We start from the raw sequence: 48,057 nt of genomic DNA on the forward strand, positions 1-48,057 counted from the left end.
GATCGGGAAGCTTTGCGTTGGAGGGGGGAGTGCGTGGGGCCCGGTCCGGTGGACCGGGCCCCTAGAGCTTTCCGGGCACCCCTCGAAGCCCTGCGCGGCCGGGAGTTGTCCACAGGGCGGGCCGGGTGTCGTACCCGGGCGGTAGCGTCGGATCATGTCCAATCTGGCCGTGCTCGAAGGCGTTCTTGAGCGGATCACGTACAGCAACGAGGAGAACGGCTACACGGTCGCCCGCGTCGACACCGGCCGGGGCGCCGATCTGCTCACCGTGGTCGGCTCGCTCCTCGGCGCGCAGCCGGGGGAGTCCCTGCGCATGGAGGGCCGTTGGGCCTCGCACCCCCAGTACGGCAAGCAGTTCACGGTGGAGAACTACACGACGGTCCTGCCCGCGACGATCCAGGGCATCCGCCGCTATCTCGGCTCCGGTCTCATCAAGGGCATCGGTCCGCGTATCGCCGAGCGGATCGTCGAGCATTTCGGCGTCGACACCCTGGAGATCATCGAGAAGGAGCCCAAGCGGCTCGTCGAGGTGCCCGGCCTCGGCCCCAAGCGGACGAAACTGATCGGCGCCGCCTGGGAGGAGCAGAAGGCCATCAAGGAAGTCATGATCTTCCTTCAGGGCGTCGGCGTCTCCACCTCGATCGCCGTCCGCATCTACAAGAAGTACGGCGACGCCTCGATCTCCGTCGTGAAGAACGAGCCCTACCGGCTGGCCGCCGACGTGTGGGGCATCGGCTTCCTCACCGCCGACCGCATCGCCCAGGCCGTCGGCATCCCGCATGACAGTCCGGACCGCGCGAAGGCGGGGATTCAGTACGCGCTCTCCCAGTCCACCGACCAGGGGCACTGCTTCCTGCCCGAGGAGCAGCTCATCTCCGACGCGGTGAAGCTTCTCCAGGTCGACACCGGACTGGTCATCGACTGCCTGGCCGAACTGGCCGCCGATGACGAGGGGGTGGTCCGGGAGAAGGTGCCGGGCCCCGACGGGGGCGAGCCCGTCACCGCCGTCTATCTGGTGCCCTTCCACCGTGCGGAGCTGTCCCTCTCCGCCCAGCTGCTGCGGCTGCTGCGGGCCGGGGAGGACCGGATGCCCGCCTTCCAGGACGTCGTCTGGGAGAAGGCCCTGCCCTGGCTCGCGGGCCGCACAGGAGCCGAGCTGGCCCCCGAGCAGGAGGCCGCGGTGCGGCTCGCCCTCACCCGTAAGGTCGCCGTCCTGACCGGCGGGCCGGGCTGTGGAAAGTCCTTCACGGTCCGCTCGATCGTGGAGCTCGCGAAGGCCAAGAAGGCGAAGGTGGTGCTCGCCGCGCCCACCGGGCGCGCCGCCAAACGCCTCGCCGAGCTGACCGGAGCCGAGGCGTCCACCGTCCACCGGCTGCTGGAACTGAAGCCGGGCGGCGACGCCGCGTACGACAGGGACCGGCCCCTCGACGCCGATCTGGTCGTCGTCGACGAGGCGTCCATGCTGGATCTGCTGCTCGCCAACAAGCTCGTGAAGGCGGTGGCACCCGGTGCACACCTGCTGCTCGTCGGTGACGTCGACCAGCTGCCGTCGGTGGGTGCGGGCGAGGTGCTGCGGGACCTGCTGGCCGACGCCGGACCCGTGCCGCAGGTGCGGCTGACCCGGATCTTCCGGCAGGCCCAGCAGTCGGGCGTGGTGACCAACGCCCACCGCATCAACTCCGGGGTCCAGCCCATCACCCAGGGCCTGAGCGACTTCTTCCTTTTCGTGGAGGACGAGACGGAGGAGGCAGGAAAGCTGACGGTGGACGTCGCGGCCCGCCGTATCCCCGCCACCTTCGGCCTCGACCCGCGGCGCGACATCCAGGTGCTGGCCCCGATGCACCGCGGCCCGGCCGGCGCGGGCACCCTCAACGGGCTGCTCCAGCAGGCCATCACCCCCGCCCGGCCCGAGCTGCCGGAGAAGCGGCTCGGCGGCCGTGTCTTCCGCGTCGGCGACAAGGTCACCCAGATCCGCAACAACTACGACAAGGGGCGGAACGGGGTCTTCAACGGCACGGTCGGGGTTGTGACCTCGCTGAATACGGACGACCAGTGCCTGACGGTGCGCACCGACGAGGACGAGGACGTGCCGTACGACTTCGACGAGCTGGACGAGCTGGCGCACGCCTACGCGGTGACGATCCACCGCTCGCAGGGCAGCGAGTACCCGGCCGTGGTCATCCCGGTCACGACCGGCGCCTGGATGATGCTCCAGCGGAATCTGCTCTACACGGCGGTCACCCGGGCCAAGAAGCTCGTCGTCCTCGTCGGCTCCCGGAAGGCGATAGGCCAGGCTGTCCGCACGGTCTCCGCCGGCCGCCGCTTCACCGCCCTCGACCACCGCCTCTCGGGCGGCCTCCAGGCCGGCGGTTTCTAGGGCCCCGTCCGGACCCGGCGTGACCCCCTCCAGGGGAGTGTCCGGGGAGGGAATGCCCACCCCGGACTTTCGGAACCGGGGCGAAGGGGGCAGGATGTGGAAGTTGGCGGCACTCAGTGCCGCGAATAGGCCTAATGGTCGACCCCGAGTGCACTCTCCTGAGCCAAATGGGGGATGGTGGAGTCAGTCAGGGCACCTCGAAGAAGAGGCACTACGTCGGTGAGGGATGACGTGAGCGACAACTCTGTAGTACTGCGGTACGGCGATGGCGAGTACACCTACCCGGTGATCGACAGCACCGTCGGCGACAAGGGCTTCGACATCGGGAAGCTGCGGGCCCAGACCGGCCTGGTGACCCTGGACAGCGGCTACGGCAATACCGCCGCCTATAAATCCGCCGTCACCTATCTCGACGGTGAGCAGGGCATCCTGCGGTACCGCGGCTACCCCATCGAGCAGCTCGCCGAAAGCTCGACGTTCCTCGAGGTGGGCTACCTGCTCATCAACGGTGAACTTCCCAAGGTCGACGAGCTGGCGTCCTTCAAGAACGAGATCACCCAGCACACGCTGCTGCACGAGGACGTGAAGCGCTTCTTCGACGGCTTCCCGCGTGACGCGCACCCGATGGCCATGCTGTCCTCCGTGGTCAGCGCGCTGTCGACGTTCTACCAGGACAGCCACAACCCGTTCGACGAGCAGCAGCGCCACCTCTCGACGATCCGGCTGCTGGCCAAGCTCCCGACGATCGCGGCGTACGCGTACAAGAAGTCGATCGGTCACCCCTTCGTCTACCCGCGCAACGACCTCGGGTACGTCGAGAACTTCCTGCGCATGACCTTCTCGGTCCCCGCCCAGGAGTACGAGCTGGACCCGGTGGTGGTCTCGGCCCTCGACAAGCTGCTGATCCTGCACGCGGACCACGAGCAGAACTGTTCGACCTCCACCGTGCGGCTGGTCGGCTCGTCGCAGGCGAACATGTTCGCCTCGATCTCCGCCGGCATCAGCGCCCTGTGGGGCCCGCTGCACGGTGGCGCCAACCAGTCGGTGCTGGAGATGCTCGAGGGCATCCAGGCCAACGGCGGCGACGTCGACTCCTTCATCCGCAAGGTGAAGAACAAGGAGGACGGCGTCCGGCTGATGGGCTTCGGCCACCGCGTCTACAAGAGCTTCGACCCCCGGGCGAAGATCATCAAGGCGGCGGCGCACGATGTCCTCTCGGCGCTCGGCAAGTCCGACGAGCTGCTCGACATCGCGTTGAAGCTGGAGGAGCACGCGCTCTCCGACGACTACTTCGTCTCGCGCAACCTCTACCCGAACGTGGACTTCTACACGGGTCTGATCTACCGGGCTATGGGCTTCCCGACCGAGATGTTCACCGTGCTCTTCGCGATCGGCCGGCTGCCCGGCTGGATCGCCCAGTGGCACGAGATGATCAAGGAGCCCGGCTCCCGTATCGGCCGCCCGCGCCAGATCTACACCGGCGAGGTCCTGCGCGACTTCGTCCCTGTCGAGAGCCGCTGAGCCTCGCAGGACGGACACCACCCGAGCGCAACAGAAAGCGCCCCGCTTCCCGATCCCCCCACGGGTCGGTATAGCGGGGCGCTTCCCATATCCCCGGTGCGGATTCCCCCCACGGGATCCGGGCCGGGCGTCTGCGGTTGCCGGCAGAAGCCAGTTTCACGCGGTCTGCCGGGGTCCGTACGAACCAGGGGGGCCGCTCAAAGCTCCCCAGTTGCACGTCCCCCGGCCAACGCTTGCCTGAGACATCCCCCAAGACATCTCATGAACGTCCCCCAAGACGTTCTCGGCATCGCCTCTTAGACTCGCGAGCTGCCCGGATGGTTACCCCTAAATCTATGTGATCTAGATCTCTTTGTGAAGGTCCTGTGCCTCATGTGAAGGAGCGGGACCGCAAATTGTTGGTTACTACGAAAACAGACGAAAAGGCCGCCGCCAACCCCGCGGCCCCGCCGATCGCGGGCTGAGCGGGGCTGTTGTGGCGCGGGGCGACCGGAACGACGGGAGGGCCGCACGCCGCCCGGTGGGAAACCGGTCGCGTACGGCCCCGTGACGAGATCGCTCAGGCCTGGCCGGCCAGCTCGTAACCCGCCTCGTCGACCGCCGCGCGCACGTCGCTCTCGTCGAGCGGGGCCTCGGAGACCACGGTCACCCGGCCGCTGGCGGCCTCGGCCGCCACCGATGTGACGCCCTTGATCGCGGAGATCTCGCCCGAGACCGCGCCCTCGCAGTGACTGCAGGTCATGCCGGTGACCGCGTACACCGTCGTGACGGCGCCCGTCGTGGTCTCGGCGGCGCCGTCGTGACAGGAGCCGGTCGGCGAGCAGCAGGAACCGGCGGCCTGGGTGGTCCCCGTCGCGGTCTTCGTCTCTGCGGTCATGGCGTTCTCCTCCGGGCGGGCATGCGGAACGGGAAAGGGCTGCCAGGGGCGCGGAAACGCCGCGACGCCCTGACCTACGACAGACTATACCCCTAGGGGGTATGAATGCGAGTCCGGGATCGCGGCGCGGGTTCTCGGGTGGCGTCAGGAGTCCGGTGACGCCGTCTCCCGCTGTGCCTGGCAGTGGGGGAGTGCGTGGCCGACCAGGGGGTCCAGGTAGCGGAACATGGCGTTCTTCAGCTCCCCGACATACGCCTCCCGCTCCTCGCCCTCGTGCGACAGGATCAGGTCCAGGCCGCCCTTGAACAGGACGAAGACGAACTCCGCCGTCCTGGTCCGCTCGGCCCGCGGGGTGTCGGGGAGGTAGCTGCCCAGGATCTCCTCCACCCGGGTGAGCAGCGTGGAGTGCAGGACGTCGTGCTCCTCCGTCACCTGCCCCGGGATCTCGGAGCCGTGCATCAGGACGGCGAACGCCGGATTCTCGCAGTTGAACGTGATCAGCGGATCGAGGACGGCGTCCAGCATCTCCGGGAGCGGCAGATCCATGTGGGCGGGTGTGAACGCCTGGCCGTACGTCGTGCGCCAGCGATTGAGGAGTACGTCGCCCAGCTCGACGGCGATGGCTTCCTTGTTCGGGAAGAACTGGTAGAGCGTGCCGGGCGAGACGCCGGCCTCCCGGGCGATGGAGTTGGTGCTCGCCGCCGTGTAGCCGGTCGCGCAGAAGACCCGGCCCGCGGCTTCGAGGAGCTGTGCGATACGGCGCTCGCCGCGTGCCTGGCGGCGCCGTGGCCTGCCCGTGTCCTCGGTGGAGCCGCCGCCCTTGGCCGCGCCGTCCCCGGCCGCACTGTCCTGGCTGTCTCGCCCCACGGCTCCGCCTCTCCTCGCTTCAGGCACGTGAACTCCCAGGATCCCTCGATCGGTTGACTGCGGTTGACAAACGCGAGTCCTCGCTCGCATTCTTGATTTATGCGAGCGATCACTCGTGTTTGTCATTCTATGGCAGTGGCCGACCCATGTTCTGGGCCAAGGTGAAGGGGACACCGCACTATGTCCGAAGTCAACAGGGGGTCGCGCGTCGGCGGCTGGACCCGGTTCGTCACGGCGCGCCCACGGCTTTCGCTGCTGGCCGCCCTGGTGATCACGGCGCTGGCGGTCTTCGCGGGGAGCGGGGTCGGCGACCGGATGGGCAGCGGCGGCTGGGAGGACCCCGCCGCCTCGTCGACCTACGCCACGAAGGCGCTGGAGCGTGAGTTCCCGGCCTCCCAGCCGAATCTGCTGCTGCTCGTCGACGCGGGCGGCAAAGGGGTGGACGACCCGTCCGTCGCCGCCGAGGCCGGGCGGCTCACCGAGCGGCTGGCCGCCGAGGACGGGGTCGTAGGCGTCGGTTCGTACTGGCAGACGCGGGCGCCCGCGCTGCGCGCCGAGGACGGGGGCGAGGCGCTGATCGCCGCCAGGATCGTGGGCACGGAGAAGGAGGCCGGCGAGACCCTGGAGCGGATAGCACCCGAATTCCGCGGCACGCAGGGGTCCTTGGACGTCTCCGTCGGCGGGCCCGTGGCCGTACGGCACGAGATGCAGGCCATCATCCAGGAAGATCTGCTGCGGGCCGAGCTGATCGCCCTGCCGGTCACTCTCGTCCTGCTCGTCATGGTCTTCGGCAGCGCGATCGCCGCCCTGCTGCCGCTGGGCATCGGCATCGTCGCCATCCTCGGGACCAACGCGGTGCTGCGGGGGATCACCGAGATCACGGATGTCTCGGTCTTCGCGCAGAACCTCACCACGGCCCTCGGGCTCGGACTGGCCGTGGACTACGCCCTGTTCATCGTGCGCAGATTCCGGGAGGAGCTGGCCGAGGGCGTGGACGTGCGGGACGCGGTGGGCACCACGCTCCGTACCGCCGGACGGACGGTGCTGTTCTCCGCACTGACGGTCGCGGTGTCGCTCGCGGCGATGATGGTCTTCCCGCAGTACTTCCTGCGCTCGTTCGCCTACGCCGGGATAGCGGTGGTGCTGCTCGCCGCCGCCGCCGCGCTGATCCTGCTCCCGGCCGCGCTGATGCTGCTCGGCCACCGGGTCAACTCCCTCGACCTGCGACGGCTGTTCGGCAAGGGGCGGAAGAAGCCGGTACCGGGCGACGGGACGGCGGACGGGACGGTGGAGGGGACGAGCGGCGGCTGGGGGCGTACGGCGGCGCTGGTGATGCGCAGGGCTCCGCTCTTCGCCGTCGCGACGGCCACAGGCCTGGTCCTGCTCGGACTGCCCTTCCTGGGCGTCAAGTTCGGCACGGCGGACGACCGGCAGCTGCCCTCCAGCGCGGAGGCCCGAGTGGTCCAGGAGGACATCAGGAGCGCGTTCCCTGGCAGTCCTGGGGGTGGGCTCGAAGTGCTCGGGGAAGGCGGGGCGACAGCCGCGGAGTACGCCGACTACCGCGACCGGGTGGCCGCGCTGCCCGATGTGCTGCGCGTCGACGGACCGGTCGTCTCCGGAGACCACGCGTACTTCACGGTGCTGCCCCGTGGCGAGGCGGTGGACCAGGACACGCAGCGGCTCGTCCGTGAACTGCGCGCCGAACCGGCCGCGTTCGACACCTCGGTCACCGGCACGGCCGCCGTACTGGTCGATTCGAAGGACGCCATCGGCGACCGGCTGCCCCTGGCCGCGGGCATCATCGTCGTGGTGACCCTGCTGCTGGTCTTCCTGCTCACCGGCAGTGTCCTCATCCCGATACAGGCGGTGGCGCTCAACGCGCTCAGCCTCACGGCGATGTTCGGAGCGGTCGTCTGGGTCTTCCAGGACGGCCATCTGTCCGGGTTCCTCGGTTTCACCCCGACGGGGGACATCGAGACGACCCTTCCGGTGCTGATGTTCTGCGTCGCCTTCGGACTCTCCATGGACTACGGGGTGTTCCTGATATCCCGGATCAAGGAGGAGTACGACCGCAGTGGGGACCACGAGCGGTCCGTCATATTCGGGCTTCAGCGCACCGGAGGCCTGATCACGGCGGCGGCGGTGATCCTGGCGGTGGTCATGGTCGCCATCGGCACCTCGCGGGTGACCAACACCATGATGCTCGGGCTCGGTATCGCGCTCGCGGTCGTCATGGACGCGATGGTCGTACGCAGTCTGCTGGTCCCCGCGGTGATGAAGCTGACGGGCCGGGCCACCTGGTGGGCGCCGGGGCCGCTGCGCCGCTTCCACGACCGGTTCGGGGTGAGCGAGGGCGGCTCGCATCCGGCGGCCCTGGTGGGCGGCACGGACGGCACGGGCGGGTCCGAAGGGGCCGTGTCCGGGGCGGGTGAGCGGGACAAGGTCGGGGTCTGAGTCGTCGTCACCCGGACCGAGGGCCCCGTTACATCCACCAGTGGCGGATGTACGGGGCCCTGCGGCCCGGTCGGGCGGCGACCCGGCGCGGGAGTCAGCTCCCGCGGTTCACTCTCTGCGGCCTCTGTTCCCCGGGCGCTTGGCCACCCAGGCGCGGACGGTGTCCGCGTACCAGTAGGGCTTGCCGTTCTCCACGTGGTCCGGCGGCGGAAGCAGACCGTGCTTGCGATAGGAACGGACGGTGTCCGGCTGTACCCGGATGTGAGCGGCGATCTCCTTGTAGGACCAGAGACTTCTGTCCGTCATGCGTGGCACCTCCCTGCGCCCGCCGCAGCGGCGGCCGGGGGGCCGTCTGGAGGGCTGCGACTGAAACGCTGGTGATCACTGAGCCTGTGCCCGTTGAACGACTCACAGTGACGGAGAGGGAGGGGCTGTCGCGCCACTGTGACGTAAAACCCGCGTAATGGAGATATGCGTGACGTTAAACGGATCTCTGTGACAGAAGCGACGCAATGGAGGTCAGTGTGTCGATGGCCCAACTGTTCGACAGGGGACCCGGGTTACGCGCCGCACGAGCGGAGGAAGCGGCGCGTCCGTTCGGCGATCGGATAGGGCTTGTCGGGCGGGCAGGGGTACATGTCCTGTTCGACGATCGCGAAGAGATCGACGTCCAGATCCTGGGCCGCCGTCAGTACCGGTCCCAGCGCGGGCACTCCGCCCGGCGGCTCGCACATCACGCCCCGCGCGACGGCCGGCCCGAACGGCACCCCGTCCGCGACGACGTCCGCGAGGATCTCCGGATCCACCTGCTTGAGATGCAGATAGCCGATCCGCTCCCCGTAGGTCTCGATCAGCTTCACGCTGTCGCCGCCGCAGTAGGCGTAGTGCCCGGTGTCCAGACACAGTGACACCAGCGCGGGATCGGTGGCGTCCAGGAACCGGGTGACGTTCTCCTCGCTGTCGATATGGGTGTCGGCGTGCGGGTGGACCACGATGTTCAGCCCGAAGCGGTCGAGCACCTCACGGCCGAGCCGTTCGGTCTGAGTCGACAGGTCGTGCCACTGCGCGGCGGTGAGGGTCCGCTCCTCCAGCACCTGACCCGTCTTGTCGTCACGCCAGAACGACGGGATGACGACCAGATGGTCCGCGCCCATCTCCTTGGTGAGCGCCGCGATGTCGGCGACATGCGACCACGTCCTGTCCCAGACGGCGGGCCCGTGGTGAAGTCCGGTGAACACGGTGCCGGCCGAGACCTTCAGGCCGCGCGAGGCCGTCTCGTCGGCGAGGCGGACCGGATCGGTCGGGAGGTAGCCGTACGGGCCGAGTTCGATCCACTCGTATCCGGCCAGGGCCACTTCGTCGAGGAAACGCCGCCAGGGAACCTGCTGGGGGTCGTCGGGAAACCAGACGCCCCAGGAGTCGGGTGCCGACCCGACCCTGATGCGGTTCAGCGGGGGTACGGAGGAGGTCATACCGGTCAGCCTCGCGGCCGTCCGAGAAGAGTGTCAAGCGTTCGTCCGAATGTAAGGACAAAACGTTGACAGAGGTCGGGAGAGAGCACTAGACCTGGCACTGGCCGTCGAAACGAGGGGACGCGCATGCCTGAGCCGTACGACGTGATCACCATGGGGCGGATCGGCGTTGACCTCTATCCGCTGCGTACCGGAGTCCCGTTGGCACAGGTCGACACCTTCGGGAAGTTCCTCGGCGGCTCCGCGACCAATGTGGCGGTGGCCGCCGCCCGGCTCGGCCGCCGGGCCGCCGTCATCACCCGCACCGGACGGGACGCGTTCGGGGACTATCTCCACCACGCCCTGCGGGAGTTCGAGGTGGACGACCGGTGGGTGACACCGGTCGACCGGTGGCCCACCCCGGTGACGTTCTGCGAGATCTTCCCCCCGGACGACTTCCCGCTCTACTTCTACCGGCAGCCCACGGCGCCCGATCTCCAGATCCAGTCGCACGAGTTGGACCTCGACGCCATCAGGGCCGCACGGATCTTCTGGATGACCGGCACCGGTCTGTGCGAGGAGCCCAGCCGGGCCGCCACGCTGACCGCCCTGCGCGCACGCGGCGAGGCGCGGGCGCACAGCCCCGAGGAACGGTCCTCCGGGCGCCGGCCCGGGACCGCCATCACCGTCTTCGACCTCGACTGGCGCCCGATGTTCTGGAAGGCACCGGCCGACGACACCGAAGACCCCGGCACCTCCGCCACATCCGACGATCCGCGGGCGCTCATGGCGGCGGCCCGGCCCCTGTACGCGCGGGCGCTGCGCCACGCCACCGTCGCCGTGGGCAACCTGGACGAGTGCGAAGTCGCCGTCGGGCAGCGCGAACCGTACGCCGCCGCCCGCGCGCTCCTCGCCGCGGGACCCGAACTGGCCGTCGTCAAACAGGGCCCCAAGGGCGTCCTCGCCATGCACCGCGACGGCACCGTCGCCGAAGTGCCGCCCGTCCCCGTGGAGGTCGTGAACGGCCTCGGCGCCGGGGACGCCTTCGGCGGCGCCCTCTGCCACGGACTGCTGGCCGGCTGGGACCTGGAGCGCGTCATGCGGTACGCCAACGCCGCAGGCGCCATCGTCGCCGCCCGCCTCGCCTGCTCCTCCGCCATGCCCTACGCCCGGGAAGTCGTCCAGGTCCTCGGCGGCGGCCCCGTTCCCACCCCGGGAACGCTGCCTCCGGAGGCCGCCCTGTGACCCGCGTCGACGTCTCCGAACTCGTACGGATCCGTACGCACCACCCCGAGGCCATCGCCGAGGCCGCCGCCCGCCGGGCCCGCCGCCCCCTGCTGCGCCCCGGCGGACGGCTGATGATCGTCGCGGCCGACCACCCGGCCCGGGGCGCCCTCGCCGTCGGCAACCGCCGTCTGGCCATGGCCAACCGCGCCGACCTGCTGGAGCGGCTCTGCCTCGCGCTGTCCCGCCCCGGCGTGGACGGGGTCCTCGCCACCGCCGACATACTCGACGACCTGCTGCTTCTCGGCGCGTTGGAGGACCGCGTCGTCGTCGGCTCCATGAACCGGGGCGGCCTCGCGGGCGCCGCCTTCGAACTGGACGACCGCTTCACCGGCCACCGCGCCGAGGACGTCGCCCGACTCGGCTTCGACGCGGGCAAGTTGCTGCTTCGCGTCGACTACGAGGACCCGCGCTCGGCGGACACCCTCCTGTCGGCCGCCCGCGCCGTCGACGCCATGGCGGAGCGACGGCTGCCCGTCTTCGTCGAGCCGTTCATCTGCCACCGCAGGGACGGACGGCTCGGCACCGACCTGACGGCCGAGGCCGTGACCCGTTCCATCGCCATCGCCTCCGGCCTCGGCGGCACCTCGGCGTACACCTGGCTGAAACTGCCCGTCACCGAGAATCCGGGCGACATGGCCCGGGTGATGGAGACCTCCACGCTGCCCGCCGTCCTGCTCGGCGGCGAGATCGGCGACGACCAGGAGGGCACGTACGAGAAGTGGCGCGAGGCACTGCGCCTGCCCACGGTGCAGGGCCTGGTCGTGGGGCGCTCGCTGCTCTACCCGGTGGACGGGGACGTCGCGGCGGCCGTCGACACCGCCGTGGGTCTGCTGTAGGGCCGGTGGCCGCCCGGCCACGGCAGTTGTAGGGCCACGGGGAGAGTAGGCAGACGTGCGGAGGGATACGGAGCGACCATGACGACGGACACCGACACCGACCAGGGCCTCGACGGGGAGTTCCTGGAGCGGCACGTGCGCGCGGGCAGCGCGGCGAGCGGCCCGTACGCGCTCGACATTGACCCCCGGCGGGCGGGCTGGCTGCACAGCGCCCTGCGCGTCCTCGACCTGCCGCCCGGGGGCACCCACACGCTGGACAGCGGGGACAGCGAGTGGATCGTGCTTCCGCTGAGCGGCGGTTGTACGGTGCACACGCAAGGCGAGATCTTTGAACTGCTGGGCAGAGAAAGCGTGTTCAGCTCCGTCACGGACTTCGCGTACGTTCCGCGTGACGCCCACGCCCAGATCGCCTCCGGTGCGGGAGGCCGCTTCGCCCTGGCAGGAGCGAAGTGCGAGCGACAACTCCCCGCTCGCTACGGCTCCGCACCGGAGGTTCCGGTCGAACTGCGCGGCAGCGGCAACTGCTCCCGCCAGGTCAACAACTTCGCCGCCGCCGACACCTTCGACTGCGACCGGCTGATCGCCGTCGAAGTCCTCACCCCCGGCGGCAACTGGTCGTCGTACCCGCCGCACAAGCACGACGAGAACCACCCCGGCGTCGAGTCCGAGCTGGAGGAGATCTACTACTTCGAGATCGAGGACGACGGTCTCGGCTACCACCGCGTCTCGCCCTCCAGGCCCGGCGGTACGGACGTCCTCGCCGAGGTCCGCACCGGCGACACCGTCCTCATCCCCGACGGCTGGCACGGCCCGTCCATCGCCGCCCCCGGCCGCACCATGTACTACCTGAACGTCATGGCCGGACCGGGCGAGACCCGACAGTGGCTGATCCGCGACCATCCCGACCACGGCTGGATCCGCGACACCTGGCCCGGCCAGGCGGTCGACCCCCGGCTGCCGGTGTACCGCGCCCCCCGGCCGGACGACCGGCCCGACACGGACGAGGAGACCCACCGATGAGTACGCGCCGCCTCACCGTGGCCCAGGCGCTGATCGCCTTCCTGTCCCGCCAGTACACCGAACGCGACGGCAACCGCCGCAGGCTCATCGACGCCACCTGGGGCATCTTCGGCCACGGCAACGTGGCGGGCATCGGCCAGGCACTCGTCCAGGCGGGCCCGGAGATGCCGTACTTCCAGGGCCGCAGCGAACAGGCCATGGTCCACGCCGCCGTCGGCTTCGCCCGCCAGAGCAACCGCCTCGCCACCCACGCCGTGACCACCTCCATCGGCCCCGGCGCCACCAACCTCGTCACCGGCGCCGCCCTCGCCACCATCAACCGGCTTCCCGTGCTGCTGCTCCCCGGCGACATCTTCGCGACGCACCCCGCCGACCCCGTCCTCCAGCAGCTCGAAGTGCCCCACGCGGGCGACATCTCCGTCAACGACGCGCTGCGGCCCGTGTCGAAGTACCTCGACCGCATCTCCCGCCCCGAGGCGCTCGTCCCGGCCGCGCTCGCCGCCATGCGGGTCCTCACCGACCCCGCCGAGACGGGCGCGGTGACCCTCGCCCTGCCCCAGGACGTCCAGGCGGAGGCGTACGACTGGCCGGAGGAGTTCTTCGCCGAGCGCGTCTGGCGGGTCCGCAGGCAGGGCCCCGATCCGTACGAACTCGCCGACGCCGTCGAGGCCGTCCGCGCGGCCCGCCGTCCGCTGCTCGTCGCCGGCGGCGGCGTCCACCACAGCGCGGCCGAGGACGCGCTGGCCGCCCTCGCGACGGCCACCGGCATCCCCGTCGCCTCCACCCAGGCCGGGAAGGGCTGTCTGCGCCACGACCACCCGGCGGACGTCGGCGGGATCGGCCACACCGGCACCGCCACCGCCGACGAACTGGCCCGCACCGCCGACCTGGTGATCGGCGTCGGCACCCGCTGGTCCGACTTCTCCACCGCGTCGGCGACGCTCTTCGCGCACCCGTCCGTCCGCTTCCTCAACATCAACATCACCGGCTTCGACGCCCACAAGCTCGCCGCCTCGCCCCTGGTCGCCGACGCCCGCACCGCCCTGGAAGACCTCGCCACGGCCCTCACGGGCCACCGTGTCGACGCCGCCTACGCCGCCGAGTACACGCAGGACAAGGAGCGCTGGGAGCACCGGGTCGACGCCGCGTTCGACACCGCCGAAGACCTCCTGCGGCCCACCCAGCCGCAGGTCCTGGGCCTGCTCGACGCGCTGGTCACGGACGAGGACATCGTCATCAACGCGGCCGGCTCGCTCCCCGGCGACCTCCACAAGCTGTGGCGCGCCCGCTCCCGCGACCAGTACCACGTCGAGTACGGCTACTCGTGCATGGGCTACGAGATCCCGGCCGCCATCGGCGTCCTGCTGGCCGATCCCGGGCGGCCCGTCTGGGCGCTGGTCGGCGACGGCACGTATCTGATGAACCCGACCGAGATCGTCACCGCCGTCCAGGAGCGCCTCCCACTGAAGCTGGTGATCCTCCAGAACCACGGCTACGCGTCGATCGGCGGCCTCTCCGAGTCCGTCGGCGCGGAGCGGTTCGGTACGGCGTACCGCTACCGGGAGGCGGACACGATCGGCTCGCCGACCTACACCGGCGACCCGCTGCCCGTCGACCTCGCCGCCAACGCGGCCTCGCTCGGGATGCGCGTCATCCGCGCCAAAACCATTCGTGACCTGCGCGAAGCTCTCGCCGTCGCGCGCGAGTCCGACGTCCCCACATGTGTCTACGCGGAGACCGAAACGGCAGACACTGTGTCGGGCGCGCCTCCCGCCCAGGCATGGTGGGATGTTCCCGTGGCCGAGACGGCGACCCGCCCGTCCGCGGTCACAGCACGCGAGGAGTACGACCGGAATGCCGCGGCCCGCCGCCGCCACCTCTGACAGAGTGCCGCCGGACCCGAAGGAGCACGTAATGAAGACCGTCAACCACTGGATCGGTGGCAAGACCGTCGAGGGCACGTCGGGCAACTGGGGCCCGGTCACCGACCCGGCGACCGGCGCGGTCACCACCCAGGTCGCGCTCGCCTCGCCGGAGGAGGTGGACGCGGCCGTGACGGCGGCGAAGGCCGCGTACGGCAGCTGGGGCACGTCCTCGCTCTCCGCCCGTACGGGTGTCCTGTTCGCCTACCGCGCGCTGCTCGACGCGCACCGGGACGAGATCGCCGCGCTGATCACCGCCGAGCACGGCAAGGTCCACTCCGACGCCCTCGGCGAGGTCGCGCGCGGGCTGGAGATCGTGGAGCTGGCCTGCGGGATCACCACCCAGCTCAAGGGCGAGCTGTCGACGCAGGTCTCCCAGCGCGTCGACGTCTCCTCGATCAGGCAGCCGTTGGGCGTCGTCGCCGGCATCACGCCGTTCAACTTCCCCGCGATGGTGCCGATGTGGATGTTCCCGCTGGCCATCGCCTGCGGCAACACCTTCGTACTGAAGCCGAGCGAGAAGGACCCCTCGGCGGCGAATCTGCTGGCCGAGCTGGCGGCCGAGGCGGGGCTGCCGGACGGTGTCCTCAACGTCGTCCACGGCGACAAGGTGGCCGTCGACTCCCTCCTGGCGCACCCGGACGTCGCGGCGGTCTCCTTCGTCGGCTCCACGCCGATCGCCCGCTACATCCACGCCACCGCGTCCGCCAACGGCAAGCGCGTGCAGGCGCTCGGCGGCGCCAAGAACCACATGCTGGTCCTCCCGGACGCCGACCTGGACGCGGCGGCGGACGCGGCCGTCTCGGCGGCGTACGGCTCCGCCGGTGAGCGCTGCATGGCGATCTCGGCGGTCGTCGCGGTCGGCGCGATCGGCGACGAACTCGTGGACAAGATCCGCGAACGCGCCGAGAAGATCAAGATCGGCCCCGGCACCGATCCTTCGTCCGAGATGGGCCCGCTGATCACGGCGGCCCACCGCGACAAGGTGGCGTCGTACGTGACGGGCGCCGCCGCCCAGGGCGCCGAAGTCGTCCTGGACGGCACCGGCCTGCGCGTCGACGGCTACGAGGACGGCCACTGGATCGGCCTGTCCCTCCTCGACCACGTCTCGACCGACTCCGACGCCTACCGCGACGAGATCTTCGGCCCGGTGCTGTGCGTGCTGCGCACGCAGACGTACGACGAGGGCGTCGCCCTCATGAACGCCTCCCCCTTCGGCAACGGCACGGCGATCTTCACCCGCGACGGCGGCGCGGCCCGCCGCTTCCAGCTGGAGATCGAGGCGGGCATGGTCGGCGTGAACGTGCCGATCCCGGTGCCGGTGGGCTACCACTCCTTCGGTGGCTGGAAGGACTCGCTCTTCGGCGACCACCACATCTACGGCAACGACGGCGTGCACTTCTACACCCGCGGCAAGGTCGTCACGACCCGCTGGCCGGACCCGGCGGACGCCCCGGCGGGCGTGGACCTGGGCTTCCCCCGCAACCACTGAGCCCTGACGCCCCACCAGACCGCGACGGCCCGCACGGTACCCCTATTCCGCGCGGGCCGTCGCAGCGCTCCACCGCCCCGGGACACGGATCCGAGGTCAGGGAACGAGGTGGCCGGCGGCGCGGAACAGTTCGTACCACTCGGCCCGGGTGAGCGGGAGTTCGGAGCCCTGGGCCGCGCCCGCGACGCGCTCCGGGTTGGTGGTGCCCAACACGACCTGCATCAGGGCGGGGTGACGGGTGATCCAGGCGGTCGCGATCGCGATGGCGGGGACGTCGTACTGGGCGGCGAGGCGGTCGATGACGGCGTTCAGCTCGGGGTAGTCCGACGAGCCGAGGAAGACGCCGGTGAAGAAACCGGCCTGGAAGGGGGACCATGCCTGGATGGTGATGTCGTGCAGTCGGCAGTAGTCGACGATGCCACCGCCGTCGAGGGTGGCTGCCTGCTGTTCCGCGAGCATGTTCGCCGCGACCCCTTGAGCGACGATCGGCGCGTGCGTGATCGAGAGCTGGAGCTGGTTGGCCACGATGGGCTGGCGCACGTACTTGCGCAGCAGATCGATCTGGCCCGGTGTGTGGTTCGAGACACCGAAGGCGCGCACCTTGCCCGAGGATTCGAGCGCGTCGAAGGCGCGGGCCACCTCCTCGGGCTCGACAAGCGCGTCGGGCCGGTGCAGCAGCAGGATGTCGATGCGGTCGGTCCGCAGGGCCGCCAGTGAGCGCTCGGCCGACTGCACGAGGTGGTCGTACGAGAAGTCGTAGTACGGGCCGTCCGTCACGATTCCGGCCTTGGTCTGGATCGTGATCTCGTCGCGCTGCGACGGGCTCAGCGCCATCGCGTCGGCGAAGCGGCGTTCGCAATCGTGCAACTCGCCGCCGTAGACGTCGGCGTGGTCGACGAAGTCGATGCCCGCGTCACGTGCGGTGCGGACGAGTTCGCGGATGTCGTCCTGCGACTTGTCGGCGATACGCATCAGGCCGAGCACGACGTTCGGGGCAAGGATGTCGGTGCCGGGCAGGGTGAAGGTCTTCACGGCGGTCTCCCTTTCAAAGCTCGCACGGTACGAACGGGGCTACTGCGCACTGTAGGAGGGCGGGAGGCCGTCGGAGGTGAGGAGGAGTCAGGGACGGTCCGCTGGAGTGTTCCCCGTCGCTGACCGTGAAACCGGCGCGCCGGGCGCGTCGAGTTCTCGCCATGCTATGGGCGCAAGACGGGAGGAGCGGCAGTATGGAAGGCATGACGGACATGGTGAATTCAGCCCAGGCCGAGGCGTGGAACGGCTATGAGGGCAGGCACTGGGCGGAGCACCAAGATCGGTACGACAATCTGAACGACGCCGCCAATGCTCCGCTGCTCGAAGCGGCCGGCATAAAGGAGGGTGATCGGCTTCTCGACCTCGGATGTGGGAACGGCCGGGTCACGCGGCTCGCGGCGCGGCGGGGGGCGCGGGCCGTCGGGATCGATCTGTCCGGGCCGATGCTGACGCGGGCCAGGGAGTCCGCGGCGGCGGAGGAGATCGAGGGCGTCACGTTCGTGTGGGGCGACGCGCAGGTGTACGAGTTCGAGGAGGCGTCCTTCGACATCGCCGTGAGCCGCCTCGGGGTGATGTTCTTCGCCGATCCCGCCGCCGCGTTCCGCAACATCGGACGGGCGTTACGGCCGGGCGGACGGCTCGCGTTCGTCTGCCCGCAGTCGTTCAGCCTCATGGACCAGGCGGTGATCTTCGCGGCCATCGGCACCCAGGTCACGCTGCCCGCCTTCAACGAGGACAACAAGCACCAGCCCACATCCTTCGCCGACCCGGCGCACACCGAGCGTGTCCTGAGCGACGCGGGCTTCAAGGGGATCGGTCTGCGTGCGATGGCGCTGACCCAGCACTGGGGCAAGGACGCCTCCGACGCGTCCGCCTTCCTGATGGGATGGGGGCCCCTCCAGCACTGGCTGACCCTGGCGGACGCCGACGAGCGGACGCGCATCCGCGCGCACGACGCCGCCACGGAGGCCTTCCACGCCTTCGAGACCCGGCAGGGCGTACGGCTCACCAGCCGGCTGTGGCTCGTCACCGCCGAGTGGCCCTAGGGGGTGTCCTGCCGATCAGGCCGGGAACTCCCAGGTGAGCATCGCGAAGTGACCCTGGTCACGCGCTCCGGCGGAGCGGTACGTCGCCAGTGCCGGTTCGTTGTCGGTGTCCACGCCCACCCACATGTCGTAGCAGCCGCGCTCGCGCGCGACGGTCGCCAGGGCGTCGGTCAGTGCCCGGCCGATGCCCCGACGCCGGTATCGCTCGTCGACGGACAGCTCGTACAGGCACATTTCGACGCCTTTGTCCGGATGCAGCATCTCGATGCCGGAGACGAATCCGGCCGGGACGCCCTCGACATAGGCGATCAGCAGCAGATGTCCCTGAGCGGCGAGGAAGCGCTCCGCCCACTCCGGGCGGGCCGGGCCGTCGTACAGATGCTGGGCCGCGACCAGTTCGGCGACCGTCGTCGCTCGGCGGATCTCCATGCCGGTCATATCGGTCGTCTCTCCTCGCGCGGCGCCGGGCGCGTACCACGGCTGGTGTACGGCGACGCTATCCCGTACTCCTCAAGGAGGCCCGTCAGTTCCGACCGGTGTCAGCGTGGGCGCCGCGCGGGGCCGTTTAGGGTTCAAGCATGGAGATCCCCACCCCTCGACGGCCACGGCCGCGCACACGATGGCTCGCGGGTGCCGCCGTGGCCGCCGTACTCGTCGGTGCCGGTACCTGGACCGCCGTCGCCTCGGACAGCACACCCACCGTGCACCGGGCCGACCAGACGATGGAGATGCCCGGCGCCCGGATCGACACCTCGTACTTCACCGCCGGTGACGACGGCGACAAGCGCAGGCCCGCCGTCCTGCTCGGCCACGGCTTCGGCGGCAGCAAGAACGACGTACGCGCCCAGGCCGAGAAGCTCGCGCGCGACGGCTACGCCGTACTGACCTGGTCGGCGCGGGGGTTCGGCGAGTCCACCGGCAAGATCGGACTCAACGACCCCGCCCACGAGGTCAAGGACGTCTCCCGGCTGATCGACTGGCTCGCCGGGCGCCCCGAGGTCCAGCTCGACGCCGACGGCGACCCACGCGTCGGGATGAGCGGAGCCTCCTACGGAGGAGCGATCTCGCTGCTCGGCGCCGGCTACGACCCGCGCGTCGACGCGATCGCCCCCGTGATCACCTACTGGAACCTCGCCGACTCGCTCTTCCCCGACGGGGTCTTCAAGAAGCTCTGGGCCGGGATCTTCTTCTCCACCGGCGGTGGCTGCGACACCTTCGAGAAGCAGCTCTGCGAGATGTACGACCGGGTCGCCGTCGCAGGGAAGCCCGACGCGGCGGCCGGCGAACTCCTCGCGGAGCGCAGCCCGTCCGCGATCGGCGACCGCATCAAGGTGCCCTCGCTGATCATCCAGGGCCAGACCGACTCGCTCTTCCCGCTCAGCCAGTCCGACGCCATGGCGAAGGCGATCAAGGGCAACGGGGCGCCCGTCGCCGTCGACTGGATGGCCGGCGGCCACGACGGCGGAAACGCCGAGACCGGCCGGATCGAGAGCCGTATCTCCTCCTGGTTCGACCACTACCTCAAGAAGGACACGAGCGCCGACACCGGGCCCGCCTTCCGGGTCAGCCGGACCGGCGGCGTCGACTCCACCGACGGCCAGGCGCTGTTGAGGGGCGCGAGCAGCGACAGCTATCCGGGTCTGCGCAGCGGCATAACGAACGTCACGCTCTCCGGGCGCGCCCAGTCCTTCGACAACCCCGCCGGCGCGAGCCCGCCCGCCATCTCCACCGTGCCGGGTCTCGGCGGCGGACTGTCCCAGCTGTCCTCGTTCGGCATGGGGCTCGCCCTCGACTTCCCCGGCCAGTACGCCCGCTTCGACTCGTCCCCGCTCGACCGTTCGCTCCAGGTCACGGGCTCACCGACGGTCCGGGTCACCGTCAAGGCCGACACCGACGACGCCGTGCTCTTCGGCAAGGTCTACGACGTCGGGCCCGACGGCCGCCAGGTCCTGCCCTCACAACTCGTCGCCCCGATCCGCGTCGAAGGCGTCAAAGCGGGCAACGGCAAGACCGTCGAACTGACACTGCCGGCCATCGACCACAAACTGGAGGCCGGGCACCGGCTGCGCGTCGTCCTCGCCTCGACCGACCTCGCCTACGCGTCACCCGCCGCCCCCGCCAACTACACCGTCACACCGGCCGGCGACCTGTCCGTACCCACGGCGCCCGCCCTGGCCACCGCCGCCCCCACGCTCGCCTGGTGGGTCTGGGGCCTGCCGCTGGCGGGGGCGCTGATCGCCGCCGCGCTGCTGTTCACCGCCCGCCGCCGCGTCAGCGCACCGGCGCCCGATCCGGCACTCGCCGACGTACCGCTCCAGATCACGGACCTGTCGAAGCGCTACGCCAAGTCCGCCGACCGCTATGCCGTACGGGATCTCTCCTTCCGGGTCGAGAAGGGGCAGGTGCTCGGGCTCCTCGGCCCCAACGGCGCGGGCAAGACCACGACCCTGCGCATGCTGATGGGCCTCATCACCCCCGACGCCGGAGACATCCGGGTCTTCGGGCACGCCATCAGGCCCGGCGCACCCGTCCTGTCCCACGTCGGATCCTTCGTGGAGGGCGCGGGCTTTCTGCCGCACCTGTCCGGACGGGACAACCTGGAGCTGTACTGGCGGGCCACCGGCCGCCCCGCCGAGGACTCGCACATCGAAGAGGCCCTGGAGATCGCCGGACTCGGCGACGCACTCGCCCGCGCCGTACGCACCTACTCGCAGGGCATGCGGCAGCGACTCGCGATCGCGCAGGCCATGCTCGGTCTGCCGGACCTCCTCATCCTGGACGAGCCGACCAACGGCCTCGACCCGCCGCAGATCCGTGAGATGCGCGACGTGATGATCCGTTACGCGGCCAACGGCCGGACCGTCATCGTCTCCAGCCATCTCCTCTCCGAGGTCGAACAGACCTGTACGCATCTGGTGGTCATGGACCGCGGCCGGCTCGTCCAGGCCGGTCCCGTCGCCGAGATCACCGGCTCCGGCGACTCCGTGCTGGTCACCACGGCAGGGCAGGTGCCCGAGCCGGTCGTGGACAAGATCGCCGCGCTGGCCGGGATCGGATCCGCGATCCGTACGGACGAGGGGTTGCTCGTACAGCTCGACGGTGCCAGCACCAACACCCTGGTCACCGAACTCATCCGGATGGACGTGGCGTTGACCGGTGTCGGACCGCACCGCCGCCTGGAGGACGCCTTCCTCACCCTCATCTCAGGAGCCTCCGCATGAGCGCGCTGACCGAATCGGCTCCGGGCTACCGGGCGGGCCGCACCCTGCCGCTCCGGGTCGAACTCCTGCGGCAGCTCAAGCGCAGGCGGACGATCGCGATGGGCGGGATCCTCGCGGTCCTGCCGTTCATCCTGATCGTCGCCTTCGCCATCGGCGGGACGCCGGGCGGCGACGAGGACGGCGGTGGCGGGGGCGGCAGCAGGATCAACCTGATGGACACCGCGACCGCGTCCGGGGCCAACTTCGCCGCCGTCTGTCTCTTCGTCTCGGCGGGCTTCCTGCTGGTCGTACCCGTCGCGCTGTTCTGCGGAGACACCGTGGCCTCCGAGGCGAGCTGGTCCTCCCTGCGCTATCTGCTCGCCGCGCCGGTGCCGCGCGCCCGGCTGCTGTGGAGCAAGCTGGCCGTGGCGCTCGCCATGAGCCTGGCGGCGATGGTGCTGCTGCCGGTCGTCGGGCTGGCGGCGGGCACGGCCGCGTACGGCTGGGGGCCGCTGGAGCTGCCCACCGGCGGTTCCCTCGGGACGGCCGAGACCGTGCCGCGCCTGGCGCTCGTGATCGCGTACATCTTCGTCTCCCAACTGGTCACGGCGGGGCTCGCCTTCTGGCTCTCCACCAAGACCGACGCGCCGCTCGGCGCGGTGGGCGGCGCGGTCGGGCTGACCATCATCGGCAATGTGCTCGACCAGGTGACGGCGCTGGGGGACTGGCGGGAATTCCTGCCCGCGCACTGGCAGTTCGCCTGGGCGGACGCGGTCCAGCCCCAGCTGGAGTGGAGCGGCATGCTGAAGGGCTCGGCGATCTCGGTGACGTACGCCCTGGTGCTCTTCGCGCTCGCGTTCCGCAACTTCTCCCGCAAGGACATCGTGAGTTGATCCCCTGACGGTGCCGCGCGCGCCGTTCACAGCCAGCCCCGACGAGCCGCTTCCGCCCCCGCGCGGAAGCGGCTCGTCGTGCCGAGAGCGGTGAGCAGCTCGCCGACCCGTCTGCTGTAGGTGCGGGGCGACATGCCCAGACGAGCCGCCGCCGCCTCGTCGGTGAGCCCGCACAGCATGGCTTCGAGCACGGGACGTAAGTGAGGGGGAAGGGCGCCCGCCTCGGGACCGGCCCCCGCCGCCGCTCCGGCCGGACAGCCCGGGTCGGCACCGGTCCCCGTGCCGGCCGGTGCGGGGACCGGTGCCGGGTCCCAGGCCGCGCCGTCCGGCGCGCTCCCGCGAGCCGAGCACTCCTCACCGCTGTCCCACCAGTGCTGATGGATACGGACCAGGGCCCCGACGACGACCGGGTCCCGGACCAGCAGCAGCCCGTTGAAGTGGAGATCCAGGTCGAGGGGGAGCGCGGCCGTCGTACGGTCCACGAGGACCATCTTGAACGGGATCGACTCCGTCTGCCGGGCCCCGCGGGCCAGCGCCCGCAGCTCGTACGGCAGCGCGGCCAGACCCCGGCGCGGCACGATCCGCCGGACCGTGAGCGCGACGGCGGGCAGGGGAGCGGTCCCGGCGTCGGACCCCGCTCCGGTGCCGGGGCTCGGGCCGGGATTCGTGCCGGTGCGCGGCTCCGGTCGCGCCTCCGGGTCCGCCCGTTCCGCCACCGCGCGCACGCACGCCGTGGCGAACTCCACGAACGGCAACGGCAGGCCCTTGCCCAGGGAATTGCCCGGATCGTCGAACGTCAGCAGCTCGTGACGCGCGGAACGGACGAGCGCCGCCAGCGTGGCGGCCACCTGGTGGGTGCCGCGGACCGGCCGGCCCGCCGGTCGGAGAGTCTCCACCGCGTCCCCTCGCAGTGCGCTTCTCGGCAGCGCCGACCTGTTGAGTACGGAGCCCGGAACATGTGCCACGGCTGACCACCCCCGCCATCCCCTCGGAGCCGTACGCCACTCCATGTACTCATGAGACTGCACACCGTGACAAGTGCAGTTCAGGGAGTGGCGACTCCTTGCCAAATCGGTGTGGACGCGGTGTGGACGCGGAGAACTCCCGTGGCCCGTTGCCGCATTGAGATTCATCCGCAACCTCCCGCGCCGGTCCCGCCGGACGTCTCGAACGTCAGATTCACAAGTGCCGGTGATTCCAGGGGGGACCGTGACACAGCGCGACACAAGGACAGAGCTCCGCACGACGGCGCGTCGACATGCGTGCCGAGGCGCGGTGGCCGCACTGCTGGCGGGCGGGCTGCTGCTCGCCGGCTGCTCGGGCGGCGGCGATACGCGGGACATGAGCCACAAGGCCGACGGACCGGCCCGTGCGGGCGAGCCCGGCACCGGGGCGGGACCGGGGGCCGCGGGCCCGGCCGACGGTGCCGAACAGGGCGAGGGACAGCGGGAGGGCGAACAGAAACAGCAGGACAAAGAACCGGGGGGTGACTTCGCGCCGGAGCCGGACTATCTGTCGACCTTCGCCCTGGACGTGGACACCGCCTCCTACGGATACGCGCTCCGCACCCTCGGTGAGGGACGCCTGCCCGATCCCGGCACCGTACGGCCCGAGGAGTTCGTCAACAGCTTCCGCCAGGACTACCCACGCCCCGAGGGCGACGGCTTCTCCGTCACGGTGGACGGCGCGGCGGCGCCGGGCGCGGACGACGACTGGTCCCTCGTACGTGTCGGCCTCGCCACCCGTCAGGCCGACCACGCAGGGCAACGCCCGCCCGCCGCGCTCACGTTCGTGATCGACATCTCGGGCTCCATGGCCGAGAAGGGCCGGCTCGACCTCGTCAAGGAATCGCTCGGCATCCTTACGGACGAGCTGCGCGGAGACGACTCGATCGCCCTGGTCACCTTCAGTGCCACGGCCGAGACCAGGCTGCCGATGACCCGGGTCGGCGACAACCGCTCCCGGATCCACGACGTCATCGAGGAGTTGGAACCCGCCGCGTCGACCAACCTCGGGGCGGGCGTGGAGAACGGCTACGCGGAGGCCGTCAACGGCCTCAGGAGCGGCGCGACCAACCGGGTCGTCCTGCTGTCGGACGCGCTGGCCAACACCGGTGACACACAGGCCGACGCGATCCTCGAACGCATCGCGGAGGCCCGTACCGAGCACGGCGTCACGCTGTTCGGCGTCGGGGTCGGAAGCGACTACGGCGACGCCCTGATGGAACAGCTGGCGGACCGGGGCGACGGACACACGACGTACGTCTCCGACAGGGAACAGGCCAGGAAGGTCTTCGTCGACCAGCTCCCCATGAACGTCGAACTGCGTGCCAGGGACGCCAAGGCGCAGGTGGCGTTCGACAGGGACGCGGTCGAGCGGTTCCGGCTGATCGGCTACGAGAACAGGGCCGTCGCGGACGAGGACTTCAGGGACGACCGCGTCGACGGCGGCGAGGTCGGACCCGGGCACACCGTGACGGCGCTGTACGCCGTCAGGCTGCGGCCCGGCGCGAGTGGCGCGGTGGCGAAGGCGACGGTGCGCTGGCTGGACCCCGGGACCCGGGCGCCGCGCGAGCGGTCGGGCTCGGTCGGCACGAGCGCGGTGGACTCCCGGCTCTGGGGCGACGCGAAGCCGCGGCTCCAGGTCACCGCCGTCGCCGCGTACTTCGCCGAGGCGCTGCGTGGTGAGTCGGCGGACGGCGACCGCGCTTCTCACGGCGCTCTGCCCGGTGCGCCCGACCTCGCCGAACTGGAGAAGCGGGCGCGTACATTGGCCGCCTCCACGGAGGACGAGTCGGTGAAGGAGCTGGCCGAGGCGATCGGACAGGCGAACCGCGCGAGGGGCTGACCGTGCCGGGCGACGACGGCGGGCGGGAGGTCGTGGAGGCGGTGCGGCGGGCCTTGGGAGGCCGCCGGTGAAAACGGGTGCTGCGCCGCCCCTCGCCACGCGCCATGATGTGCGGCATGGCCACTGTCCTGCTCGCGCTCGCCGTCGTCTTCACCGGTCTGTACGCCGGCATCATGCTCATCTTCCTGACCGGGATCATGCCCGCGCTGGCCCGGCTCACGGACGGGCAGTTCGTGACGGCCATGCGCCGCGTCAACGAGGAGGTACCGCGCGGGCTGTTCCTGCTCGTGTTCCTCGCCGAGGTGGCCTTCCCGGTCGCCGCGCTCGCCGTCCCCGTCGACGACCGCTCGGACAGCCAGTTCTGGCTGCTGATGGCGGGCCTGATCTGCGTGGTCGTCAACCACCTCGTCACCGTCGCGGGCAACATCCCGCTCAACAACGCCCTGGCGTCCTCGGAGACCTCGCCGGGGCCGAAACCCGACAGCGCCGTCCGCGCGGCCTTCGAGAGCCGCTGGAACCGCTTCCACGCCGTCCGTACGCTCTTCGCCGTCGCCGGGTTCGCGCTGATCGTCAGCGCCTCGCTGTCGTGACGGTGAACAGCCCCACGGACTCCCGCCGGCTCGCCACTTCCGTGAACCCGGCCTGAGCGGCCCACCGTTCGGCCAGCTCCACGGGGCGGCACCTCATCTCCCACAGGACGCCCTCGCGGTTCGGCAGCACGTTCGCGATGAACTCCAACTGAGGGTGGTGGGTCTGGGTCGTGAAGACCAGCACCCCGCCGGGCGCGAGCATCTCGCGCAGCCGTGCGACGGACGCCTCGATGACGGTGTCGTCCAGCAGCAGTTCGTAGAGCCCCGACACGACGACGATGTCGGGCGCGGCGGAGGACGGCGCCGGGTCGAGGGCGTCGCCGTACGCGTACGAGATCCCCGTCAGCCCTCGCTCGGCCGCCTGACGCTCGCCCTGTGCGAGGCCCGCGCGGTCCAGGTCGCGGCACTCGGCACGCACGGTGCCGGGCTCGTACTCCGCGAGCAGGTCCTGGAGGTAGCGTCCGGGCCCCGACGCCACGTCCAGGACACGCACACCGCGACCGGCGCCCTCACCACCGCCGCGTCGCGCGATCTCCTTACGGAGGACGTCCTTCAGCAGTTCGCGGCGGGCCCGGATGGCGCGCCATCCGACGGCGTTCAGATACACGCGGTCGATGAGGTGCCCCACGACGGGGAAGCCGCCCGCCTTGTTGACGTACACGTAGTCCAGCATCGATCCGCTGTCGAAACCGTGCCGGTAGCCGATACGGATCCCGGCGCTCGCGCGGCCGACGGTGCCCAGGAGGAGGCGCGTCGCCGCCCAGCGCGCGCGGTTCAGCGAACCGGTGCGGTGCGGACCGTTCTGAGGGCGTGGGGTCGTGCTCGTCTTCGTCATACGCATCAGCGTCGGCCCGGAGCGCGGGCCTCGGTATCCGCGCCGCTACTCGGGCGGCGGGTGAGTAGTTCCGCGTACGCTCCGGTCGAAACCGCCCCGACCAGTTCCGGAGGACAGGGAAGCCATGACCGAAGTGGACGACGCGCCCGTGATCGTGTGCGGCGCGCCCGGTTCGTTCGCGCGGAGCGTGCTGGCCGAGCGCCATCCCGCCCTCATCGAGCAGGTACGGGACGCCTTCCCGTGGTCCCCGGAACGGCACCGGGCGCTCGACGCGTTGCTGCGCTCCTCCACAGAAGGAGTCATCGAACCGTTGGGTCCGCACGCGCACGACCGTGAGCGGTGGGACGCGTGGGGCGCGGAGTACTTCGGCCGGTCGTGGTTCGACGTGCCGTTCCTCTGGGCCGAGAGCTACTTCTACCGCCTGCTCCTCGAAGCCGTCGGCTACTTCGGGCCCGGCCCCTGGCAGGGCATCGACCCGTTCGCGCCCTTCAAGCGGGCGGAGCTGCGCGGGTCTCTGGTGGACGACGAACTCGCGGCGCTCGACGTGCTGGCCCGGCGGCCCGTCGCCGAGCGGGCCGCCGCGTACCTCCAGGGCTCGCTCTGGGGCAACCGCGCGGACCTGAGCTTCACGGTCGGTTCGCGGACGGCCGACGGGGGCACCGACGACGGCAGCGACGGCAGTACGGAGGCGCGCTCCGGTGAGGACCCGCCGCCTCTCGTCGCGGACGACAGCGAGGTGCTGTGGTCGCTGCTGCCCACCGGGGGCTCACCCGGCGCCGCGCGGACCGTCCACGTCATCGCCGACAACTCCGGCCGCGAGCTGATCCCCGACCTCGTCCTCATCGACCATCTCCTCGCATCGGGCCGCGCCGACGACGTCGTCCTGCACGCGAAGCCGTATCCGTACTACGTCTCCGACGCCACCATGACCGACGTCGTCGACTGCGCACGCCGTCTCGCCCAGGCGTCCGGCGAGGCCGGCGAGGCCGGGAGGCGGCTCTGGGCCGCGATGGGCGACGGGCGGCTCGCCGTACGCGCGCACGGGTTCTTCTGCGCGCCGTTCCCGTACGCCGAGATGCCCGACGAGCTGCGGCGGCAGTTCGACGGCGCAGCCCTGACGATCGTGAAGGGTGACCTCAACTACCGCCGCCTCGTGGGTGATCGACTCTGGTCACCGACGACGTCGTTCGCCGGGCTCACGGCGCACTTCCCGGGGCCGGTGGCCGCCTTGCGTACCCTGAAGTCCGATGTGATCGTCGGCCTGGAACCGCGCACCGTGGCGCGGCTCGAAGACGCGGCCGGCGACGGTACGGGCCGGGCATGGCGTACGAGCGGGACGCACGGACTCGTACAGGTCAGGACCTAGAAGCGACGAAGAGACGCAGAGACGTCGGAGGCGAGCCGCATGGCGCTCCAGATCAGCGCGACCAACCCGGAGCAGCCGGCCGTGCTCCTCGACCTGCCCTGGAGTCTCCCGCTCGAAGAGTGGCCCGACGACTGCCTGGTGGCGCTGCCGCGCGGCATCTCACGCCATGTGGTGCGTTTCGCGGAAGCGGGTTCCGAGGTGCTGGCGGTCAAGGAGATCGCCGAGCGTCCGGCGGTGCGCGAGTTCGGGCTGCTCAGGGACCTGCACCGGCTGGGCATACCGGCGGTCGACCCGGTCGCGGTGGTGACGGGGCGGGTCGACGCGGACGGCAGGCCGCTGGAGTCCGCGCTGATCACCCGGCACCTGAAGGGCTCGCTGCCGTACCGCTCGATGTTCGAGTCGACCATGCGCCCCAGCACGGTGAAGCGCCTCATGGACGCGCTCGCCGTTCTCCTGGTGAGGTTGCATCTGACGGGCTTCGCATGGGGCGACTGCTCGTTGTCCAACGCGCTCTTCCGGCGCGACGCGGGCGCCTACGCCGCGTATCTGGTGGACGCCGAGACCGGCCAGATCCAGCCCACGCTCAGCCGTGGGCAGCGCGACTACGACATAGAGCTGGCACGCGTGAACATCGCCGGTGAGCTGATGGACCTGGAAGCCTCCGGCTCGCTCCACCCGTCGGTCGACCCGGTGCCGTTCGGGGCGGCGATCGTACGGCGCTACGAGGACCTGTGGCACGAGCTGACCCGGGAGTCCGTCTACCCGGTCGACAAGGGCCACTACATCGACCGCCGGATCCGCCGTCTCAACGAACTGGGTTTCGACGTCGCGGAGATGCAGATAGAGCGGTCGCCGGTGGGCGACACCGTCACCTTCCTGCCGAAGGTGGTCGACGCGGGCCACCACCAGCGCCAACTGCTCCGGCTGACCGGCCTGGACGCGGAGGAGAACCAGGCACGGCGGCTGCTCAACGACCTGGAGAGCTGGATGGCCGGCCAGGACGACTACGCGCCTGGCGACCCGCTGGGCGCCCGCCCCGAGGTCCTGGCGCACCGCTGGGTGCGTGATGTGTTCCGGCCGACCGTACGGGCCGTACCGCTGGAGCTGCGCAGCCGGACGGACGCGGCGCAGACCTACCACGAGGTGCTGGAACACCGGTGGTACCTGTCCGAGAGGGCCGGGAAGGACGTGGGGCGGGACGCGGCCATCGAGGACTACGTCGCCCACATAGCGCCGTGCTCGGAGCCGGACTCGATCGCCGGGACGGGAGCCCACGAGGCATGACCGGGCGCGTCGGCGGGCAGTAGCTGAGGGCCCCGCCGCGACGGGGGAAACGCGGCGGGACCTGGAGTGCGAATGCCCGGCGCTCCGGCGGTTACACATACGACTTCATGTGGCGTGGACCACGGGCGAGTTCGGTGTCCGCCCCCTGCCTGCGAATCACTCTCCGTGATCGGCGCGTGCCGGATCCGCAGGTCGTCGCGGGGACAGGGGAAAATCCCGGTCCATGAGTGAAAGAGGCGATTCCTCCGATTCCTCCCGAGCCGGCGCGCCGAATCGGACGCTGGCTCTCGCGGCCATGCTGTTCGCCGTCTCGATGACGTTCATCGACCAGACGATCGTCTCCATCGCCGCGCCGGACATCATCGACGAGCTGGGGCTCTCGTCCTCCGGGATGCAGTGGGTGATCAACGCCTATCTGCTGACGCTGGCCGCGTTCTTCGCTCTCGGCGGGCGGCTGGCCGACATCGTGGGGCACCGCCGGATCATGGTGATCGGCACCCTCGTCTTCGTGATCTCGTCCGTACTGTGCGGATGCGTGCCGGCCGGGAGCTACGCGCAGAGCTGGCTCATCACCTTCCGGGCCTTCCAGGGCCTCGGCGCCGCCCTGATGTTCCCCGCCGCGCTCGCCGTGGTCATCGCCGTGTTCCCGGTCGAGCGGCGCGGCCGGGCACTGGCGCTGTTCTTCGGGCTCTCCGGTGCCCTCACCGCCGTGGGCCCCCTGCTCGGCGGCTGGCTCACCGGCTGGACCTGGCGGGCGATCTTCTGGGTCAACGTCCCGGTCGCCGTGATCGCCCTCGTACTGACCGCCATGGCGCACATCAAGAACACCTCGCGCCGCGACCGGCTCGACGTGCCCGGTGCCGTGCTGGTGGCCGTCGGCATGGGGCTGAGCGTGCTGGGCTTCCAGCAGGCGTCCGCGTGGGGCTGGGGCAGCGCGGCCACCTGGGGCTGCATCGCCGGTGGCGTACTCGTCCTGGTCTTCTTCTGCCGCTTCGAACTCCGTGTCCGGGACCCGCTCATCAAGCTCCAGGTCTTCAGGGACAGGGCGTTCGCCGTGGACTGCGCTGTGCTGTTCTTCGCCATGCTCGCGTTCGTCCCGGTGTTCTTCTTCGCTTCGGTCTACGCGCAGGTCTCGCTGGGCTCGTCGCCGAACCAGGCCGCGCTCTTCCTGCTGTACTTCTTCGTGGGCTTCGCCATCGCGTCGCAGTGGGGCGGACGCGTCCTGGACAGGCGGGGCGCCAAACCCGCGCTGACGCTCGGCACCGCGATCGGGGCGGTCGGATTCGCCCTGTGGGCCTCGAAGTTGACGGACCTCGCCATGCACGACCAGTGGCCGTACGTGGCGTTGGCCGGCGCCGGGATCGGTCTGCTGCTCTCGCCCGCCTCCACCGACGCGGTCAACCGGGCGATCGGCGCCTCCTACGGAGAGGTCACCGGCATCACCCAGACCGTCAGATACTTCGCGGCGAGCGTGGGCCTGGCGGTGTTCGGCACCGTACTCACCCATGTCACCACCGACCGCGTCGTCGAGACCCTGCGGTCGAAGGGCGTACCGGCCGGTGAGGCGAGGGACGCCGCCCGGAGCGTCGCGGAGACCGTGTCCGGGCAGGCCGACACCCGGCAGCCCTCCGGCGGGGGCGAGGTCGCGCGGACCATGCGCGACTCGATGGACGCGATCCGGCTGGACTTCGCGGAGGCCAACCGGTGGGTGTTCTACGGGATGGCCATCGCGCTCGGACTGGCCTTCATCTGCTCGCTGTTCCACCCGGGGACGCGGGTCACGGGCACAGCGGAGTCCTAGCGGCGAAGGCCCGTTGTCGTACCCCTGTGGCAGGGTGAAAATCAACGCGATGACCCCTGGTCACAGAAGGAGCACACCCATGTCCGGTCCCGGACCCGGCCCCGCCGCCGGCGCAGTCCTCGACTCCCTGACAGCCGTGGCCGAGCTGCTGGCGCCCGGCCTGCCCACCGTCGCGGAACAGACGAGGCACGCGCACACGGACCCCGAGGGTTACGTGCGCGACCACGCGGACCGGCTGGAGGACCGCGGCATCGACGAGCCGTTCCCGGGGCTCGCGTGGATCGCCCTCGTGGACGCGCTGCACGACCACAAGCTGCTCGCGGAGCTCGACTGGAAGGAAGGCGCGGACGAGATCCGGTGGCGGATGGGCGGGCTGGCCTCACGTCCGTCCGTGGATCCCTGGGTGCTGTTCGACGCCGGCGAGATGGAGCTGACGACCCATGACTTCCTTCAGGCGTGCGGTCGGCACTACCGCGAGGTCGGCACCGCCCTGGTGATCCTCGACATCGAGTCTGACTGCTATCCGGTGGCGTGTCTGAGTCCCCGGCGGGTGGACGAACTCATATCGCACGCCAAGAGCGCGGGCTTCGCCGTGTGGCCCCTCGGTGTCTAGGTCCCACACGTCCTAGCGGCGGGCCGGGGGAGCGTCGTCCAGGGCCTGCCGCAGCCGGTCGAGCGCGGGACGGGCTCCGCCGTCCGTCCCCGGCCGTTGCCGGGCGGTTCTCAGGTCGACCAGGCGCGCCAGGGTGCCCATGACCACATGGAGCGGCGGCCCGCTGGTCGTCAGGCCGGCCGTCCCGGACTCCTGCTCCTGCGGCGCACGGGTGGCCGGGGCCTGGAGGAAGGGGACGACGAGCCGGTGGTGGTGGAAGGCCGACGCGGCGCCGTGCAGACGGCAGACGGCGAGGAACAGCTCCGCGTTGTCACGCAGTTGGGGCGTGAGAGGGCCCGCTTCGGTCTCCCGGACGAAGGCGTCGAGCAGCGGCTCGGCCGTCACGGTGGCCCGCAGCGTGGCCTGGTCCTCCGGCGGCATGTACGGGTACTTCTCCGTCAACAGGGCCTGGTAGAAGGGGTCGTACGGCGAACAGAGGCCGAGCAGCACGTCGATCGTGTTGATCGCCGCGAAGTCGCCCGCGTTCGCACCCCGGTACTCCACGCCGCCGACGCGATGCGCTTGGAAGTACGGCCTGATGTTGAGGAAGAACCGGTCGACGTCGAGCGTCTTGCTCAGCGTCCTGCCCAGGTCCAGTACGTCCTCCAGCCCCGACCGCGCCTCCCGCAGCAGATACGCCGTCAGCGGGCTGGAGACCCCGAGCGCCGGGACGCGTCGCAGCGCGGCGGCCGTGCGCTGGTACGCCAGCACCGACAGGCCGTTGTAGAGGATGAAGGCGCGTTCGTCCGCGAGGCTGGTGAACGTACGGAAGGTGTCCCCGACCGCCCGGTTGTACAGAGCCTGGTGGGCGAAGACGAAGCGCGGCACGACGCCGAGCGACGACGCCAGCAACTGGGCCAGCGGCCAGGCGGCGGACTGCGGACCCTCGATCTCGTGGCGGCGGCAGGCGCCGAGGTAGAGCCCGACCGAGCCCAGCAGTTCGTACCGCTCGTCGTCCTTGGTGGGCAGCGCGTCCGGTGCGCCGCTGTCCGTGATCCGCCCGACCAGCTCGGCGCCCTCGCGGCCGATCCGTCGCCTGGCGGCCGCGAGTTCCGGCCGGTCGCGCGGGATCCGGCCCTCGGCCGCGAAGTGCGCCTCCTCCAGCAGGGTGTTGAGGGCGACGAAGTCGTTCCTGATCCACCGGTCGAATTCGTCAGCGGCAGTGGTCACGGTGCGGATGCTCCAATGCGAAAGAGGGCGCGCTCGCCTCATCCCACCCTCCGGGCGGCCCGGTCACCAGGACCAATGACGATCTCCTATAGAGGTCCAATAGAAGTCCAGCGGCCGACGCGGGGGTGAGTGGCCTACTCAACTCCCCGGTGCGCGATGCCCAACTCGCGTACGACGATCTCGCCCCGCCCCGCCGGCCCGAGGTGACGTCACAGATCCGGACGGGCGCGTGCTACCCGTCCGCGTTTAACGCCGCGTGTGATGCGGGCCTCGCTGGTTAGGGTGACCGGTGTGATCGATGCGATGTACCGAACTCTGCTGCGGGCCGGACACGACAGCGGCGGCTGGGAGCCCGTCACGGACGGGGAGTCCGAGGCGGCGGTCTTTCGGTCCGAGGACGGCACGCGGTACGCCAAGTGTGTGCCCGCCGACTCCGCGAACTCCCTTGAGGAGGAGCGCGATCGGGTCGACTGGCTCAGCGGGCAGGGCGTCCCGGGGCCGCGCGTACTCGACTGGCGCGTCACGCCCGACGCCGCCTGTCTGCTGACGAGCACCGTCGCGGGGATTCCCGCCGACCGGGTCACGGCTCCCCAGCTCCTGGCCGCCTGGGAGCCGATCGCCGACGCCGTACGGCACTTGCACGACCTGCCCGCGCGGCGGTGCCCGTTCAGCCGCGATCTCTCGCTGATGTTCGCCACCGCCCGCGACGTCGTCGCGCGGGGCGCGGTCAACCCGGAGTTCCTGCCCGAGGACCAGCAGCGGACGCCCGCCGACGAGCTGCTCGCGCGCCTCGTACCGCAGCTCGAACAGCGGCTCGCCCAGGAGGGCGGCGACAGCGTCGTCTGTCACGGGGATCTGTGCCTGCCCAACATCGTTCTCGATCCGGAGACACCGAGCGTGGCGGGCTTCATCGATCTGGGCCGTCTCGGCCGGGCCGACCCGTACGCCGACATCGCCCTCCTCCTGGCCAACTCCCGTGAGACGTGGGCAGACGAGCGGCAGGCGACCGCGGCGGACGAGGCGTTCGCCGGGCGGTACGGCATCGAACTGGACCGGGAGCGCGAGATGTTCTATCTCCATCTCGACCCGCTCACCTGGGGTTAGGCCCAGCCATGTCACCCACGACAAGTTCCGGAGGAGTGGAGATGCCCGGTCACCCGAGCGCGCGTTGACGTCGTAGGTCGAGACCGACCCGTCATCGCGTGCTGCCCTTCGAGCTGCGGCACAGCGAACCCTTCCCCGCCCTGTTTCGGCGGTTTCGTTCCCGGCAACTCAAGGGGTCTCCCATGCCCTCCGCTCCTTCGCCGAGCCTCTGGCGCGATCACGACTTCCGCTGCCTCTGGGCCGGCCAGACCGCCTCCCAGTTCGGCGCGCAGGCCGGCCAGGTCACCCTGCCGCTCCTCGCCCTGGTGGCGCTCAACGCCGACGCCGCCCAACTCGGCGCCCTGCGCGCGGCCCAGCAGATACCGATCCTGCTGTTCTCGCTCTTCGTCGGCGTATGGGTGGACCGCTGGCGGTCCCGCAACGTGATGGTGCTCGCCGATCTCGGCCGGGCGGTGGCCCTGGGCGTCGTCCCGGTCGCGTTCCTCCTCGGCGTACTCGGCATTCCGGTGCTGCTCGTCCTCGCCTTCCTCGTCGGCGTACTCACGGTGTTCTTCGACGTGGCCTATCAGGCCGCTCTCGTACGACTGGTGAACCGCGAGCAGTTGGCGCAGGGCAACAGCGCGCTGGAGGGCAGCAGATCCGCAGCGCAGGTCGGCGGCCCCGCGCTCGGCGGCGCGCTCGTGTCGCTCCTCTCGGCGCCGGTCGCCGTCGTCACGGGCGCGTTCTTCTTCGCCGTGTCCAGCCTCTCGATCCGGCGCATACGTCACCGCGAGGCGATACCGACGCCTCCGTACGGAGGGCGGTCCGCGCCCCGGATGGGACGGCAGATCCTCGAAGGACTCCGCTTCGTCGCCCGCGACCCCTCCCTGCGGGCCGTCGGCATCGCCTCGGCCCTGTTCCATTTCTTCTTCGCGGCCCTGATGACGGTCTATCTGCTCTTCCTGCCCCGCACCCTGCAACTGTCGGGCGCGGGCGTGGGGCTGGTCCTCGCGGCCATGGGGCCGGGGGCGGTCGTGGGCTCCGTACTGGCGGCCGGGCTGCCGAGGAGGCTCGGCCACGGGGTGGTGCTGGTGTCCTCGGCGGTGCTCGCCGAGGGCGTGATGCTGTTCGTCCCCGCGCTGTACGGCTCCGGCGGCCTCACGATCGCCGCCCTCATGGCGATCAACTTCCTGTTCGGCGTCTTCAGCCAGTTGGTCGATGTGACGGTGATGGCCGTACGCCAGTCGATCACGCCCCTGCCGATCCAGGGCCGGGTCGTCGCCACCCTCAACTTCGCCGGGATGGGACTGACCCCGCTCGGCTCGCTGCTGGGCGGCTTCCTGGCGACGGGGTGGGGCCCGCGAACGAGCCTGCTGCTGACCGTGGTCGGGCTCTTCCTGTCCCCGGTGTTCATGGCGCTGTCCCCACTCGCCCGCCTGGGCAAGGAGCTGCCGGCACCCGGCGGCACCGCGTAGCGGCGGCCTCGCGCGCGCCGGCTGTCAGTCGCGGCGCTTGTCGGCCACGGCGACCACGAGCGTCGCCCCGGCGAGGGCCGCCCACGCGGGCCACAGCCAAGACGGGGCGCCGGCCGTCATGGTGACGGCCGCGACCGCGGCTAGGCCGGCGAGGGTGCTTACCAGCAGCGCCCGGGTGGGTGCGCTCATCGTTGACCTTCCGTTGGGCCGGCCGGAGTGTCCGTCAGGGCATCAGGGCATCGGGGCATCAGGGCATCGGGACAGAAGAAAACCCTCACCGGCGTTCTCGCGGGTGAGGGCTGCGTGCGCCCCCGGCAGGACTCGAACCTGCGGCCAAGCGCTTAGAAGGCGCCTGCTCTATCCACTGAGCTACGGGGGCCGAAATGTGGCCTCGGTCGCCCGGAGTGCCGAGGGGCAGTCCGTGCGGTCCGTGACCTGTGCCGGGACAAGGATAGAGCTCCGTTCGCCCTGGCCCGGTTGCTTCACCTGCGTGGCACGATGTGGAGGTTCGGTGAAGCGAACCGATAATCGCAGGCAGGTGCGATTCCCGCAGTGCTTTTCACGCCTGAAGCTACGGGTGTTGTGCACTCGTTATGCCTGTGCCCCACTCGTCCCGTCTGTCCCCCGCGCCTGACCGGCGCGCAGGAGATGTCTATACGCTTCAAAAAGGCTCCAAAATTGGGCATTCTTCGCATGTGGTGACCTTGGACGTACGGCCTCAGCTGATCGACGCACTTTCCGCGCTGCGCGACCGTGTCGCCGCTGTGCGTCTTCCACTCCCTCTCGACGGGGCCCCGCGTGCCCGCCAGACCAGGGAGGAGCTCCTCGCGCAGCTCGACGACTATCTGGTGCCGAGGCTCCGGGACCCCGAAGCACCACTGCTCGCCGTGGTCGGCGGATCCACCGGTGCCGGGAAGTCGACGCTCGTCAACTCCCTTGTGGGGCGGCGGGTCAGCGAAGCGGGCGTGCTGCGCCCCACCACCCGTACACCCGTACTGGTGTGCCACCCCGACGACTGCCACTGGTTCGACGGCGTACGGGTCCTCCCGCAGCTGACGCGCGTCTGGCTGACCCAGCAGGAGGAGGACGGCGGGGCCGGGGCCTGGAGCGGGGACGACGAGCACGCGTTGCGCATCGACACCGCCGTGGCACTGCCCCGCGGCCTCGCGCTGCTGGACGCGCCCGACATCGACTCGCTCGTCGTCAGGAACCGTGTCCTCGCCGCCGAGTTGATCTGCGCGGCCGACGTGTGGGTGATGGTCACCACCGCGTCCCGCTACGCCGACGCGGTGCCCTGGCATCTGCTCCGTACGGCGAAGGAGTACGACGCCTCGCTCGTGACCGTCCTGGACCGGGTGCCGCACCAGGTGATTGACGAGGTGTCACGTCAGTACGCGGCGCTGCTCACCAAGGCCGGCCTGGGCGACGTACCCCGCTTCACCATCCCCGAACTGCCCGAGTCGGCGGGCGGTGGCAGCGGACTGCTGCCCACCACCGCCGTCGCGCCGCTGCTCGACTGGCTGACGCACCGGGTGCGGGACCCCGCGGCCCGCCAGCAGGCCGTCGTCCGTACGGCGGCGGGCGTCATCGGCTCGCTCAACGTACGGATGCCGGAACTCGCGGGCGCCGTCGCCGCGCAGTACGCCGCCGCCGTACGTCTCACGGGCGCCGTCGAGGAGGCGTACGCCGCCGAGCGTGAGCGGGTACGCGGGCGGGTCAAGGCCGGTGCCGTGCTGGCCGGGGACGCGCGGACCCGCTGGCGCGGCCATCCGAGGGACAGCTCGGCGCGCGAACTGCTCGACTCGCTGGTCGAGAGCCTGGCCGCGCTGCTCCAGTGCGCCGTCGCCGCCGCCGACGAGCGGGTCACCGAGGCATGGCGGCGCGAGCCCGCGTCGGCGGCCGTCCTGACACCGGGGCCCGACCGGGAGGTCTCCGAGCGCATCGGGATGGCCGTACGGCGCTGGCGGCGGGTCGTGGAGGAAATGGCCGAGGAGGAGGTACGGCTCCTCGAACGCAACGCTGCGCCCGACCCCGAGACGGTCGCCGCGCTCCTGGCCGCCGCCCTGCTGGGCGGACATCGCACCCGGGTCGCGGGGGAACGGCTCGCCGAGCGGATCGGGGCGCAGGGCGCGCTGCGGCTGCGCGACAAGGGCGGCGACCTGGTGGCGACGTACATCGACGACGTACTGCACTTCGAGCGGGACCGGCGGCTGGCCCCCCTGGACGCGCTCGACGTGGCGCCGGAGCCTCAGGCGGAACTCATCGCCGCGCTGTCCGTACTTCAGAAGGAGATGTGACCGAGATGGCGGACGCGACGGACATGACGACGTTGACGGACGAGCCCGGCGAGACCGGGCCGCGGCGCTCCACGGGAGTGGTGGACACGGACGCGGACGGTGCGGGGCGGCGCTGGGACGACGGGCTGATCGCCCGGCACGCCGCCGGGCGCAAGGGCGCCGGCGCCCCGGGCGTCACCGTCGGCGTGGCGGCGATCGACGGGGACGACGGCACGGCCCCGGCCGACGCCCACCAGCCCATCGGCGGCGCCTACGAAGGACCGCTGCGCGTACGGCTCGACGCCCTGCGCGAGTTGGTGGGGCTGTCGCGGACCCGGATCGACGGGACGACTCTCGCCGAGGCCGGACGCGTGCTGGACGAGGCGTCCACCCGGCAGCGGCTCTCGTCACGGCACACCGTGGTGGCCATCGCGGGTGCCACCGGCAGCGGCAAGTCGACCCTGTTCAACGCCCTGGCGGAAGTGCCGATCTCGGAGACGGGGCTGCGCAGGCCGACCACCTCCGCGCCCATCGCCTGCGTCTGGTCCGAGGGCGCCGCCGGGCTGCTCGACCGGCTCGCCATCCCGGGGAGGCTGCGCCGCAGGCCGCTCGCGGGCGGCGACGGGGACGAGGAGCTGAAGGGGCTCGTCCTGATCGACCTGCCCGACCACGACTCCGCCGTCGTGGCGCACCGGGACCAGGTCGACCGCGTACTGGCCCTGGTCGACGCGGTCATCTGGGTGGTCGACCCGGAGAAGTACGCCGACGCCGCGCTCCACGAGCGCTATCTGCGCCCGCTCGCCGGCCACGCGGAGATCACCTTCGTCGTGCTGAACCAGATCGACCGGCTGCCCGGTGAGGCCGCCGACCAGGTCCTGGACGATCTGCGCAGACTGCTGGACGAGGACGGCATGGCACTCGGCGAGCACGGCGAACCGGGAGCCACGGTGCTGCCGATCTCCGCGCTCACGGGTCAGGGCGTGGGCGAACTGCGGGAGCTGGTCGGCCGGTTCGTGCAGGAACGCGACGCCGCCGCCCGGCGGCTGTCGGCAGACGTGGACGCGGCTGCGCGGCGGCTGCGCTCGGTGTACGTCGCCGACGGGCGCACGGGCCTCGGCGAGCGCTCCCGCGAGGAGTTCGCGGAACGGCTCGCGTGGGCGGTCGGCGCGGTGGCCACCGGTGAGGCGGCGGAGCGTGAGTGGCGCAGGAACGCGGGGCGCGCGTGCGGGACGCCGTGGCTGCGGCTGTGGCGCTGGTACGAGCGCACCCGCACGCCCGGCGGCGCCCCGCAGCCCGCCGAGGTGATCGTCGAGGACGAACTCACCGCCAGGCAGCGGGTCGAGCAGGCCGTGCGTACGGTCTCGGAGGAGGCGGCGGCCGGGCTGCCGAGGCCCTGGGCGCAGGCGGTGCGCGAGGCGGCGGTACGCGGCGCCGTCGGGCTGCCGGAAGCCCTGGACGAGCTGGCCGTGACGGCGGGGCCGCCGAGCGGACGCCCCGCGCGCCCCGCGTGGTGGCCGGCGGCGGTCCTCGCGCAGGCGTCCATGACCCTGCTTCAGATCTACGGCGGGCTGTGGCTGGTCGGCCAGATCATCGGTGTCCTCCCGCCCGGCATCATCCCGCCCGTGCTGGTGATGCTGGCCGGGATCGTGGGCGGGCCGCTGGTGGAGTGGGCGTGCGCGGCGGCGGCGCGGGGACCGGCGAGGCGGTACGGGCAGGACGCCGAGCGGCGGTTGCGGGAGGCGGCGGCCGGGTGCGGGCGGGCCAAGGTGCTCGATCCGATCGCGGCGGAGCTGATGCGGTACCGGGAGGTGCGGGAGCAGTACTCGACGGTGTCGGGCCTCACGCGGTAGCTCCGGGCGGGGTGGCTCGGGTTGTTGGGGGCGTTGATCACGAACGGGTGACGGAGTTATCCACAACCGGCGGGTAATCCACAGGCGCCGGCAGGGATTTCGCTCCGGGTTCAGCATGGAGTGGTGATCGGTCGACGGGGCCGGGAATCGGGGAAGCGGGGGGCTGACATGAACGACACCGTGGTGACGCTGGTGGGAAACGCGGCGACGGGGGTGGACTACCGGGAAACACCGACGGGCGGGGTGGCGCGGTTCAGGTTCGCGGTGACGCCGCGCCGCTGGGACCGCCGGAATTCGGCCTGGACGGACGGGAGTACGAGTTTCTACACCGTCTGCGCGTGGCGGAGTCTGGGGGCGAATCTCACCGCGTCGGTCAATGTCGGTGACCCGCTCGTCGTGCACGGCAGGCTGCGGGTGCGGGACGAGACGCTCGACGGGCAGCGCAGGACATTCGTGGACATCGACGCGGTGTCGATCGGTCACGATCTGACGTGGGGGACCTCCGCGTTCAAGCGGGTGGCGCGGGCGAACACGGCGCTGACGGAGCGTCCGGTGGACATGTCGGCGGCGGCCTCGGCCGCGAACGCCGCCACCGCCGGCAACGGCTCCGGCTCGGGATCCGGCCCCGGCCCGGGTTCGGTCGGCAAACCGGTGCATACGCAACCGTGGCTGTCCGAACAGGACGAGTCGGCGGCGCCGGTCGGGGCGGCCGGCGTACCGACCGGACCGCTCTGACCGGGGAGTTGTGGAGATTTGTCGATAGTCGAACGACTTCGAAGGTGTGAGCGGTAACGATTCCGATTCGGAACGGTTATCGGACCGCACGAACGGGCATCGGCGGTCTCCTCCATCCATAGGATTCCCGAGTACTCATGGGGCACTTGAGTCTGCTGGCGAGGCAATCCCCCCACGCGTCCCATAGCGGAGGACCTCGCCCGGAGGGATAAATCTGTGTTGTCTGCGCTGTCTGAGTTCTTCGCTCCAACCGCTCCAACCGCTCCAACCGCTTCGACCGCCCGCAGGCGGGGCGCCGCCCGTCTCGCCGCCTCGATGGCCGTATCCGGTCTTGTCGTGGCGGGCACCCTCGCCGGCGCGGGTGCGGCCGTGGCCGACGACGCGCTCCAGCACCGGGGCGGCGCCGCCGCCACGCTCGACGGCCTCATGACGTACGACAAGGCCGTGCTCACCACCGACGGCGAGAAGCGCGAACTGCCCGCCGGGCTCTTCGAGATGACCGTCGACGGCGGCGGCAAGCTCAAGACGTACTGCATCGACATCCACAACCCCACCCAGGACCAGGCCAAGTATCTGGAGACCCCCTGGGCGCAGACCTCGCTCGGCGCGAACAAGAACGCCGGGAAGATCCGCTGGATCCTGCAGAACTCCTACCCCCAGGTGGACGACCTCGCCGCGCTCGCCGAGGACGCGGGCACCGGGCCGCTCACCGCGCAGACCGCCGCCGCCGGTACGCAGGTCGCCATCTGGCGCCACTCCGACAACGCGGACGTCGACGCCGTGGACCCGCAGGCCGAGAAGCTGGCCGACTGGCTGGAGCGCGGGGCCGACCATGTCGGTGAGCCGAAGGCGTCGCTCACCCTGGAGCCCGGCGCGGTCTCCGGCCGCAGCGGCGAGCGCATCGGGCCGGTCACCGTCCGTACCGACGCGGACAGTGTCGCGGTGTCCCCGCCCGCCGACGCCGCCGCGATGGGCATCGAGATCACCGACAAGGACGGCAAGCCCGTCACCGAGGCCGCCGACGGCACGCGGCTCTACTTCGACGTCCCCGAGGACGCGGCCGACGGCACGGCCGCACTGAGCGTCCAGGCGACCACGTCGGTGCCGGTGGGCAGGGCGTTCGCCGGGGTCACCAAGAGCCAGACGCAGATCCTGGCCGGTTCCAGCGAGTCCACGGTCTCGGCGGCGGCCACCGCCACCTGGGCGGCTCAGGGCGCGATACCGGCGATCACCGCCGAGAAGAACTGCGCGAAGGGCGGTGTGGACGTCACCGCGGCCAACACGGGTGACGAGCCGTTCTCCTTCACCCTCGCCGGGGAGGGGTACGCGGTCGAGGCCGGTAAGTCCAGGACGGTCACGGTGCCGGTGGCCGAGGACCAGGCGTACGACTTCACGATCACCGGCCCCGGTGGGCTCACCAAGAGCTTCCAGGGCGTCCTCGACTGCCGGACGACCGGCAACCCCGGCCCGGCGCCCGTCGACGAGACCAGCACCCAGCTGGCCCCGGCCACGGCCGGGGGCGGCGCGGGCACGGACGGTCTCGACCTGGCCGAGACGGGCACCTCCAACGCCACGCCGATCATCGGCGGCGTCGCGATCGGCCTGGTCCTGATAGGCGGCGCGGCGGTCTTCTTCTTCCGTAAGAAGAGCGACCCCTCCACCGAGGACTGACCGGCCCCTCACGGCCTCTGACCGGCACACCGTCCGGGCCCGCGCGGACCGCGGGCCCGGACGGTGAGTCCGAGGCCTGGACAACCGGTTTCTCCCCAGGGAGGGACGTGCGGCAAGATGGTTCCATCTGCCCTCACGCGGTGGAGCCGCACATTGGCCCTTCTCGATCTGCCGGACGGTTTCTCTTGGCTGAGTACATCTACACGATGCGCAAGACGCGCAAGGCGCACGGCGACAAGGTCATCCTCGATGACGTGACGCAGAGCTTCCTGCCCGGCGCGAAGATCGGTGTGGTCGGCCCGAACGGCGCCGGTAAGTCCACCGTGCTGAAGATCATGGCCGGGCTTGAGCAGCCGTCCAACGGTGAGGCCTTCCTGACACCCGGGTACTCGGTCGGGATGCTCCTCCAGGAGCCGCCCCTGGACGAGACCAAGACGGTTCTGGAGAACGTCCAGGACGGCGCCGCCGAGACCATGGGCAAGCTGAAGAGGTTCAACGAGGTCGCCGAGCTGATGGCGACCGACTACTCCGACGCCCTGATGGACGAGATGGGCAAGCTCCAGGAAGACCTGGACCACGCCAACGCGTGGGACCTGGACACCCAGCTGGAGCAGGCCATGGACGCGCTGGGCTGCCCGCCCGGCGACTGGGCGGTCACCAACCTGTCCGGTGGCGAGCGCCGCCGTGTCGCGCTCTGCAAGCTGCTGCTGGAAGCGCCCGACCTGCTGCTGCTGGACGAGCCCACCAACCACCTGGACGCCGAGTCCGTGCAGTGGCTGGAGCAGCACCTCGCGAAGTACCCCGGTGCCGTCGTCGCCGTCACCCACGACCGGTACTTCCTGGACAACGTCGCCGGCTGGATCTGCGAGGTCGACCGCGGCCGGCTGCACGGCTACGAGGGCAACTACTCCAAGTACCTGGAGACCAAGCAGGCACGCCTCAAGGTCGAGGGCCAGAAGGACGCCAAGCGCGCCAAGCGGCTCAAGGAAGAGCTTGAGTGGGTCCGCTCCAACGCGAAGGGGCGCCAGGCCAAGTCCAAGGCCAGGCTGGCCCGTTACGAGGAGATGGCCGCCGAGGCGGACAAGATGCGGAAGCTGGACTTCGAGGAGATCCAGATCCCGCCGGGCCCGCGGCTGGGCAACGTCGTGGTCGAGGTCCAGAACCTGAGCAAGGCGTTCGGCGAGAAGGTCCTCATCGACGACCTCTCCTTCACGCTGCCGCGTAACGGCATCGTCGGGGTCATCGGCCCGAACGGCGCCGGCAAGACGACGCTCTTCAAGATGATCCAGGGTCTTGAGGAGCCGGACTCCGGCAGCATCAAGGTCGGCGACACCGTCAACATCAGCTACGTCGACCAGAACCGTGGCAGCATCGACCCGAAGAAGACGCTGTGGGCCGTCGTCTCCGACGAGCTGGACTACATCAACGTCGGTCATGTCGAGATGCCCTCGCGCGCGTACGTCTCCGCGTTCGGCTTCAAGGGCCCGGACCAGCAGAAGCCGGCCGGAGTCCTCTCCGGCGGTGAGCGCAACCGCCTCAACCTGGCGCTGACGCTCAAGCAGGGCGGCAACCTGCTGCTCCTCGACGAACCGACCAACGACCTCGACGTCGAGACCCTGTCGTCGCTGGAGAACGCGCTGCTGGAGTTCTCCGGCGCGGCCGTGATCATCTCTCACGACCGCTGGTTCCTCGACCGCGTCGCCACGCACATCCTGGCGTACGAGGGCGAGTCCAGGTGGTTCTGGTTCGAGGGCAACTTCGAGGCGTACGAGAAGAACAAGGTGGAGCGGCTCGGCGCCGAGGCGTCCCGGCCGCACCGCGCCACGTACAAGAAGCTGACGCGAGGCTGACATGGCTCGCCACCTCTACAGCTGCCCCATGCGCTGGTCGGACATGGACGCCTTCGGGCACGTCAACAACGTCGTCTTCATCCGCTATCTGGAGGAAGCGCGTATCGACTTCATGTTCCGGCTCGCGCCGGGGACCGACTCGCCGTCCTTCTCGGGCGGGTCCGTCGTGGCCCGCCACGAGATCGACTACAAGCTGCCGCTGGTCCACCGGCACGAGCCGGTGGACGTGGAGCTGTGGGTGACGAAGATCGGGGCGGCGGCGCTCACGATCGCGTACGAGATCAAGGACGAGGACCAGGTGTACGTACGGGCTTCGACGATCATCGTGCCGTACGACCTCAAGGCCGGCCGGCCACGGCGGATCACGGCGGAGGAGAAGTCCTTCCTCCTCGCGTACCTGGACGACGCGGAGGCTCTCGCGGCATGACGGCGACGACCGTACGGGCCCTGCGGCTCGCCGACACGGCGGAGGCGGCGGATCTCGCCGCCTTCCTCGGCCGGCTGATCCGCTACGACCGGGCGGCGGCGGTACGCCTCCAGGTGGGCGACGGGGCCGTGGCGGTGTTCGGGCGGCCCCCGGCGTTCGAGGTCCTGGCGATCCGTACGGCGCGGCTGCGTGCGGGTTCGTCGTCGGCGGAGCTGGATGTCACCGTGTCGGCCGGTGAACTCCTCGAAGCGATCGACGAGTTGACGGGCGGCTTCGCGCTGCCCGCCGCCGTGACGGGCCCCCCGTGGACGGGGGTGCTCCCGCCACGCGGCGGCTGGCAGCGGGTCCCCGGCCTGCCGGGCCCAGCCCGGCTGCGCGAGGAGATCGCCGAGGCGGTCGCCGAATTCCGCACCCGCGACGAGGCGTTGCCCGCGGCGCACCGCGACCGCGCCGAACGGGACAGGATCGGCCGCGAGATCTGGTCCCGCCCGGTCGCCGACACCCCCCTGCCCCTGCGCGCGGTCCACGCGGCGCAGTCGGTGGGCTTCCTGCGCCCGATGCCGGAGAACGCACCGGTGGCCCTGCTCAGAACGGGTACGTGGCTACGCCTGAGCACCCCGTACGGCTCGATCGCGGTCCGCGCGGCCGGCACACCCGGCATCACGTCCCTCACGGTGACCCCGACCTGAGCGCATCCGGCCGGGCGCGGCCCCGGTCCGCCCGGCCCGGCCCGTCACTCGTCCGGGGTGTCCGGCCAGACCCCGATGTGGTCCTGTTCCAGTTCCAGCATCACCCGGTGTTCCATGCCCAGCGCCTTCGTGTACTCCGCCGGGAGCTGGAGGCGGCCCGCGCGGTCGAGCATCGCGTATTCGCGGGCCACCACCGACTCCTGGCCCGTCGTCGCGTCGACCTCCGTGCGGCGCAGGACCTCCGAGGACGTGCGGCCGTCGCGGATCGCCACCGTGCGGCGGACCTCCGACGCGACCTCCTGGTCGTGGGTGACGATCACGATCGTCGTGCCCAGTTCCTCGTTCGCGCGCCGGAACGCGGAGAACACCTGCTCGCCCGTCGCCGAGTCCAGCTCGCCCGTCGGCTCGTCGGCCAGCAGCACGGAGGGCGAGTTGGCGAGGGCGACGGCGATCGCCACGCGCTGCTGCTGGCCGCCGGACATCTGATGGGGGCGCCGGTCGCGGCAGTCCGCGACGTCCAGCATCGTCAGCAGCGACCGCGCCCGCGCGGCGCGCTCGGCCCGCCGGCCCCGGCCGCCCGACCCGCTCAACTGCATCGGCAGGGAGACGTTCTGACCGGCCGTCATGTACGGGAGCAGATTCCGGCCGGTCTCCTGCCAGACGAAGCCCACCGCCTCACGCCGGTAGCGCAGCCGCGCCTTCGCGTCCATGGCCAGCAGATCGCGGCCCGCGACCTTCGCCGCGCCCGCCGTCGGGACGTCCAGGCCCGCCAGGATGTTCATCAGCGTCGACTTGCCGCTGCCTGACGCCCCCACGAGAGCCATCAACTCGCCCTCGGCCACCAGCAGATCGAGCCCCTGGAGGGCCTGCACCTCCACCCCGTCGGCGGTGAAGATCCGTACCAGCCGGTCGCACGCGATGAGCGCGTCGTGCCCGTACGAGGGCCGGTCGCGGTGGGTGCCCGCGCGCCGTTCCAACTGCTCCAGCGTCACCGGGGACCCCGTCGACGATGTCATCGGCTGTCTCCTGCCCTGAGTTCGTTGATCGATCCCTGCCGTCCCGCCCACCACGCCTGCACGACCGACACCGCCGCGGCGAGCGCCAGCACCCCCACGGCCGGCAGCACCAGCGACCAGGGATCGGCCCGGAGCGGCGCCCCGTCCAGTGTCACGTCCGACGTCGCCGTCAGCGCCAGCCGTACCAGGTCCACCCCCGGTGCGAGCAGCACGATGGTCGCCCAGCCGACGAACGCCCCGCCCACCGCCGCGAGCAGCGCCTGCGGAAGGACCTCCAGGCCCAGGAGTTGGCGTCCCTGGCGTCTGGTGAGGCCCATGGTGCGCAGCCGCGCCAGCAACGTGAGGCGTTCGGGGGCCGTCTGCGACAGCGAGAGCAGCAACGCCAGCAGGGCGTAGCCCGCGCCCGCCGCGATCGCCGCCGCGTAGATCCGCTCGGCGCCCTCCTGCATGGGCGTGTTGACGAACGCCTTGCGCTCGTCGCTCCGCAACTTCACGGTCAGTTCGTCGCCGCTCTCCGCGCCGAAGTCCGCGACCGCCCGACGCAGCGCGTCGCCGTCCAGGCCGCCGCCCGTGACCAGCAGGGTGGTCGGCGCCCGCTGCGTCAGGTCGGCGGCGTTCACCAGCAGGTAGTCGCCGCCGGGCGCCCCCGGGGTGTTGGCGCGTATCTCCGCCACCCGCACCTTGAAGTCCCCGGCCGCCGACTGGATGTCACGCGGCTGGTCGCCGAGCCGCTCGGCGACGGCGGGCGAGGCTATCGCGGGCAGCACCCGGCCCGCGTCCGACCCGCCGTCGCGTACGCCTCCCCCGCCCACGGACTTCAGCGCGTCGGCCGGGAACTCCCCGAGCCCGGTCTGCCGGGCGAGGCGCGCGTACGCCTTCGGCTCCACGCCGATCATGGTCACGCCGAGCGCCGTCCTGAACCCCTTGGCATCGGACGGGAGCGGGACGCCGTACTCGACCCGGATAGCGGTCACTTCCCCGACCCCGGCGCCGCCCCGTACGGCCGCGGCCAGCCCGTCGGGCAGCACCGGCGACGAGCCGACGACGCTGATCCGGGCGTCGGCGCCGGTCGCGAGCACGGCGGCCCGCTCCCGGGCGCCGTCGATCCCCGCGAGCACGGAGCCACCGAAGGCGGCGGTCGTCAGCGCGATGAGCAGTGCGAGCAGCGGCAGCGCGCCCGACGACGAAGCGCGGCCCGCGCGGGCAAGCGACAGGAAACCGACGGCGCCGCGCAGCCGGCCCGCCGGGCGGCCCGCGAAACGCAGCGGCAGCGGATACAGCCGTACGAGAACGAGCGCCGCGATCAGCCCCACCAGGATCGGCGCGGAGCTGACCAGATAGTCCACGTCGTCGACCGCGCCCGATCCGGCCGATCCGCCCGTGCCGCGCCGCCGCAGCGCGAGGACCGCGCCGATCGCCAGCGCCAGCAGGGTCAGTTCGGCGATGGTGCGGCGCCGCGACGGCCTGGCCCGTACGAGATCCTCGCGGCCCCCGTGCGGCCGTGGCCTGCGGTGCCGTACGACGGCCCGGACCGGCAGCGCCGCGCACGCCAGCAGACCCGCGCAGCCCGCGGCGGCGACGGCGGGCAGCAGCCGCGCCTCCGGAACGGTCAGCACGGCCAGCAGCAGACCGACGGCCGTCGCCGGCACGGCGATCACCGCCGTTTCGGCCAGGAGCCGGCCGCCGATCGCGCGCAGCGATCCGCCGCGCGAGCGCAGCAGGGCGAGTTCGGCCTGCCGCCGTACGGCGAGCAGACTGCCCGCCATCACCAACACGACGGCGGCCACGGCCCCGATCCCCAGCGCGGCGACGGTGACGACCGGGGCGATGGCCGACCGCATCGAGCGGTGCGCGGCCACGATCTCGTCAAGTCCCGTCGCCACCACGGCGGACGGCCCGACGACGGCAGGCGCGCGCAGCCGGGTCAGCTCGGGGCCGTTCTCCAAGGAGGCGATGCGCGAGGCGAGCTGAGGCGCGTCGCGCGCGGTGAGCGCCCCGGCGTCCGGGGCGATCCGCCAGTACACCTGCGGCTCACCGGTGGTGCCGAGCAGGGCGGGCGCGGCGTCGGGCGCCAGCAACAGGGAGGCACGCCAGTAGCGGGGAGGCGGCAGTTCCCTGGACGGTTTGGTGACGAGGGCGGGGGAGCCGAGGGTGGGCTCGACGGC

38 protein-coding genes and 1 tRNA gene are annotated in these 48,057 nt (G+C 71.1%); 26 read left to right on the top strand and 13 right to left on the bottom strand.

Features of this window, described 5'->3' with window-relative positions; translation table 11 throughout:
* Positions 1-154: 154 nt before the first annotated feature.
* Both recD2 and BHU15_RS11860 read left to right on the top strand, forming a co-directional pair.
* Positions 155-2,377 (top strand): SF1B family DNA helicase RecD2, encoded by a 2,223-nt coding sequence (gene recD2 / locus BHU15_RS11855; protein ID WP_069627156.1) that lies wholly within the window; start codon positions 155-157, stop codon positions 2,375-2,377.
* 231 nt (positions 2,378-2,608) lie between these two features.
* On the top strand, positions 2,609-3,898 hold the full coding sequence (locus tag BHU15_RS11860) for a citrate synthase (protein WP_023541599.1): 1,290 nt from the start codon (positions 2,609-2,611) through the stop codon (positions 3,896-3,898).
* Between the two features lie 559 nt (positions 3,899-4,457).
* Here the strand turns inward: BHU15_RS11860 and BHU15_RS11865 are convergent.
* Together BHU15_RS11865 and BHU15_RS11870 are read right to left on the bottom strand one after the other, a co-directional pair.
* A complete protein-coding gene (locus tag BHU15_RS11865; RefSeq protein WP_069627157.1) occupies positions 4,458-4,775 on the bottom strand; it encodes a heavy-metal-associated domain-containing protein in 318 nt (105 codons plus the stop codon).
* A 144-nt stretch (positions 4,776-4,919) separates the two neighbouring features.
* Positions 4,920-5,669: a TetR/AcrR family transcriptional regulator gene (locus BHU15_RS11870; RefSeq protein ID WP_069627158.1), complete on the bottom strand. Its 750-nt coding sequence runs from the start codon at positions 5,667-5,669 to the stop codon at positions 4,920-4,922.
* Positions 5,670-5,822: 153 nt separating this feature from the next.
* Here BHU15_RS11870 and BHU15_RS11875 point away from each other — a divergent pair, with 153 nt between their 5' ends.
* Positions 5,823-8,096, top strand: a complete 2,274-nt coding sequence (locus BHU15_RS11875) for an MMPL family transporter (RefSeq protein ID WP_069627159.1) — start codon at positions 5,823-5,825, stop codon at positions 8,094-8,096.
* Between the two features lie 108 nt (positions 8,097-8,204).
* Here the strand turns inward: BHU15_RS11875 and BHU15_RS11880 are convergent, their stop codons facing one another.
* Both BHU15_RS11880 and BHU15_RS11885 read right to left on the bottom strand, forming a co-directional pair.
* Complete coding sequence (locus tag BHU15_RS11880; protein ID WP_023541603.1) at positions 8,205-8,402, bottom strand: helix-turn-helix transcriptional regulator; 198 nt, start codon at positions 8,400-8,402, stop codon at positions 8,205-8,207.
* A 254-nt stretch (positions 8,403-8,656) separates the two neighbouring features.
* On the bottom strand, positions 8,657-9,568 hold the full coding sequence (locus BHU15_RS11885; RefSeq protein WP_069627160.1) for a sugar phosphate isomerase/epimerase family protein: 912 nt from the start codon (positions 9,566-9,568) through the stop codon (positions 8,657-8,659).
* Positions 9,569-9,694: 126 nt separating this feature from the next.
* On the opposite strand from BHU15_RS11885, the gene iolC reads away from it, so the two are divergent.
* The 5 genes from iolC (at position 9,695) to mmsA (ending at position 16,104) form a co-directional block, all read left to right on the top strand.
* Positions 9,695-10,792 carry a 5-dehydro-2-deoxygluconokinase gene (gene iolC, locus BHU15_RS11890; protein WP_069627161.1) on the top strand — a complete coding sequence of 366 codons (1,098 nt, stop codon included), beginning with the start codon at positions 9,695-9,697 and terminating at the stop codon, positions 10,790-10,792.
* Complete coding sequence (locus tag BHU15_RS11895) at positions 10,789-11,670, top strand: Cgl0159 family (beta/alpha)8-fold protein (protein WP_069627162.1); 882 nt, start codon at positions 10,789-10,791, stop codon at positions 11,668-11,670. Before iolC ends, BHU15_RS11895 begins: the two co-directional genes overlap by 4 nt.
* Before the next feature lie 78 nt (positions 11,671-11,748).
* Complete coding sequence (iolB, locus tag BHU15_RS11900; protein WP_069627163.1) at positions 11,749-12,690, top strand: 5-deoxy-glucuronate isomerase; 942 nt, start codon at positions 11,749-11,751, stop codon at positions 12,688-12,690.
* On the top strand, positions 12,687-14,573 hold the full coding sequence (gene iolD, locus BHU15_RS11905) for a 3D-(3,5/4)-trihydroxycyclohexane-1,2-dione acylhydrolase (decyclizing) (RefSeq protein WP_069627164.1): 1,887 nt from the start codon (positions 12,687-12,689) through the stop codon (positions 14,571-14,573). Before iolB ends, iolD begins: the two co-directional genes overlap by 4 nt.
* A 31-nt stretch (positions 14,574-14,604) precedes the next feature.
* The gene (mmsA, locus tag BHU15_RS11910) at positions 14,605-16,104 is read left to right on the top strand and encodes a CoA-acylating methylmalonate-semialdehyde dehydrogenase (RefSeq protein WP_069627182.1); all 1,500 of its coding nucleotides are present in this window, start codon (positions 14,605-14,607) and stop codon (positions 16,102-16,104) included.
* Positions 16,105-16,200: 96 nt separating this feature from the next.
* Here mmsA and BHU15_RS11915 read toward each other — a convergent pair whose 3' ends face one another.
* Entirely contained in the window at positions 16,201-17,136 is a 936-nt protein-coding gene (locus BHU15_RS11915; RefSeq protein WP_069627165.1) for an aldo/keto reductase, read from the bottom strand.
* A 194-nt stretch (positions 17,137-17,330) separates the two neighbouring features.
* On the opposite strand from BHU15_RS11915, the gene BHU15_RS11920 reads away from it, so the two are divergent.
* Positions 17,331-18,182 carry a class I SAM-dependent methyltransferase gene (locus BHU15_RS11920; protein ID WP_247748902.1) on the top strand — a complete coding sequence of 284 codons (852 nt, stop codon included), beginning with the start codon at positions 17,331-17,333 and terminating at the stop codon, positions 18,180-18,182.
* A gap of 15 nt (positions 18,183-18,197) precedes the next feature.
* On the opposite strand, the gene BHU15_RS11925 is transcribed toward BHU15_RS11920, so the two are convergent.
* A complete protein-coding gene (locus tag BHU15_RS11925) occupies positions 18,198-18,611 on the bottom strand; it encodes a GNAT family N-acetyltransferase (protein ID WP_069627184.1) in 414 nt (137 codons plus the stop codon).
* A 149-nt stretch (positions 18,612-18,760) separates the two neighbouring features.
* Between BHU15_RS11925 and BHU15_RS11930 the strand changes: the two genes are divergently transcribed.
* Both BHU15_RS11930 and BHU15_RS11935 read left to right on the top strand, forming a co-directional pair.
* Positions 18,761-21,403, top strand: coding sequence for an alpha/beta fold hydrolase (locus tag BHU15_RS11930; protein ID WP_069627166.1), 2,643 nt, complete (start codon positions 18,761-18,763; stop codon positions 21,401-21,403).
* Complete coding sequence (locus tag BHU15_RS11935; protein ID WP_069627167.1) at positions 21,400-22,275, top strand: ABC transporter permease; 876 nt, start codon at positions 21,400-21,402, stop codon at positions 22,273-22,275. Before BHU15_RS11930 ends, BHU15_RS11935 begins: the two co-directional genes overlap by 4 nt.
* Positions 22,276-22,301: 26 nt before the next feature.
* On the opposite strand, the gene BHU15_RS11940 is transcribed toward BHU15_RS11935, so the two are convergent.
* Positions 22,302-23,171 carry a helix-turn-helix transcriptional regulator gene (locus BHU15_RS11940; RefSeq protein ID WP_255293084.1) on the bottom strand — a complete coding sequence of 290 codons (870 nt, stop codon included), beginning with the start codon at positions 23,169-23,171 and terminating at the stop codon, positions 22,302-22,304.
* A 379-nt stretch (positions 23,172-23,550) separates the two neighbouring features.
* Here BHU15_RS11940 and BHU15_RS11945 point away from each other — a divergent pair, with 379 nt between their 5' ends.
* Positions 23,551-25,122 carry a vWA domain-containing protein gene (locus BHU15_RS11945; RefSeq protein WP_255293085.1) on the top strand — a complete coding sequence of 524 codons (1,572 nt, stop codon included), beginning with the start codon at positions 23,551-23,553 and terminating at the stop codon, positions 25,120-25,122.
* A gap of 116 nt (positions 25,123-25,238) precedes the next feature.
* Positions 25,239-25,712: an anthrone oxygenase family protein gene (locus BHU15_RS11950; RefSeq protein WP_069627170.1), complete on the top strand. Its 474-nt coding sequence runs from the start codon at positions 25,239-25,241 to the stop codon at positions 25,710-25,712.
* On the opposite strand, the gene BHU15_RS11955 is transcribed toward BHU15_RS11950, so the two are convergent.
* Positions 25,693-26,547 carry a class I SAM-dependent methyltransferase family protein gene (locus tag BHU15_RS11955; protein ID WP_079128083.1) on the bottom strand — a complete coding sequence of 285 codons (855 nt, stop codon included), beginning with the start codon at positions 26,545-26,547 and terminating at the stop codon, positions 25,693-25,695. The genes BHU15_RS11950 and BHU15_RS11955 overlap by 20 nt on opposite strands.
* Positions 26,548-26,671: 124 nt before the next feature.
* Between BHU15_RS11955 and BHU15_RS11960 the strand changes: the two genes are divergently transcribed.
* The 4 genes from BHU15_RS11960 (at position 26,672) to BHU15_RS11975 (ending at position 31,611) form a co-directional block, all read left to right on the top strand.
* Entirely contained in the window at positions 26,672-27,913 is a 1,242-nt protein-coding gene (locus BHU15_RS11960) for a damage-control phosphatase ARMT1 family protein (RefSeq protein ID WP_069627171.1), read from the top strand.
* A 39-nt stretch (positions 27,914-27,952) separates the two neighbouring features.
* Entirely contained in the window at positions 27,953-29,197 is a 1,245-nt protein-coding gene (locus BHU15_RS11965) for a DUF4032 domain-containing protein (protein ID WP_069627172.1), read from the top strand.
* 223 nt (positions 29,198-29,420) lie between these two features.
* On the top strand, positions 29,421-30,998 hold the full coding sequence (locus tag BHU15_RS11970; protein WP_069627173.1) for an MFS transporter: 1,578 nt from the start codon (positions 29,421-29,423) through the stop codon (positions 30,996-30,998).
* A 79-nt stretch (positions 30,999-31,077) separates the two neighbouring features.
* On the top strand, positions 31,078-31,611 hold the full coding sequence (locus BHU15_RS11975) for a DUF6630 family protein (RefSeq protein ID WP_069627174.1): 534 nt from the start codon (positions 31,078-31,080) through the stop codon (positions 31,609-31,611).
* A gap of 12 nt (positions 31,612-31,623) precedes the next feature.
* Here BHU15_RS11975 and BHU15_RS11980 read toward each other — a convergent pair whose 3' ends face one another.
* The gene (locus BHU15_RS11980) at positions 31,624-32,820 is read right to left on the bottom strand and encodes a monodechloroaminopyrrolnitrin synthase PrnB family protein (protein ID WP_171908358.1); all 1,197 of its coding nucleotides are present in this window, start codon (positions 32,818-32,820) and stop codon (positions 31,624-31,626) included.
* A 303-nt stretch (positions 32,821-33,123) separates the two neighbouring features.
* On the opposite strand from BHU15_RS11980, the gene BHU15_RS11985 reads away from it, so the two are divergent.
* Positions 33,124-33,924: an APH(3'') family aminoglycoside O-phosphotransferase gene (locus BHU15_RS11985; protein WP_069627186.1), complete on the top strand. Its 801-nt coding sequence runs from the start codon at positions 33,124-33,126 to the stop codon at positions 33,922-33,924.
* Between the two features lie 182 nt (positions 33,925-34,106).
* Positions 34,107-35,378, top strand: a complete 1,272-nt coding sequence (locus BHU15_RS11990) for an MFS transporter (protein ID WP_069627176.1) — start codon at positions 34,107-34,109, stop codon at positions 35,376-35,378.
* A gap of 24 nt (positions 35,379-35,402) precedes the next feature.
* On the opposite strand, the gene BHU15_RS40090 is transcribed toward BHU15_RS11990, so the two are convergent.
* Together BHU15_RS40090 and BHU15_RS11995 are read right to left on the bottom strand one after the other, a co-directional pair.
* Positions 35,403-35,567 carry a hypothetical protein gene (locus tag BHU15_RS40090; protein ID WP_167756204.1) on the bottom strand — a complete coding sequence of 55 codons (165 nt, stop codon included), beginning with the start codon at positions 35,565-35,567 and terminating at the stop codon, positions 35,403-35,405.
* A gap of 117 nt (positions 35,568-35,684) precedes the next feature.
* Positions 35,685-35,757: transfer RNA gene (locus BHU15_RS11995), tRNA-Arg, on the bottom strand.
* A 325-nt stretch (positions 35,758-36,082) separates the two neighbouring features.
* Here BHU15_RS11995 and BHU15_RS12000 point away from each other — a divergent pair.
* The 7 genes from BHU15_RS12000 to BHU15_RS12030 all read left to right on the top strand — a co-directional run bounded on the left by BHU15_RS12000 (position 36,083) and on the right by BHU15_RS12030 (position 44,876).
* Positions 36,083-37,675, top strand: coding sequence for a dynamin family protein (locus tag BHU15_RS12000; RefSeq protein WP_069627187.1), 1,593 nt, complete (start codon positions 36,083-36,085; stop codon positions 37,673-37,675).
* 23 nt (positions 37,676-37,698) lie between these two features.
* The gene (locus tag BHU15_RS12005) at positions 37,699-39,504 is read left to right on the top strand and encodes a YfjP family GTPase (protein WP_069627188.1); all 1,806 of its coding nucleotides are present in this window, start codon (positions 37,699-37,701) and stop codon (positions 39,502-39,504) included.
* 168 nt (positions 39,505-39,672) lie between these two features.
* A complete protein-coding gene (locus BHU15_RS12010) occupies positions 39,673-40,239 on the top strand; it encodes a single-stranded DNA-binding protein (protein ID WP_079128085.1) in 567 nt (188 codons plus the stop codon).
* Between the two features lie 315 nt (positions 40,240-40,554).
* Positions 40,555-41,910: a Cys-Gln thioester bond-forming surface protein gene (locus BHU15_RS12015; protein ID WP_069627177.1), complete on the top strand. Its 1,356-nt coding sequence runs from the start codon at positions 40,555-40,557 to the stop codon at positions 41,908-41,910.
* A gap of 185 nt (positions 41,911-42,095) precedes the next feature.
* Positions 42,096-43,760, top strand: a complete 1,665-nt coding sequence (gene ettA / locus BHU15_RS12020; RefSeq protein ID WP_023541633.1) for an energy-dependent translational throttle protein EttA — start codon at positions 42,096-42,098, stop codon at positions 43,758-43,760.
* Position 43,761: 1 nt separating this feature from the next.
* Entirely contained in the window at positions 43,762-44,187 is a 426-nt protein-coding gene (locus BHU15_RS12025; protein WP_069627178.1) for an acyl-CoA thioesterase, read from the top strand.
* Positions 44,184-44,876 carry a DUF8010 domain-containing protein gene (locus BHU15_RS12030; RefSeq protein WP_069627179.1) on the top strand — a complete coding sequence of 231 codons (693 nt, stop codon included), beginning with the start codon at positions 44,184-44,186 and terminating at the stop codon, positions 44,874-44,876. The genes BHU15_RS12025 and BHU15_RS12030 overlap by 4 nt, the downstream gene beginning before the upstream one ends.
* A 44-nt stretch (positions 44,877-44,920) precedes the next feature.
* Here the strand turns inward: BHU15_RS12030 and BHU15_RS12035 are convergent, their stop codons facing one another.
* Both BHU15_RS12035 and BHU15_RS12040 read right to left on the bottom strand, forming a co-directional pair.
* A complete protein-coding gene (locus BHU15_RS12035; protein WP_069627180.1) occupies positions 44,921-45,892 on the bottom strand; it encodes an ABC transporter ATP-binding protein in 972 nt (323 codons plus the stop codon).
* Positions 45,889-48,057 (bottom strand): FtsX-like permease family protein (locus tag BHU15_RS12040; RefSeq protein WP_107422838.1); only part of this gene is annotated, 2,169 nt, incomplete at its 5' end. The genes BHU15_RS12035 and BHU15_RS12040, both read right to left, overlap by 4 nt.

Origin of the sequence: Streptomyces niveus, from assembly GCF_001723055.1 — a bacterium.
In the GTDB taxonomy this organism is placed as follows: Bacteria; Actinomycetota; Actinomycetes; order Streptomycetales; family Streptomycetaceae; genus Streptomyces; species Streptomyces niveus.

Coding starts and splice junctions, on each gene's coding strand:
- BHU15_RS11925 (WP_069627184.1), bottom strand. CDS start 18,611: ATGGAGATCCGCCGAGCGACGACGGTCGCCGAACTGGTCGCGGCCCAG.
- BHU15_RS12005 (WP_069627188.1), top strand. CDS start 37,699: ATGACGACGTTGACGGACGAGCCCGGCGAGACCGGGCCGCGGCGCTCC.
- BHU15_RS11950 (WP_069627170.1), top strand. CDS start 25,239: ATGGCCACTGTCCTGCTCGCGCTCGCCGTCGTCTTCACCGGTCTGTAC.
- iolB (WP_069627163.1), top strand. CDS start 11,749: ATGACGACGGACACCGACACCGACCAGGGCCTCGACGGGGAGTTCCTG.
- iolC (WP_069627161.1), top strand. CDS start 9,695: ATGCCTGAGCCGTACGACGTGATCACCATGGGGCGGATCGGCGTTGAC.
- BHU15_RS12035 (WP_069627180.1), bottom strand. CDS start 45,892: ATGACATCGTCGACGGGGTCCCCGGTGACGCTGGAGCAGTTGGAACGG.
- BHU15_RS11960 (WP_069627171.1), top strand. CDS start 26,672: ATGACCGAAGTGGACGACGCGCCCGTGATCGTGTGCGGCGCGCCCGGT.
- BHU15_RS11970 (WP_069627173.1), top strand. CDS start 29,421: ATGAGTGAAAGAGGCGATTCCTCCGATTCCTCCCGAGCCGGCGCGCCG.
- BHU15_RS11955 (WP_079128083.1), bottom strand. CDS start 26,547: ATGACGAAGACGAGCACGACCCCACGCCCTCAGAACGGTCCGCACCGC.
- BHU15_RS12030 (WP_069627179.1), top strand. CDS start 44,184: ATGACGGCGACGACCGTACGGGCCCTGCGGCTCGCCGACACGGCGGAG.
- BHU15_RS12010 (WP_079128085.1), top strand. CDS start 39,673: ATGAACGACACCGTGGTGACGCTGGTGGGAAACGCGGCGACGGGGGTG.
- BHU15_RS11965 (WP_069627172.1), top strand. CDS start 27,953: ATGGCGCTCCAGATCAGCGCGACCAACCCGGAGCAGCCGGCCGTGCTC.
- recD2 (WP_069627156.1), top strand. CDS start 155: ATGTCCAATCTGGCCGTGCTCGAAGGCGTTCTTGAGCGGATCACGTAC.
- BHU15_RS11990 (WP_069627176.1), top strand. CDS start 34,107: ATGCCCTCCGCTCCTTCGCCGAGCCTCTGGCGCGATCACGACTTCCGC.
- BHU15_RS11935 (WP_069627167.1), top strand. CDS start 21,400: ATGAGCGCGCTGACCGAATCGGCTCCGGGCTACCGGGCGGGCCGCACC.
- BHU15_RS12015 (WP_069627177.1), top strand. CDS start 40,555: ATGGCCGTATCCGGTCTTGTCGTGGCGGGCACCCTCGCCGGCGCGGGT.
- BHU15_RS11875 (WP_069627159.1), top strand. CDS start 5,823: ATGTCCGAAGTCAACAGGGGGTCGCGCGTCGGCGGCTGGACCCGGTTC.
- BHU15_RS40090 (WP_167756204.1), bottom strand. CDS start 35,567: ATGAGCGCACCCACCCGGGCGCTGCTGGTAAGCACCCTCGCCGGCCTA.
- BHU15_RS12025 (WP_069627178.1), top strand. CDS start 43,762: ATGGCTCGCCACCTCTACAGCTGCCCCATGCGCTGGTCGGACATGGAC.
- BHU15_RS11885 (WP_069627160.1), bottom strand. CDS start 9,568: ATGACCTCCTCCGTACCCCCGCTGAACCGCATCAGGGTCGGGTCGGCA.
- BHU15_RS11865 (WP_069627157.1), bottom strand. CDS start 4,775: ATGACCGCAGAGACGAAGACCGCGACGGGGACCACCCAGGCCGCCGGT.
- iolD (WP_069627164.1), top strand. CDS start 12,687: ATGAGTACGCGCCGCCTCACCGTGGCCCAGGCGCTGATCGCCTTCCTG.
- BHU15_RS11930 (WP_069627166.1), top strand. CDS start 18,761: ATGGAGATCCCCACCCCTCGACGGCCACGGCCGCGCACACGATGGCTC.
- BHU15_RS11920 (WP_247748902.1), top strand. CDS start 17,331: ATGGAAGGCATGACGGACATGGTGAATTCAGCCCAGGCCGAGGCGTGG.
- BHU15_RS11975 (WP_069627174.1), top strand. CDS start 31,078: ATGTCCGGTCCCGGACCCGGCCCCGCCGCCGGCGCAGTCCTCGACTCC.
- BHU15_RS11985 (WP_069627186.1), top strand. CDS start 33,124: ATGTACCGAACTCTGCTGCGGGCCGGACACGACAGCGGCGGCTGGGAG.
- BHU15_RS11880 (WP_023541603.1), bottom strand. CDS start 8,402: ATGACGGACAGAAGTCTCTGGTCCTACAAGGAGATCGCCGCTCACATC.
- mmsA (WP_069627182.1), top strand. CDS start 14,605: ATGAAGACCGTCAACCACTGGATCGGTGGCAAGACCGTCGAGGGCACG.